The organism is Weissella thailandensis (genome assembly GCF_005405465.1).
GTDB lineage: Bacteria > Bacillota > Bacilli > Lactobacillales > Lactobacillaceae > Weissella > Weissella thailandensis.
Genome location: NZ_BJEC01000007.1, coordinates 1 through 57671, shown reverse-complemented (window position 1 = coordinate 57671; position 57671 = coordinate 1). Strand labels below are relative to the sequence as shown.

54 protein-coding genes, 6 tRNA genes and 1 other RNA gene (1 of these 61 running past the window's edge) are annotated in these 57671 nt (G+C 40.7%); 6 read left to right on the top strand and 55 right to left on the bottom strand.

All coding sequences use genetic code 11. The features are described from left to right. Positions 1–325 carry the 3' portion of a polyprenyl synthetase family protein gene (locus tag FFM62_RS04350; RefSeq protein ID WP_240005911.1) on the top strand. Its footprint begins 665 nt before the window's first position, so only the last 325 of its 990 coding nucleotides appear in the window; its start codon lies off the left edge, out of view; it ends in the stop codon at positions 323–325. Between the two features lie 77 nt (positions 326–402). Here FFM62_RS04350 and tsaD read toward each other — a convergent pair whose 3' ends face one another. From tsaD to abc-f, 20 genes are all read right to left on the bottom strand, one after another. Next, positions 403–1428, bottom strand: a complete 1026-nt coding sequence (gene tsaD, locus FFM62_RS04345) for a tRNA (adenosine(37)-N6)-threonylcarbamoyltransferase complex transferase subunit TsaD (RefSeq protein ID WP_115471026.1) — start codon at positions 1426–1428, stop codon at positions 403–405. Positions 1429–1431: 3 nt separating this feature from the next. Beyond that, a complete protein-coding gene (gene rimI / locus FFM62_RS04340) occupies positions 1432–1884 on the bottom strand; it encodes a ribosomal protein S18-alanine N-acetyltransferase (protein ID WP_115471025.1) in 453 nt (150 codons plus the stop codon). Next, the gene (gene rimI / locus FFM62_RS04335; protein WP_115471024.1) at positions 1868–2452 is read right to left on the bottom strand and encodes a ribosomal protein S18-alanine N-acetyltransferase; all 585 of its coding nucleotides are present in this window, start codon (positions 2450–2452) and stop codon (positions 1868–1870) included. Before rimI (FFM62_RS04335) ends, rimI (FFM62_RS04340) begins: the two co-directional genes overlap by 17 nt. Then, a complete protein-coding gene (gene tsaB / locus FFM62_RS04330; RefSeq protein WP_115471023.1) occupies positions 2436–3161 on the bottom strand; it encodes a tRNA (adenosine(37)-N6)-threonylcarbamoyltransferase complex dimerization subunit type 1 TsaB in 726 nt (241 codons plus the stop codon). The genes rimI (FFM62_RS04335) and tsaB overlap by 17 nt, the downstream gene beginning before the upstream one ends. Before the next feature lie 126 nt (positions 3162–3287). After that, positions 3288–3722, bottom strand: a complete 435-nt coding sequence (locus FFM62_RS04325) for a hypothetical protein (protein ID WP_115471022.1) — start codon at positions 3720–3722, stop codon at positions 3288–3290. 91 nt (positions 3723–3813) lie between these two features. Beyond that, positions 3814–4806 carry a UDP-glucose 4-epimerase GalE gene (gene galE, locus FFM62_RS04320; protein WP_115471021.1) on the bottom strand — a complete coding sequence of 331 codons (993 nt, stop codon included), beginning with the start codon at positions 4804–4806 and terminating at the stop codon, positions 3814–3816. A 39-nt stretch (positions 4807–4845) separates the two neighbouring features. After that, entirely contained in the window at positions 4846–5589 is a 744-nt protein-coding gene (locus FFM62_RS04315; RefSeq protein WP_115471020.1) for an acyl-[acyl-carrier-protein] thioesterase, read from the bottom strand. Further along, positions 5589–6467: a 16S rRNA (cytidine(1402)-2'-O)-methyltransferase gene (gene rsmI, locus FFM62_RS04310; protein WP_115471019.1), complete on the bottom strand. Its 879-nt coding sequence runs from the start codon at positions 6465–6467 to the stop codon at positions 5589–5591. The genes FFM62_RS04315 and rsmI overlap by 1 nt, the downstream gene beginning before the upstream one ends. Next, positions 6464–7468 (bottom strand): DNA polymerase III subunit delta', encoded by a 1005-nt coding sequence (holB, locus tag FFM62_RS04305; protein WP_115471018.1) that lies wholly within the window; start codon positions 7466–7468, stop codon positions 6464–6466. The genes rsmI and holB overlap by 4 nt, the downstream gene beginning before the upstream one ends. A gap of 9 nt (positions 7469–7477) precedes the next feature. Then, on the bottom strand, positions 7478–7807 hold the full coding sequence (gene darA, locus FFM62_RS04300; protein ID WP_002828002.1) for a cyclic di-AMP receptor DarA: 330 nt from the start codon (positions 7805–7807) through the stop codon (positions 7478–7480). 14 nt (positions 7808–7821) lie between these two features. After that, complete coding sequence (gene tmk, locus FFM62_RS04295; RefSeq protein ID WP_115471017.1) at positions 7822–8466, bottom strand: dTMP kinase; 645 nt, start codon at positions 8464–8466, stop codon at positions 7822–7824. Between the two features lie 134 nt (positions 8467–8600). After that, positions 8601–8864, bottom strand: coding sequence for a YaaL family protein (locus FFM62_RS04290; RefSeq protein ID WP_115471016.1), 264 nt, complete (start codon positions 8862–8864; stop codon positions 8601–8603). Next, complete coding sequence (gene recR / locus FFM62_RS04285) at positions 8861–9460, bottom strand: recombination mediator RecR (protein WP_075270336.1); 600 nt, start codon at positions 9458–9460, stop codon at positions 8861–8863. Before recR ends, FFM62_RS04290 begins: the two co-directional genes overlap by 4 nt. 25 nt (positions 9461–9485) lie before the next feature. Next, positions 9486–9794, bottom strand: coding sequence for a YbaB/EbfC family nucleoid-associated protein (locus FFM62_RS04280; RefSeq protein WP_075270337.1), 309 nt, complete (start codon positions 9792–9794; stop codon positions 9486–9488). A gap of 24 nt (positions 9795–9818) precedes the next feature. Then, positions 9819–11579 (bottom strand): DNA polymerase III subunit gamma/tau, encoded by a 1761-nt coding sequence (dnaX, locus tag FFM62_RS04275; protein ID WP_115471015.1) that lies wholly within the window; start codon positions 11577–11579, stop codon positions 9819–9821. Positions 11580–11785: 206 nt separating this feature from the next. Next, positions 11786–11871: signal recognition particle sRNA small type (ffs, locus tag FFM62_RS04270), an RNA gene on the bottom strand. A 20-nt stretch (positions 11872–11891) separates the two neighbouring features. Then, positions 11892–12419: a nucleoside deaminase gene (locus FFM62_RS04265; protein WP_115471014.1), complete on the bottom strand. Its 528-nt coding sequence runs from the start codon at positions 12417–12419 to the stop codon at positions 11892–11894. Beyond that, complete coding sequence (locus FFM62_RS04260; protein WP_174855240.1) at positions 12397–13014, bottom strand: class I SAM-dependent methyltransferase; 618 nt, start codon at positions 13012–13014, stop codon at positions 12397–12399. The genes FFM62_RS04265 and FFM62_RS04260 overlap by 23 nt, the downstream gene beginning before the upstream one ends. Before the next feature lie 27 nt (positions 13015–13041). Further along, positions 13042–14007 carry an alpha/beta hydrolase gene (locus FFM62_RS04255; protein ID WP_115471012.1) on the bottom strand — a complete coding sequence of 322 codons (966 nt, stop codon included), beginning with the start codon at positions 14005–14007 and terminating at the stop codon, positions 13042–13044. A gap of 98 nt (positions 14008–14105) precedes the next feature. Continuing rightward, positions 14106–15605 carry a ribosomal protection-like ABC-F family protein gene (gene abc-f / locus FFM62_RS04250; RefSeq protein WP_115471059.1) on the bottom strand — a complete coding sequence of 500 codons (1500 nt, stop codon included), beginning with the start codon at positions 15603–15605 and terminating at the stop codon, positions 14106–14108. A 327-nt stretch (positions 15606–15932) separates the two neighbouring features. Between abc-f and FFM62_RS04245 the strand changes: the two genes are divergently transcribed. The 3 genes from FFM62_RS04245 (at position 15933) to FFM62_RS04235 (ending at position 19705) form a co-directional block, all read left to right on the top strand. Beyond that, a complete protein-coding gene (locus tag FFM62_RS04245) occupies positions 15933–17738 on the top strand; it encodes a M3 family oligoendopeptidase (RefSeq protein WP_115471011.1) in 1806 nt (601 codons plus the stop codon). A 310-nt stretch (positions 17739–18048) separates the two neighbouring features. Further along, the gene (locus tag FFM62_RS04240) at positions 18049–19419 is read left to right on the top strand and encodes a sugar porter family MFS transporter (protein WP_115471010.1); all 1371 of its coding nucleotides are present in this window, start codon (positions 18049–18051) and stop codon (positions 19417–19419) included. A gap of 109 nt (positions 19420–19528) precedes the next feature. Then, positions 19529–19705 (top strand): PspC domain-containing protein, encoded by a 177-nt coding sequence (locus tag FFM62_RS04235; protein ID WP_115471009.1) that lies wholly within the window; start codon positions 19529–19531, stop codon positions 19703–19705. A gap of 87 nt (positions 19706–19792) precedes the next feature. Here the strand turns inward: FFM62_RS04235 and FFM62_RS04230 are convergent, their stop codons facing one another. From FFM62_RS04230 to FFM62_RS04060, 35 genes are all read right to left on the bottom strand, one after another. Then, complete coding sequence (locus tag FFM62_RS04230) at positions 19793–21040, bottom strand: chloride channel protein (RefSeq protein WP_115471008.1); 1248 nt, start codon at positions 21038–21040, stop codon at positions 19793–19795. A gap of 14 nt (positions 21041–21054) precedes the next feature. Beyond that, positions 21055–21885 carry an SAM-dependent methyltransferase gene (locus FFM62_RS04225; protein WP_115471007.1) on the bottom strand — a complete coding sequence of 277 codons (831 nt, stop codon included), beginning with the start codon at positions 21883–21885 and terminating at the stop codon, positions 21055–21057. A gap of 11 nt (positions 21886–21896) precedes the next feature. Continuing rightward, on the bottom strand, positions 21897–22298 hold the full coding sequence (locus FFM62_RS04220; protein ID WP_075270346.1) for a helix-turn-helix domain-containing protein: 402 nt from the start codon (positions 22296–22298) through the stop codon (positions 21897–21899). Positions 22299–22428: 130 nt separating this feature from the next. Next, positions 22429–23277, bottom strand: coding sequence for a methyltransferase domain-containing protein (locus FFM62_RS04215; RefSeq protein ID WP_115471006.1), 849 nt, complete (start codon positions 23275–23277; stop codon positions 22429–22431). 295 nt (positions 23278–23572) lie between these two features. Then, a complete protein-coding gene (locus FFM62_RS04210) occupies positions 23573–24769 on the bottom strand; it encodes an iron-containing alcohol dehydrogenase (protein WP_115471005.1) in 1197 nt (398 codons plus the stop codon). 167 nt (positions 24770–24936) lie between these two features. Next, positions 24937–28581, bottom strand: a complete 3645-nt coding sequence (gene rpoC, locus FFM62_RS04205; RefSeq protein WP_115471058.1) for a DNA-directed RNA polymerase subunit beta' — start codon at positions 28579–28581, stop codon at positions 24937–24939. A gap of 148 nt (positions 28582–28729) precedes the next feature. Beyond that, positions 28730–32332 (bottom strand): DNA-directed RNA polymerase subunit beta, encoded by a 3603-nt coding sequence (rpoB, locus tag FFM62_RS04200; RefSeq protein WP_115471004.1) that lies wholly within the window; start codon positions 32330–32332, stop codon positions 28730–28732. Positions 32333–32601: 269 nt separating this feature from the next. Beyond that, positions 32602–35097 carry an ATP-dependent Clp protease ATP-binding subunit gene (locus FFM62_RS04195; protein WP_115471003.1) on the bottom strand — a complete coding sequence of 832 codons (2496 nt, stop codon included), beginning with the start codon at positions 35095–35097 and terminating at the stop codon, positions 32602–32604. A gap of 1 nt (position 35098) precedes the next feature. Then, positions 35099–35575, bottom strand: a complete 477-nt coding sequence (locus tag FFM62_RS04190) for a CtsR family transcriptional regulator (RefSeq protein WP_115471002.1) — start codon at positions 35573–35575, stop codon at positions 35099–35101. Between the two features lie 144 nt (positions 35576–35719). Beyond that, positions 35720–35793 (bottom strand) — tRNA-Arg (locus FFM62_RS04185). A gap of 31 nt (positions 35794–35824) precedes the next feature. Continuing rightward, a tRNA-Gly gene (locus tag FFM62_RS04180) sits at positions 35825–35897 on the bottom strand. A gap of 6 nt (positions 35898–35903) precedes the next feature. Continuing rightward, positions 35904–35976: transfer RNA gene (locus FFM62_RS04175), tRNA-Thr, on the bottom strand. A gap of 20 nt (positions 35977–35996) precedes the next feature. Then, positions 35997–36079: transfer RNA gene (locus tag FFM62_RS04170), tRNA-Leu, on the bottom strand. Positions 36080–36376: 297 nt separating this feature from the next. Then, a complete protein-coding gene (gene serS, locus FFM62_RS04165) occupies positions 36377–37660 on the bottom strand; it encodes a serine--tRNA ligase (protein WP_115471001.1) in 1284 nt (427 codons plus the stop codon). Between the two features lie 13 nt (positions 37661–37673). After that, complete coding sequence (locus tag FFM62_RS04160; RefSeq protein ID WP_075270354.1) at positions 37674–38327, bottom strand: deoxynucleoside kinase; 654 nt, start codon at positions 38325–38327, stop codon at positions 37674–37676. Positions 38328–38493: 166 nt separating this feature from the next. Further along, the gene (locus tag FFM62_RS04155; RefSeq protein ID WP_115471000.1) at positions 38494–38910 is read right to left on the bottom strand and encodes a F0F1 ATP synthase subunit epsilon; all 417 of its coding nucleotides are present in this window, start codon (positions 38908–38910) and stop codon (positions 38494–38496) included. 17 nt (positions 38911–38927) lie between these two features. Further along, positions 38928–40328 carry a F0F1 ATP synthase subunit beta gene (gene atpD / locus FFM62_RS04150; RefSeq protein ID WP_115470999.1) on the bottom strand — a complete coding sequence of 467 codons (1401 nt, stop codon included), beginning with the start codon at positions 40326–40328 and terminating at the stop codon, positions 38928–38930. A gap of 46 nt (positions 40329–40374) precedes the next feature. Beyond that, positions 40375–41256, bottom strand: a complete 882-nt coding sequence (locus FFM62_RS04145; RefSeq protein WP_115470998.1) for a F0F1 ATP synthase subunit gamma — start codon at positions 41254–41256, stop codon at positions 40375–40377. Between the two features lie 17 nt (positions 41257–41273). Continuing rightward, positions 41274–42785 carry a F0F1 ATP synthase subunit alpha gene (gene atpA, locus FFM62_RS04140; RefSeq protein ID WP_115470997.1) on the bottom strand — a complete coding sequence of 504 codons (1512 nt, stop codon included), beginning with the start codon at positions 42783–42785 and terminating at the stop codon, positions 41274–41276. Positions 42786–42859: 74 nt separating this feature from the next. Beyond that, positions 42860–43402: an ATP synthase F1 subunit delta gene (atpH, locus tag FFM62_RS04135; protein WP_115470996.1), complete on the bottom strand. Its 543-nt coding sequence runs from the start codon at positions 43400–43402 to the stop codon at positions 42860–42862. Next, positions 43402–43917 (bottom strand): F0F1 ATP synthase subunit B, encoded by a 516-nt coding sequence (gene atpF / locus FFM62_RS04130; RefSeq protein WP_115470995.1) that lies wholly within the window; start codon positions 43915–43917, stop codon positions 43402–43404. Before atpF ends, atpH begins: the two co-directional genes overlap by 1 nt. A 25-nt stretch (positions 43918–43942) precedes the next feature. Then, positions 43943–44161: a F0F1 ATP synthase subunit C gene (atpE, locus tag FFM62_RS04125; RefSeq protein WP_115470994.1), complete on the bottom strand. Its 219-nt coding sequence runs from the start codon at positions 44159–44161 to the stop codon at positions 43943–43945. Between the two features lie 39 nt (positions 44162–44200). Continuing rightward, positions 44201–44911, bottom strand: coding sequence for a F0F1 ATP synthase subunit A (gene atpB, locus FFM62_RS04120; protein ID WP_115470993.1), 711 nt, complete (start codon positions 44909–44911; stop codon positions 44201–44203). Positions 44912–45207: 296 nt separating this feature from the next. Beyond that, the gene (locus FFM62_RS04115; RefSeq protein ID WP_115470992.1) at positions 45208–46485 is read right to left on the bottom strand and encodes a solute carrier family 23 protein; all 1278 of its coding nucleotides are present in this window, start codon (positions 46483–46485) and stop codon (positions 45208–45210) included. A 243-nt stretch (positions 46486–46728) separates the two neighbouring features. Continuing rightward, positions 46729–47358, bottom strand: coding sequence for an NAD(P)H-binding protein (locus FFM62_RS04110; protein ID WP_115470991.1), 630 nt, complete (start codon positions 47356–47358; stop codon positions 46729–46731). A gap of 90 nt (positions 47359–47448) precedes the next feature. After that, positions 47449–48078 (bottom strand): uracil phosphoribosyltransferase, encoded by a 630-nt coding sequence (gene upp, locus FFM62_RS04105; protein ID WP_115470990.1) that lies wholly within the window; start codon positions 48076–48078, stop codon positions 47449–47451. 39 nt (positions 48079–48117) lie between these two features. Further along, complete coding sequence (gene glyA / locus FFM62_RS04100; RefSeq protein WP_115470989.1) at positions 48118–49368, bottom strand: serine hydroxymethyltransferase; 1251 nt, start codon at positions 49366–49368, stop codon at positions 48118–48120. 30 nt (positions 49369–49398) lie between these two features. Then, a complete protein-coding gene (locus tag FFM62_RS04095; RefSeq protein ID WP_115470988.1) occupies positions 49399–50427 on the bottom strand; it encodes an L-threonylcarbamoyladenylate synthase in 1029 nt (342 codons plus the stop codon). A gap of 2 nt (positions 50428–50429) precedes the next feature. Next, positions 50430–51290 (bottom strand): peptide chain release factor N(5)-glutamine methyltransferase, encoded by an 861-nt coding sequence (gene prmC, locus FFM62_RS04090; RefSeq protein ID WP_115470987.1) that lies wholly within the window; start codon positions 51288–51290, stop codon positions 50430–50432. A gap of 9 nt (positions 51291–51299) precedes the next feature. Then, positions 51300–52385, bottom strand: a complete 1086-nt coding sequence (gene prfA, locus FFM62_RS04085) for a peptide chain release factor 1 (RefSeq protein WP_115470986.1) — start codon at positions 52383–52385, stop codon at positions 51300–51302. Between the two features lie 21 nt (positions 52386–52406). Further along, positions 52407–53009 carry a thymidine kinase gene (locus tag FFM62_RS04080; protein ID WP_115470985.1) on the bottom strand — a complete coding sequence of 201 codons (603 nt, stop codon included), beginning with the start codon at positions 53007–53009 and terminating at the stop codon, positions 52407–52409. A 122-nt stretch (positions 53010–53131) separates the two neighbouring features. Continuing rightward, positions 53132–53839, bottom strand: coding sequence for a type 1 glutamine amidotransferase (locus tag FFM62_RS04075; RefSeq protein WP_115470984.1), 708 nt, complete (start codon positions 53837–53839; stop codon positions 53132–53134). 4 nt (positions 53840–53843) lie between these two features. Next, complete coding sequence (locus FFM62_RS04070; protein ID WP_115470983.1) at positions 53844–55196, bottom strand: MurT ligase domain-containing protein; 1353 nt, start codon at positions 55194–55196, stop codon at positions 53844–53846. Between the two features lie 155 nt (positions 55197–55351). Beyond that, positions 55352–56317 (bottom strand): type I phosphomannose isomerase catalytic subunit, encoded by a 966-nt coding sequence (locus FFM62_RS04065; RefSeq protein ID WP_115470982.1) that lies wholly within the window; start codon positions 56315–56317, stop codon positions 55352–55354. 29 nt (positions 56318–56346) lie between these two features. Further along, a complete protein-coding gene (locus tag FFM62_RS04060) occupies positions 56347–57069 on the bottom strand; it encodes a MucBP domain-containing protein (RefSeq protein ID WP_115470981.1) in 723 nt (240 codons plus the stop codon). A gap of 195 nt (positions 57070–57264) precedes the next feature. Here FFM62_RS04060 and FFM62_RS04055 point away from each other — a divergent pair. After that, a tRNA-Asn gene (locus FFM62_RS04055) sits at positions 57265–57336 on the top strand. A gap of 132 nt (positions 57337–57468) precedes the next feature. Continuing rightward, positions 57469–57540: transfer RNA gene (locus FFM62_RS04050), tRNA-Asn, on the top strand. Positions 57541–57671: the final 131 nt, after the last annotated feature.

The window sequence follows — 57671 nt, the reverse complement described above, 5'->3', positions numbered from 1 at the left end:
TTTAGATTACCAATCAACCACAACAGACTTAGGCAAACCAACTCTACAAGATGTTCGTGAGGGGGTCTATTCTGCCCCATTGATCATTGCTATGCAAAATAAACCTGAGATTCAAAAGCTTTTAGCGAAGAAGGAAAGCATCACCAATGAAGAGGCTATCCAATTACGTGATATGGTTATTGCTTCTGGTGCGGTTGATGAAGCAACCGACTTAGCCAGCGAATACACTGAAAAAGCATTGGATTACTTATCGCAATTGCCAGAGGGTGAATCAAAGGATACGTTAGTGGCTATTAGCGAAGCATTATTAGAACGTGCAAATTAAAGACACTTATATAGTAGAAAAGTAATTATTAACATAAAACGACGCTCAGTCAATTGGCTGAACGTCGTTTTTATTATTTATTCATCTTCATATTCAAACTCAAGCGCAGGATTGGCATTTAACGTCCAATCGCCACGTTTACCATGACGATAAGCAATATCAACAGCTGCACCAATCATCGCTGCATTATCACCAGCTAATTTAATAGGTACCGGAATAAATGCAATGTTTGATCGTTGTGCCATCATTTCGGTCAACGCATCTCGCAAACCACGGTTAGCTGCGACCCCACCAGCAACAATAAATGACTTTACCTGATAATGGTCTAATGCCTGCGATGTTTTACTTACTAGCACATCGACCACTGCTTCCTGGAAAGAAGCTGCTAAATCATCATGATTAACAGTTTCACCACGTTGGTCAGCGTTATGCATCAAATTAATGACCGCACTTTTTAGCCCTGAGAAAGAAAAGTCATAATCACCGTCATCAATCAGGGCACGTGGTAACTTATAGTTAGGCTTACCGCGATGAGCCATGTTATCCAAAGTCTTACCAGCTGGGTATTTTAGCCCCATTGTCCGGCCAACCTTGTCATAGCTTTCACCAGCAGCATCATCTCGTGTATCGCCAATGACGACGTAATCGTACTCTTCGCGCATCAAAACCAACTCTGTATGGCCACCAGATACCATCAACGCAAGTGCAGGATATTGAATAGGTGCCACGAAATTAGCTGCACTAATATGACCAGCCAGGTGTAATACTGGCACTAGCGGCAATTGATGTGCCCAGGCGATTGTCTTTGCGGCTGTGACCCCAATCAACAGAGCGCCTACTAATCCGGGCCCCTGTGTTACACCGATAGCAGTTAAATCACTGTATGTTAACTGAGCATCTTCCAGTGCTGCATCAGCTAAAATAGTTACCTGTTCGATATGGTGACGACTCGCAACTTCGGGAACAATCCCCCCAAACCTTTGATGACTTTTGATTTGTGTCGCTGTCTCTAAACTAACGATTTCATCACCATTTTTTATTATTGCCACACTCGTTTCATCAGCACTTGACTCAAATGCCATGATATAACGTGTTTCTGTCATGCTCTACTCCTTTACCTGTATCGGTAGCTCTAACATCATCAGATCAGCATCCTCCACAGGGTAATTATAATATGCTTTTCGTTGACGATAAGTCTTAAAGCCTAAACGCTGATACAACTGCTGCGCTGCTTGATTACTTGCCCGAACTTCTAACAGGACCTTCGTGCCATCAAAAAATTCATTAAACCAAGCACACAATAAAATTTCTCCCAGATGTTTGCCTTGCCGCTCTTTTAAGATAGCAACATTGCTAATATCCAAAACATCATCTAAATAAATGCCGCCGGCAAAGCCTATCAGCTGATCATGATCAACCATCCCCACATAATGTGAATACTCATTCTCTAGGTCTTGTTGAAAAGTTTTTAGTCGCCATGGTGAACCAGCTGGGTATGCTGCTTCGGCGAGCTGATATAGCTGCTCGGCGGTCATGTCATGTTTATATAAGAAGTTCATTATCGATTTGATTTCCTAGTATCTGTGCCATATCAAATGCATCTCCACCATCTTCGCCATAGTAATGCGCTTTTCGACGAACAATTTGGAATCCCAATCGTTCATACAACTCCTGTGCCCGTTTATTAGATACACGCACTTCTAAGGAAATACGATGAAAATTAATTTGTTGTGCAATCGTCATCATGTACATCACTAGAAAGGTACCTACACCTCGACTTTGCCAATGTGGTGTAACCATAATATTGGTAATGTGGACCTCATGGATACCCGGACGAAAAGCCGCCCCAATCAGTGCCACCATTGAACCCGTTTCAGGCTGACGTACAATCACATATAACCGATCACGCGTTCGCCGTAATTCTTCAGCAAATGCTGACATCGGCCATAAAACTATATCATTATAGGCAGCTTTCTCAAGCGCCATAATATCTTCTAAATCTGAGTGCTTGGCTGGCATTAAATCAAATTCAAAATCTTTAATAACAATTTTTTGTCGAAATTCCCGCATCTCCTCTGATACAGGCTTATCCCACCAATGGACTAATTGATTAAACTTTTTCCACATAGGCGTGCCCACCTTGATCCTCTGGATGTGCCTTTGCCCAATCGGCTTCTGCCTGTGATAGGCGATGATAATTTGGCACAAATTGATGAATATCATTCATGTCAGTCAACTTCGCACTGTCCTGTGCTAAGCTCATCATATTAGCTGCATGTGGCAAGTTATCTTGCGCAAACGTTGCTGCTGGGAATAGTTCACGTAACTGGTCTTCAAAACGTTGCCACTCACCAACAAAAATAATTGGTTGTTGCATCGTTTCTAATGCGGCATGCAGTTTATCAATATTCATATGTTTATCGGGCTGACGTACAACTAGACGTCCTGACTCCCACTGATACTGCGCAGCATAGATGTTTTGATTGCGAGCATCCATAATAGGTACAATGACGGCATTCGTATCTGCCACATTAGCTGCTAACAACGCCAAGCTTGAAATATCTGTTAATGAGATATTTAGTGTGAAGGCAAGTGTCTTAGCTGTTGTCACTGCAATACGTAGCCCAGTATATGAACCTGGTCCTTGACTAACAATGACATTATCTAAATCTTGTGGTGTCCAATTGGCTTGTTTTACCAACTCATCAATAAAAGGTAATAGTTGGGTTGAGTGGTTACGGCGTACATTAGTTTCACGTTGATCAATCAGATTATCATCTTCAAATAATGCAACGCTCAAAGGTTGATTGCTTGTATCAAAAGCAATGGTTTTCATATCAACTAGCTCCTCTACTTGTGAAATACTAATACCTATTTTACCGCAATTTTAACAGAACAACACTGCTAATCAAGGAAGAGTGTGAACAAATGCGGGTTGAATTCGGTTGTAAGGCTATTTATATCACTTTTGTCGCCATTGCCGTACAAACAACCAAATTCCTAAGATAATAACCACACAAACCAAAATAACATCCATGGCCTGTCTAACCCAAATCAAACTAATACATTGAATCACAATAATAACTGGCAACAAATAAATGACATAGTTTGGCACTTGCCATGCGGATGAATCAGTCACGTAATCCAATAATTTTTCACGATATAAAGGTTCAGATGAATGTGCCTGCTTATACTCCTTATATCGTCGATACATTTCTCGACCAATTAATGCAAGGTCAATAATAATCATCAATGGCAAAAAACAAATCAGAATCAAGAAAAAAACAATATGCATTTTTTCTTCCGACTGACTAAGCACAAGTAAATACATCAAACTAACACAAACCGTATATGCATACATCAGACCCGTCCGTCGCGTCGTCAAATACTCTAGCATGCCGTTAGCTTTCTTAAATAAAAAAAGACCAATGCTTCTGTACTTGAACGGTGATTCAAGATACTTCATACATTGATCTATTGTTTACTACTTACCGATCACCATAACCATTTGGATGGGTTTGATGCCAGTTCCAAGCAGTACTAATAATTTCCTTCACATCATCATAATTAGGTTCCCAACCAAGGACTTCGCGTGCCTTGTCTGACGAAGCAACCAATGAATCAGGATCACCAGCACGACGAGGTGCAACTTCAGCAGGAATTGGTTGACCAGTTGCTTCACGCGCAGCCTCAACCATTTGCTTAACTGAAAAACCATTAGCAGATCCCAAGTTAAACTGATTTGACTCATTACCCTTAGCTAGGTAGTCCAAAGCCAACACATGCGCATCAGCCAAGTCCATCACATGTACATAGTCACGGACGTTAAATCCATCCGGCGTATTGTAGTCATCGCCAAACATCATGATCTTCTCACGTTGACCCAAAGCCGTTTGCAAAATGATTGGTACCAAATGTGTCTCAGTTGGGTGGTCTTCACCAATTGAACCATCAGCCTTGGCTCCCGCAACGTTAAAGTAACGCAAAGCAACCCACTTTAATCCATAAGCTTGATCAGCCCACTTCATAATGTGCTCCATTTGTAGCTTTGATTCACCGTAAGGATTGATTGGATTTTGTGGCGTTGTTTCCTTAATAGGATTTTCCTTAGCCACACCATATGTTGCAGCTGTTGATGAGAAGACAATTTGCTTCACATCAAAGTCCAACATAACTTCAAGCAAATTAATCATACCGTACACGTTGTTATCAAAATACTTTAATGGCTTTTCAACAGATTCCGGTACGATTGAAGAAGCTGCGAAGTGAACAACTTGATCAATATTTTCTTTTTCAAACACTTCAGTCAATGCTGCCTTATCACGAATATCAACTTCGTAAAATGGCACCCCCTCAGGTACTGAAGCACGATGCCCCGTTAACAAATTGTCAACAACGACAACATCACGATGGTCAGCTAGTAACGTAGCTACCATATGAGAACCAATGTAGCCAGCTCCCCCTAATACTAATACAGACATGTCAACTCTCCTTATTGTCTTAATTACTTTTAGTTTAGCCTAATTATTGGCTGCCGTCCACTCGATCGTGGCTTCAGCTGAAAGCACATCCCCAAACCAAATCCGGTGCTTTGTGACATTATCAACAAGTTGCACTTCTGATTTAATTTTATTACCAGGTAATACCTCGTGTTCGTACTTAATGTTCATAGCTGTTGGCTCATGACTTGTCAAAAATTCGACTGGTAGGACATCACTCATCCATTCAGCATATTTAGAATTATTCACATGATGATTAGAATCAATATCTAAGTACCGGACCTCATATTCTTGTACATAATCAGTATCACGCGTTTCATCAAAGGGTGTTACTTCAGGATCACGTGGGATTTTACGAACATGTTCTGGCTGATAAGCTTCCGCCATATCCTTTGGAATACGGGCTAACTTTCGCTTATTCATATCAATCATTGAAAATAAACCGTTCATAATCACAAGGTCATTACCATCGGAATCAATTAATCGATACTCACGCTTAGCAAAGAAAGGATTAAATTGCTTGGCTTTAGTCGTTAGTGTAATGGTTTCACCGTCTTTTGGCCGCCGATTAATTGTGACAAGTTGTTGTAATACGATCCATCCCAAACCCTTGGCATGGGTATATTCTGGTCCAATTTCCAAATCAATCGCTTGTTGCGTTGAACTTAAAATTGCCAAATTATAAATCATTGGTAAACTCAATTTACCGGTGACATCTGCTTCATAGTAAACCACATCATGTGGCATACGGAATTCTACAGCCATTATTTATTCTCTCCTTGATATTTTAAATAAAGCGCTTGGCGATCAAGTGACCGTTGCTTCGCAATCTTTTTAATCGCAGCAGTTGGTTTCAAACCACTTGCTACCAACTCTTTAACCGCATCAACCGCTGACAGTTCAGCTAATGGATCTTCGTCTGATGATTCAAGTACGTCGTCATTCCCAGCAACAAGGACCACGAATTCACCACGCACCTCATTGTTGTTTGTCCAAACAACCAATTCTGCGACCGTTCCGCGCAAGAACTCTTCATAACGTTTGGTAAGCTCACGAGCTAATACAACTTGTCGATCAGCACCAAATGCTTTTTCAATAGACTGTAAGGTCTTACCTAGACGGTGAGGCGCCTCATAAAAAATCATTGTTTCCCGATGATTTCTTAGTGTCTCAAGCTCACGCAATTGTTCTTTTGGTTTCCGTGGTAAAAATCCATAGAACATAAATGGCTGTGGTGCCAATCCAGACGCAATCAATGCTGTGATACCCGCACTAGCCCCAGGAATAGGCACGACTGGTACATCAGCTAAAATGGCGGCTTTCACCAATTCATGACCAGGATCTGATATTGACGGCATCCCCGCATCTGACACCTGCGCGATACTCTCCCCTGCTTGAAGACGCACAACTAATTCCGGAATGCGTGTTTCTTTATTGTGTTCGTGAAAAGAGATTTGCTTCGTTGTAATTTCAAACTGATTCAGCAATTGTTGTGTATGTCGCGTATCTTCAGCAGCAATCACATCCACCGCTTGCATGACTTGAATTGAACGGTTGGTCATATCTCCAAGATTCCCAATGGGTGTTGGTACTAGATACAAAGTACCGTCCGTCTGTTTGCCAAAACTCTTCTGTTGTTTCATGATAAACCTGCTAACTTAAATTGACTTTCCAGTATCGTTGCTTCTAATGTTGTTTGGAAATTAATGTTTTTTTCTAAGCGTTGTGGCGCTGCTAATACGATGCTAATAACAGCCAATAACGTTTCTGTTTTAAAGTGCTTGGCATCATTTGCCCATGTATCTGTAAAGCGACTATCCTGCACCCCTGTTTTTAACAATAGTATATCGCGCCAAGCTTGTGCCAACATCATCAATAAGGTTTTATTGTGGGCCGCATCCAATGCCAATGGGACATAAACCGTTTGCACTAAAGTAAAAGCTTGGTCAGAATTCTTTAATATCGTTGATACTAAATCAATCGTTGCCTGAGTAGCATGTTCAAACCAATCGTCAGTCAACCATTCTTCAGCAACAACTGTACTATCCGTTAATGATTGTACCAAGGGTATCTGTTTTGCCGTATAACCCATCGCCAACAATTCTTCTTTAAACTGTTCATCGCTCACCGCTGAAAAATTAATCACTTGTGTTCGTGAAATAATTGTCGGTAAGATTTGCGACCGATTTTCAGCAATCAAAATAGCTGTTTGCCCTTGGGCTGGCTCTTCAATGAACTTCAATAAGCCATTGGCAGCACTAGTCGTCATCGTATCAGCGCCTGCAACAATGAAAATTTTTTGTTGCCCTTCTACAGCAGTTTTTGCAAATTCATCCTTCAAAAAACGTACTTGGTCAACCTTAATACTTTTACCATCGGGCTGTACCTCAATGACATCGGGATGTTCATGTTGCATAATCCGCTGACATTGATCACATGTACCATCCGGTTGTCCATCAGGCGTGACATGTTGACACATCAAGCGCATGGCTAGCCAATCCGCAACTAATTCTTGCCCTCGACCAGCTGGTCCAGTAAATAAAAAAGCGTGAGCAAGTTGTTGACTTGCTAACGCCTTTTGTAGTTGCGCAATCAATTGGGGCTGTAACGCCATAACGCGCGTAATTAATTCTTTGGCGTTCATGAGCACCTCTTAGAAACGGTGGAATTGTTCAACATCTTGAACAAACACCGTCGCACCACCAACCTGAACTTCCATTGGTGTAGCAGCCGTTGATTCCATTGACACATCAAGACTAACTGCTGGTGTCATAAATTGCTTACGTGTATGTGATGTATCATGGATCAAATCCAATACTTCTTGTACGCGGTCATCTTCAATACCAATCATAAAAGTCGTGTTTCCAGAGCGAAGGAAACCACCAGATGTTGCTAGTCGTGTTGCGCGAACATTTGCCTTCACAAACTTGCCACCTAATTTATTAGCATCCTTGTCTTGTACAATTGCGATAATCATCTTCATAATGTGGAAACCTCCTAGTCATGCATACCAAGTATTGGCATCAATGCTGTCCATGTATCTGTTATAACATCAGCCAAGTCTTGCTCGGCATTAATAATTAGAAACCGTTCTGGATATTGCGCAGCCAACTGATGATAAGCATCAGTTACCCGTTGATGAAATGATAGTGCTTCAACATCTAAACGATTGATCTCATCTTGACGGTTTTCCTGAATTCGTTGTAACCCAACTTCAGGACGAATATCTAAGTAAACAGTTGCTGTGGGCATCACGCCTTTGGTGGCAAACTGATTAATCGTTGTCACTGACTCAATCCCCAAATCACGACCACCACCTTGATAGGCAATGGAACTGTCGACGTAACGATCACTGACAACAACCTTGTCAGCTGCTAATGCTGGCAAAACCGTGTCAACTAAATGTTGCCGACGTGACGCTGCATAGAGTAAGGCTTCCGTCCAAGCATCCATGCTGGGCAAATTAGGATCTAAAACCAAGTCACGAATCGCTTCAGCAACTTGGCTATCTTTGCCGCCTGGTTCTCTTGTTAAAACTAACCTGTCACCTAGTAACGGCGTCAACCTTTGCACGATTGCTCGTAACACCGATGTTTTCCCCGCGCCATCAGGACCCTCAAATGTGATAAATGTCCCTGACATGTATTCACCGCTTTCTAATTATTCTATATTTTTTATTATACCAAAAAGAAGCCGATACAAAATAGTTTCGACCCCTTATTTAGTAAATTACTCAAAAAAATGATAATTTTATATACCCTTTGTTATCTTTTACATTACTCAGGATGGACAAATGCAGTTGACCAATGCCCTTTCATACCTCTTTGGCGGGCAGCACGTAGTAAAAAGAAATACTTTTGCTTCGCTTTGGCCGTCTCTGCTTTAATCATCCGTGGGGCAATATCGCTTTCAAACATGGCTGTCTCAGAATTACGTGCTTTTTCATACTCGTATTTCGCATGCTCGATAGCGTCTGACAACCGTTTATCATAGGCTTGTTGGTCAAATTTCGGACGCTTACTATGCAACTTAAATATCACAGCTGTGTCCTCCCTTCAACCGCCTTTATTAATGTAATTTGATCAGCATAATCAATATCACTACCAACTGATAGTCCCGTTGCTAATCGCGATACCTTGATTCCTGCCGGTTTTAGTAACCGCGACAGATACATGGCTGTTGCTTCTCCCTCAGCGTTGGCATTGGTTGCAACAATCACTTCTTGAATCGTTTCGTCTTTTTGCAAGCGGTTAACCAGCGTCTCAATATTGATATCATCTGGTCCCTTACCCTCAAGCGGTGATAATACGCCATGTAAGACATGGTACAAGCCACGATATTCGCCCGTATTTTCAATCGCCATTAAATCTTTCACTTCGGCAACCACTAGTACTTGGCTTTGATCACGACTGTCATCTGAACAAATCACACACGGATCCGTTTCGGTTAAGTTACCACACACCGAGCAGAATTGTAGATCACGCTTTGCAGAAATCAACGATTGCGCAAAACTAGTAACATCTTCCTCTGGCATGTCGATTGTATAAAACGCTAATCGTGTTGCAGTCTTTATGCCAATACCTGGTAATTTTGTATAACTATCAATTAATTTTGCAATCGGCTCTGGATACTGCATACATCCGCCTTCTTTCTACAGCCTTTTAGAACATACCCTTTGGTGCAAATTGTCCCAAACGCTTTTGTGAATCTTGATCAATTTGCTTCAATGCATCATTTACGGCAACAATAACCATGTCTGATAAGCTATCCACATCTTCTGGATCAACAACTTCTTCCTTGATTTGTAGGTCCTTTAATTCACGATCACCGTTAAATGTCGCTAAAACTAAGTCTGATGGTGCATGACCGACATATTCAGTCTTAGCAATGTCAGCTTGCTCATCTTCCATTTGCTTTTGCATCTTCTTAGCTTGCTTCATCATTTGTTGCATATTTTGTCCACCGAACATTTATCATTTCCTCATTTCTTATATTTAATCATCAATTTCTTCGACAATTCCTGCATCAAAAATTGTTTTTGCTTCTGTTACTAGGTTATCTTCTGTCTCATCCGCTTTTTCTTCAACATCAGGATTAACTGCTGGCGTTTGTTGCTTATGCTTTGGCAATTGCGCAACAAACTTTGAACGTAATACCGGCCAACTTTCCGTCGTAATAAAGACTAACTGACGTTCATGCTGTGCTTGTGTTAATTCACGAATTTGTGTAACCATTGTCTGCAATAAATCAGCCTTACGCATCGCATTGACTCGAATGACATCAAAATCAAAGGCCACAACTAGACCATTACTAGATGCTGCGATAGGACGTGCAACGTTCAACATCGCCTGCTCAGGCACTGGCAACATATTAATCATGTCACCCCAAATTGCTGTTACCCGATCTAAATCGCCACGAGTAGCTTCAGACAAAACGCTAAACACTGCCGCTTGGTCTTCACTAACATGTGGTGCAACTCGTGTCTTTTGGCTAGTCATTGGTGCTGGTTCTGGCGCTGGCTGAGAACGTTCCTGATCAATAGCCATCGATTGTGCTGGTTCAGATACTGAACTAGGTGTTGGCTGTTGTGTTGGTTGTTGCTTCGATGACTGACGGTCTGGTTGCACAGCCACAGCAGTGTGATCGACTGTTGGCGAAGCTGACGGAACAGTTTGTTCTTGACCAACCGGTTGACTCAATTTAACAGTCAACACTTCAAGATAAATAGCAGGCCGGTTCGTAAATCGTAATTGTTGCTGTGTATTATTCAGCGTATCAATCATGTTGTACCAGATATTTGCCGATTGCGTTTTTGCTAACTGCGTAAACGTCTCATCCGGTACCAACGTCACCAACTCAGGCGCTTCAGTATACAGCAATAAATCACGCGCATAACTAATCAAATCTTCCACAAAACGATTAGCGTCTTTACCTTCATCCAAAACTTCAGACAACCTTGCTAACCCTTGCTTGGTATTTTGGTTAACGACAGCTTCAACGTACTTACCAAGTAAAGTCTGGGTAACTGATCCAGTGACTAACAAAGCATTTTCCAATGTCACATGACCGTCACCAAACGATAAGGCCTGATCTAAAATAGTTAATGCATCACGCATTCCCCCGTCAGCCGCATTGGCAATCACTTTCAACGCAGCTTCATCATACGTATTGCCACGTTGATCCAGGATATAAACCATCCGTTCATACGCTGATTGTGCGTTGATTCGCTTAAAATCAAAACGTTGCGTACGTGAAATGATAGTTGCCGGGATTTTCTGTGGCTCAGTCGTTGCCAAAATAAAAATAACGTTAGCAGGTGGCTCTTCCAATGTTTTTAACAAGGCATTAAAGGCACCGGTCGACAGCATGTGCACCTCATCGATAATATATACTTTATATTTTGCCTGTGTTGGTGCATAAGTCACATCTTCACGAATTTCACGAATCTCATCGACACCATTATTTGATGCCGCATCCAGTTCAATAATGTCGCCAAGTGTACCATTATCAGCCGCCTGACAAATTTCACAAGTACCATCTGGTTCACCATCCACGGGATGTAAACAATTAATCGCCTTCGCAAAAATCTTGGCCGCTGAGGTTTTACCCGTTCCCCTAGGGCCATTGAACAAATAAGCATGAGTTATTTGTCCAGTAATAATGGCATTTTTTAAAGTCTTGGTCACGATTTCCTGACCAATCATATCGCTAAATTTTTGTGGACGCCATGTCCGATATAACGCCTGATATGCCATGACTTGTGACCCCTTTCTCATCAGCTATTTTTCACTGACCTATTTGGAACTATCATTAATAATGATATCAGAAAAAGCCTTGTGATAACAGTTGACTTTCAGACTTTTGACATGTGTTTATGCTAAAAATTTTTGGAACATAAACAACAAAATTTTAAACAAAAAGAGACCAGAACATTTTTAGTTCCAGTCTCTACTAAATTTCTTAAGAAGTGAAGCACAATACACGGTCTCCTTAGTGCTGCTGCCTTCCGACCCTGACACAATTCGAAGTGCGCATTTGCCCCACGAACTATATTATAGCAAGGAATTTCATTTTTGACCAGTATTTTCTGCAGCCAAACGCCGTGCCCGCTTCTCAGCCTTTTTTCGCTTTCTAACTGCCTTAAAAAATTGTTTTAGTAAGGCGCTCGCTTCATCGGCACGTACACCCGCATGAACACTTACTTGATGATTTAGACGTGTATCACTCAACAATTCATACATTGATGTGACGCCACCAGCTTTAGGATCAGCTGCACCATAATAAACATCTGTAATTCTGGTTTGCTGAATCAAACCTGCGCACATAATACAAGGTTCTAATGTCACAAACAATTGTGCCTCCGGTAATCGCCATGAATGTAACTGCCGGTTAGCTTCTATAATTGCTTGGTATTCAGCATGTTGACTACCGTCCTGCATATGCTCACGCAAATTAAATGCATGACTAACGACCTGACCATCTTGGACAACGATTGCACCAATCGGTACTTCGCCAATAACAGCGGCCTTACGTGCCTCAGCTAATGCAAGGCCCATAAAATAGTTAACTTGATTAGTTGTTAACGGTACCGACATAGCTACTCTCCAAAATATAATATCCTTTGTCTTTGGCAATGGTTTTCACATTCCCAAACAATTCAGCCATTAGCTTTTTGGCAGATGGTGCGCCCTGTTTCTTTTGTAGGACAACCGTCAATGTCCCACCGGTAACCAGGTGGTCCACTGCACCACTAATCATGTCCGTCACAATTTGCTTACCAGCTCGAACTGGTGGGTTAGTCAAAATTGCGGCAAACTTTCCTGATACATGCTCATACCGATCAGATTGTATTGCGGTAATTTGTTGGGCCACCTGATTCTGTTCAGCATTACGGGCCACTAACTCCACGGCACGCTCATTAATTTCAGCAGCCACGAATTCACGATCCGGCATGACCTTCGCCAAACTAATTGCCACTGGTCCATAGCCGGCACCAAGATCTAAAATTTTTCCTGCTGGAATATTTTGATTAAATGCCGTCAACATTGTCCGTGTCCCGTAGTCAACCGTTCCTTTTGAAAAAATACCTGCATCCGTCGTAAATGTTAGTGGATCGTCAAACAACGAAAACGTCCAAGTATGTTCATCATGTGCTGTTGTTGGATTTGCTGTGTAATAGTGTTCAGCCATAATATTCCTTTCTTATTTAATTTTTCTCTATTTAAAGTACTTATTCAAAAACTTCTGCACAGTTGCCTCATACTTTGCTGGATCGGTGCGATACGATTCCACATGCGCAGCGCCTGGTACCAAATATTTTTCTTTTGGCCCATTACTTGCCTCATAGACAGGTTTCATAAACTTCGTTGGTACAAATTTATCATTATCACCATGAATAAAAAGCATTGGTCGCTTGTTTTGTGCCAATAACTTTTCTGCGTCAGCTTCACCATAACTATAACCAGCTAATACTTTTGAATATCCTGAAACAACCGGGATAAGAATATTTGCTAACCAGTCTGGCAGCCCATACATATTGCCAGCTTCATAATGTAACTCATCCGCCACAGATGTATAACCAGAATCCTCAACATAAGCCTGAACCTGTTTTGGCGGGTTCATACCAGACAACATCATGGTGGTTGCGCCACCCATCGATGCACCCATCACAGTAATTTGACTTTGTTTACCATTTTTGGCAATTACTTCGTCAATCCAGCCTTTGTAATCTTTCGCATCAAGATACCCATAACCAATATACTTACCTTCAGACTTACCAGCTGACCGGTTATCAGGCATCAACACATTGTAGCCCATACGATGGAACATCTCACCATATGGTGCCATGGCTTTATGATCGACACCAAATCCATGAATCACAATTACTGTTTTGTTTGTTGCTTGCGTCGCAGGCAAATATGATCCGACTAGCTTTGTGTCATCTTTAGCTTTTAAATGCCATGTTTCGGTATCTGCAGCTAGCCATTTCTGTTGTTGCGGGTACAACGGATTCTTCTTGCTAACCAAACCGCTACCAACAAAATCCTTTTCTGCTCTTACTTCCGCTACGTGAAAGAAATAGCCACCAGCACCCAGGACAGCTGCACCAACGACCACTACCAGTGTCGTTGCGACTGTCCATATTTTTCTTTTACGAGACCATTTTTTATGTTGTTTTACCATTTTTAAATCCTTATCTTATACCTATGAAACTCACTCAAAGTATTATATCACAAGGATTTCGCTGCTTTCTGTATCAGTATATAATTTACAACCTATAATTATTCCCCATGAAGTTTTATCACCTGTGTCGCAACATTATTTAGAAAAGTTTCATCATGCTCAATAATCAGCATCGTTGGTTTTACTAGTTTAATCACCTGCTCTAATTGCTCATGATTAAAAACATCCAAATAGTTCAATGGTTCATCCCAAATAAACAATTCAGCTGGCGTTGCTAGTGATTTAGCCAACTCAACTCGCTTACGTTGTCCCATACTCATATCTTCAATTCGATTTTCAAACACCTGGCGCTCTAATCCTAATTTATGTAGGTTGTTTAGCAATTCTTCATAAACCAAATGATGCTCTTGAGCAAATTCAGGTAACGTCCCATGATTATCCTCATAATTTTGTCGTACATAACTAATCGGTATATTTTGAGCTAAATCAACACTTCCTCTCGCCTGGCCACTAAACGTTCCCAATAAATAATGAATAATTGAGGATTTTCCCGAACCATTTGGTCCTTGCAGTGCAATTCGCTGCCCTTTCTCTAATTGAAAAGAAATCGGTTGAAATAGTGCTTGATTGTCATAACCTAGCTGTAAATTTTCAACTACTAGTAGTCGCCTATGATAGCTCGATTTAACATTCATTATCAGCGAATCAGTTGTTTCGATTTCTTTAAGTAACTGTTCTTTTGTCTCAATCCGTTGTTCCATATGGTTAACCAACGTTTTTGAACGTTTCATTGTCCGTGCAGCTCGTGCACCGATAGCCCCAGTGTCAAAAATCGCGCCACTCCCTTTAACATTCGGCTTGCCATATTTATCTCTTTCACGTCCGCGTGACCATTCTGCTTTTTCAGCAGCTGTTTGCTTTAACCGGCTAATTTCTGATTTTAATTTTTTATTCTGTTCTATTTCATAATTATCTCGAATAGCTTTCTGTTCTTCATAAACAGAAAAATTTCCTTGATACAACATCAGTTGCTGCTTTTCGATAGCAACCACATGGTCAACGACCTCATCAACAAATGATCGATCATGACTCACTAATATAAAGCCCTGATTTTTTGTTTTCAAATACTTTGCTACCTGTTGTCTTGACCGTTGATCTAAATGATTGGTTGGTTCATCAATCAATGGAAAGTGTTGATCATCACTGAAAAGCAACGCTAGTAATGCCTTTGTTTGTTCACCACCCGACAGACTATCAAATGGTCGCCACAAAATATTTGGATCTGCTTGTAATAAATTTAATTCTTTCTCTATCCGCCAGCTCTCAATATCATTCTGTTCAGTCAGAACAAAATAAGTCAGTTGCGTGCGATTTTTGATTGGTTGTGGAAAATAATTGAAAGCTGTTTGATGAATGATACTTCCCTGATAAGGGTATGCACCCATGATCAACTTTAGTAACGTTGTTTTACCACGACCATTACGACCAATCACAGCCAATTTCCAATTTGTGTCAATGATTAAATTGGTTTGATCAAACAACAACTGAGTTTGATTACCAAAACCAAAAGTTAACTTTTTTAATTCAATTGTGCTCATATTGTTACCCCATTTAAATAAATCAGGTAGTAAAAATAACATAGCGCGCACAAAAAAGCCGCCCATGAAGTCACCATACCACCTGAAAATGCCGACACTACCCCATTAAATATGGGATTCGTCGTTTTGCAATTTTAATCTGGTATTAATTCTTCAATGGACAGCCCTCACTTTTCGTATATATGAGCTATAGATTAGCATACGTATCATGTAGAGTTAAAATATAACCCCGTACCAACACAATCAGTAACTCTTTATCCTTCATATACTCATCCCCCTATTTATGCTAAAATAATTAAAATAATATGAGATTAACGGAGAGATAAAATGACATATTCATTAAACTGGGATTTAGATCCTATCTACCCTGGTGGTATCGAATCACCTGAATTTGCAGATAAACTATTACTACTAGCACATCAAATCACTGATTTAAAAAATAATGTTGCTGCTTATGATGTCAAAGAAGACGATGATTTTTCAGGCTTTGCTAAGCTCGTTGATGACAACCAAGTTATCTTTTCCGGCCTACGCACAGCTGCTTTGTTCGTCAATGCTTTATCAGCAGCTGACTATACAAACCCTGCTTATCGTCCTTACCAAACAAAAGTTTCTGAGTTGGATGTTGCCTACCAGGCTGCATTAAATGCATTTGCCAAGTTACTAACAACATTCTCAGACACAGAATTTAAACAAGCTGTCGCTGAAGAAAGTGTCGCACCCGTTGCTTTTTATCTGAATGAATTACGCTCACAAGCTGACCGTTTATTAGATGATCAGATCGAAGAATTATTGAATACCTTGAAACTCGATGGTCTTAAGGCTTGGTCAGAGCACTACGATACCATCAGTGCTGGCTTGACCATGACTTACACTGATGAAAATGGTGAACAACAAGAATTGTCTGCTGGTCAAGCTTTGAACAGAATTGATGATTATCCTGACGATGATACACGTGCCGAACTCATGCACCAATATGAACAAATGTGGGGAAGCGCTGAGAACTTGGCTGCCGATACCCTCAACCATTTGGCAGGTGCTCGTTTAACAGAACAAAAAGCACATGGCTACAAGGATTTTCTTGAGGAACCACTTGAATTAAATCGTATGTCTCGTGAAACCTTGGAGACGATGTGGCAAGTTGTTGATGATAACAAAGATATGTTTAAAGCTTACTTTGAACGTAAAGCAGAATTATTGGGATTAGAAAAAATCGGGTGGCAAGACCAATCAGCACCCATTACAAAATTAGGTGACTATGAACCAACAACCATGACTTATGACGAAGCCGCTGACTTTATCATTAAGAACTTTGGCAAGTACTCTCCTAAAATGGCCGCCTTTGCGCAACATGCGTTTGAAAACCAATGGATTGAAGCTGAAAACCGTCAAGGTAAAACCCCTGGTGCTTGGATGGAAAGTGTTCCTGACATTCGTGAGTCTCGTATCATTACTACCTTTACCGGTTCTGTCAATGATTCGGCAACAATTGCTCACGAAGTCGGTCATGGCTTCCACACCTCTGTATTAACTGATTTGCCTGTTTGGCGCGATTCTTATGCGATGAATGTTGCTGAAACCGCATCAACCTTTGCTGAAATGTTAATTGCTGATGCCAATGTGCAAAATGCCAAGTCAGATGCCGAAAAAGTCGTTTTGCTTAACGCAAAGATGGATAATCCCATTGCGATGTTCTTAAACATCCGCACGCGTTTCTTGTTCGAAAAGAGTTTCTACGAAGAACGTGAAGGTGGTTTTGTGCCGGCTTCACGATTAAACGAATTAATGGATGATGCACAAAAGCAAGCCTTTGGTGGTATTTTGGATGAACGTCACCCACACTTCTGGGCATCTAAGTTACACTTCTATATTGATGATGTCCCATTCTACAACTTCCCATATACCTTTGGTTACCTATTCAGCCAAGGAATATATGCCTGGGCACAAACCCAAGATAATTTTGAAGAAGCTTATATCTCACTATTACGTGATACAGCAAATATGACGACCGAAGAATTAGCTAAGAAGCACCTCGGTGTTGACCTAACAAAGCCAGACTTCTGGCAAGCTGGTGCTGATTTAGTGAAAAAAGATATCGACGAGTTCCTGCGCCTGTCAGAACAATTTGTTTAATCAGAGTGTGACAAAAGATGCTTTGAAGCCGGTGTGTAACGTTGTGCCAATCACAAATTTAGAAAGCTTTTAACTAGTCGAAGAGACTCGGGTATTTTTACCAAAATCTCTTCGACTTTTTTCATTTACACTTTCATATCTGCACCACATATTTTTAATTTTCATTTAAGTTTCGTGTTATTACACTAATAAGTAGAAATTGTTAACTCCTGACAAGTATTGTCAGACTTTCATCACTTGTTTAATACTTCATAACAATGGTTTATGTAATTATTTATTGAATGAATTTTTGAAAGGAAGTGTTTTAATTTTGCATAAAGAGAAATCTGGTCCGAAAAAGAATAATCCGTTTTTGAGTTATACCTCATATGTGATTGCTTTGGGTGGTTTTCTATTTGGTTACGATACTGGGGTGATTAATGGGGCATTAACCTTCATTAATCGGCCTGATCAATTAGGGGCCTCACCAACTCTGCAAGGCTTAATTTCTAGTGCCCTTGTACTTGGTTGTATGTTTGGTGCATTAGCCAACACAACGCTTGCTGATAAGCTCGGACGTAAACGATTATTACAGTGGGTGGCCGCTATCTTTACGGTAGCAACCCTCGCTTGTGCTTTGTCCGTTAATGCATGGATGCTGATTATCTCTCGATTTATCCTCGGTTTATCTGTCGGTTGCGCATCCAGTTTATCGCCATTGTATCTAAATGAAGTTTCTCCAGAAACGTTAGAAGCTCAGAATGTTAACAAAAATGCCATTGGTATTGTTCTTGGACAATTAGCCGCCTTTACTGTCAATGCCATTCTAGGAACTATTTGGCCTGATTGGCATCCAATTTGGCGAATCATGATGTTAGCAGCCGCCATCCCCGCAATTTTGCTCTGGATAGCGTCGTCAAAAATACCAAACAGTCCATTTTGGTATTTGTTACAACAAAAGCGTGACCATGCTCGTCGTATTTTCAAAGAACTTGGGTTCTCAAAGACCGATATTCATGAAAATGTCATTGAAGCAAAAGAATCAGTAAAACAGGGTGATAAATTCGACTGGCATCTGATTTTTTCATCAAAATCTGCCCTTTACTTACTAGGTGCTGGTATTACGATTGGGTTTATTCAACAAGCATCTGGTATTAACACTGTCATGTACTACGGTTCTGTCATTCTTGAAAAAGTTGGTCTAGGATCTGGTGGTTCATTGTACGGAAACGTGCTAATTGGTGTCGTTTCTTCATTAGCCATTTTTGTTGGTAAACCAGTTGTAGAGCGTTTGTTACCCTACCGTTTATTAACTATTGGACTAATCGCCAACGTGTTTAGTTTAGGCCTATTGAGCTGGGTCATGAAAACATCGCCACTAGCAACATCAATGAATAATATATTAGTATTAATTATATTGTCATTCTTTTTGGCTACTCAGCAAGGTTTAATCAGTCCAACAACTTGGTTGCTATTATCTGAAATGTTCCCACAGCAATTAAAGACAACTTTCAATGCCATTGGTACAGCCATGACTTGGTTGACAAACTTCGTCATCAGCTTGATTTTCCCAATGCTGATTGCGGCACAAGGAACAGCTGGTGTCTTTATCATATTCACTTTTGCAAATCTAGGCTGCATTTTCTTAGCAACGTTATTTGCAAATTCACGATTGGTTAAACGTGCTGCTGCAAAATTTTAAAATAAACACTACTTAATCTAGTAAAAAGCCCATAGGTAAGAGTCAAATCACCCTATTTCTAGCATATTACGTTATACTTAGGGAAAGGCTTCACAAGGAGGGAATACAAATGAATCTATATCGTTCAAAAAATCATCGTATTTTTGCTGGTGTTATTGGCGGAATAGCTGAGCGTTTCGGTTGGAGCGTTGCTTTGCTTCGTTTGATTTGGGTTCTATTGACCCTGACACCGGTACCTGGGCTGATTATTTATCTTGTTCTTTGGATGGTTCTACCCGAAAGATAAGACTAGTTAGTTAATTAAATTTATAATACTTAAAAAGTGGTTGCGACGGAACAAACGTCGCAACCACTTTTTTGCCAACAATCTATACTATTTTAAAATCCATTTTGATGAAGCACTAGCCAGAGCAACTGTCAGCCCCATTGGCAATAGTGCTGAATAATCTAAATGACAAACCTCAAATAACATAAATAATGCCATTAATGGCGCTTGCTGTGATGCTGCTAAAAATCCTGCTGCGCCAATGACACCTGCTTGGACAAGTGATGCGCCGGGTACAAACAATACATAAACAAAACCAATCAACACACCAAGTGAACTACCAATAGCAATTGATGGTGTTAATGTCCCACCTGATGTCCCACCTTTTATCGTCATGATGGTCACAACTGCTTTTAATAATACGCCCACCAATAAGAAAAGTGCTAAATGATAATCTGTATTCACAAATGCAAACTCAGCTAATCCACGACCATTTCCCATAATTTCGGGCATAAACATCGCAACTAAACCTGTAATTAAAGCTGCCAATGGTAATTGCCACAAAATTTGTGAGCTCAGTGCACTATGCTTACCTGCCCATTGGAATCCTCGCCGAAAATAGGCACCTAATACACCCATTAATAATCCAACGACCAACACAAACGGTAACATGTTCAGTGTAAAGTCTTTTTTGGCGATTAAATAATAAGGAACAAAACCCTTTGAAATTGAACCAATCAACATTGCAATAACTGACATGCTCAAACTAACGGCGACACTTTTCATATCTACCTTTTTTAATAATATCTCAACTGCAAATAACATCCCCGTGATTGGGGCAATATAAATTCCTGCGAAACCTGCACCAGCAGCGGCTGCAATCAATAAACGCTGATCATCAGTTGATAACTTTGCTAGACCAACTCGTTTCATAATCATTTGCCATTGCTGGGCTAGCATAGCTCCTGCTTCTCGTGGCGCTAATTCACGGCCAATTGAACCACCTGTTCCAACATAAAAGATTTGCGTCATAACATGAACCGCGGTAGCTGCAAAGGGCATTTTTTCACCCTGCAACGCCTGCTTAATGCTGACCGTTGATTGCGCATATCGCTTTAAAGTGTACCAAATAATTGCCACAATTAGACCACCCAGTGTGACAGACACAAGCCGATTAACGGCTGTTGTTTCTGTAGGTACTGGAACTGCGGCATTTTCTTCAAAATGTAAAAATAATCGCTCAACGACATCTAATAATTGACCAAGAAATAATGAACTAAGACCTACAACTAAGCCCAATACGATGGTCGAAATGACTAATGTCACCGTCTGCTGTTTCGTTTCCCTTGCTAACATACATATCCCTTTATTTATTCTACTTCAAAAACACGTTCATCAATCAAATCAAACGACTGATGATGGGTATTTAACAGTGGTTTTAATTTAGCTTCTGACCAGAAAACTTTAGAATTCGTTGCTCCACTCTTTTCACCAATGACAATAAACTTCTTATCTGAATATTGCTCGCGGATAACTTGCAATACCTGTGAATCATCTGCTGACGTATCAGGTGCCCAACTCATCAGAATAACAGCCACCTCATCACCATACTTCTTTAACGCTGATAATGCTGACATCTTGTATACCGTTGTGACTGGTTGGCGCAAATTCACATCTGGTTGATCACGCCATGCTTGGTTATCTGTAGCAATTATTGTTTGTTCCGGTTGACAAGCTCGTAGACCTGCCGATAAATAACCATGACCTGCCATTAATTCAAGAACTGGCTCACCAGCAATATAATCAGATAAATCTTTAACAAACGGCGTGGAAACAAAACCGTACATACTGAAATATTCAATTAAAGCATCTCTTAAATGACGCACTAAAAAATCAACGTTTTCTAATGCCTCTGCCAATTTTGCCCACAGAATATTTCCTTTATTTGATTGCTTAGGATATTTATTTAACACAAAACGTTGCACATCTGCAATCATGGCATCCGTTACTTTTAATACTGGTAATTGTTCAGGCAGTAATCCGGCATTGATTGCCAAAACTGCTTGTTGAACTTGCTGTATTAAATTAGTAACTGAATGAATTTCTTCAAATAATGATTGATACGACAACAGCTCACTAAGATAATCAATCTCAGTGAGCTGTCGGCCTGTACCAAAACGAATAAGCTCTTCTTGGTTCATATTGGTTCCTTTTAAAATAGGTTTTCTTGATGATTACTGCGCTCATCATTCTCAGCAGTATAAGATACTGGGTTTAGATATGAATTGACATATTGGAATATATCAAAACGCTGTTGATCCGTTAATGGCTTACCATTAAAATCAATTTCCTTACCAGACAAAAATAGCAGTGACAAGTCAGTCTTTTCAGACATTGCCCGACCTACTAAGAAATCCATTGATACATTAAAAAAGTCGGCTAATTTACGGACTTCAATGTAAGATGGTGAACGGTCGCCACGCTCCCAGTTTCCAATTTGAGCAGCCGTATTTGGCTTTTGGCCTGGCTCAAGATGTTTATTCATTTCTTCAGCAAGGTTCTCTAATGTGATATTACGACCTTTTCGTAATTCACGTAAGCGATCTGGAAACATACGCGCAAGACTCCGTTCATTAAATATCGTTGATGGGCTCTCACCCTAGTATATTCATTTTACCGAACTTTCACACATTTTTCCACAATTATTTGTGGAAAAGGTGTTATTTTATCCACATTATGCACAATTAGTTCTGAACTGTCATAATAACAACATTCACCGTCACTTTGGATAGGGGGGTTTTTTCGGCCATCGCTTGTGTTTCTGGTCGAGCTCCCCAATGCAGTGGTGTCATATGTAACAAATCAACATATAGCTCGGTGGGAATTGTCCAATCATAAGAAATTTCACGTTGTGTGGCTGTTGGATAATTTTCCATAAAACGCTGAACAACTTTATCATTTTGATACGTATGCTTAGGAGAATCAACGGGGTATAGCATTTCACGTAATTGATGTAAATAACCCGACGCTGGTACAACCTTAACTAAAGTCCCACCAGGTTTTAAAACACGTTTAAATTCTTCATAGGCGCTCGGTGAAAAGAATTCAACAATACTATCAAAACTACTGTTTGCAAAAGGTAAATTGGCTAAGTCAGCTACAGCAAAAAAAGCCTCCGTATCCAATTGCGTTGCTAAATTCACACCTGCCTTTGAAATATCAAAACCAATCGCCGTATCATTCTGTTGACGTAAATCTAATAGGCGCTTTAAGGGTGTCCCTTCCCCTGTACCAACATCTAAAATATGTTGATTTTCAGTTGGTAATTCTGCATTCACCTCTTGCACAATACCATCAAACAGACCAGCTGTTAACACCTTACGCCTGGCAGCTAACATACTATCATCATATTCTGTATTGGCTGTTTTATTTAAAAAATTTATGGCACCTTTTTTATTTAAATCTAACTGATGACCTTGTGGACATACTAAACTATGCCCATCCACATGATCATATGGCTCATTGTCCACCAAACAACGAAACATTGAGACATTTTGCTTAATAAATGCAATACCTTTGTCGATTTTTTTCATTTTTAAATATAATCTTCCCTTTTATTTCCAATTGATAGCATATCACATCTAGCAAAAAATCGCAGTACGAGAGAGCGTGACTGAAAACGGGTTGAAGTCGGTGTGTAACAATGATGACGCTATTTTGGCTAATAGCACAGCATGATAAAAGAGGTTGGGACAAAACAACGATCCCAACCTCTTTGTGCTAAAAATACATTAATTATAAGGCTATAAATTTTATAGCATAAACGCGTTACAAACCGGCTTCAAAGCGCCTTTTGTCTCGCTCTCTTCTCAACCATCGGTAATTATTTTATTCAAAACCATCAGTGGTTAATGAGGCCTTATATAAGTCAACAACATCATCAACCGTCAAGTTAACATAACCACCTGCTTGGTCCAAACCACCAATTCGAACGGCTTCTTGCGCCATTTCAACAAAATTTTCATCTGTATTGATATCAACGTCATCCAAGGTCATTGGAATATCAAGTGACTTTATCCAATCGTAAGTTGCCTGAATAGCTTTTTCAGCAATTTCACGGTCATTTTCTCCTGTTAAATGCCAAACTTCACGGCCAAACCGCGCAAAATTGGCTTCAGTTTCATCCGATAGCACCCGTTTCATCCAACGCGGCGTTAAAATTCCTAATCCCACCCCATGGGTAATATCATAATAAGCCGATAATTCATGTTCAATTGGATGGACAGTCCAACCGTTAGCATTACCAGAACGCGCAATGCCGTTTAAGGCCATCGTTGCACCCCACATTAGGTTGGCACGGGCATCATAATTATCCGGTTCTTTCAGTGCAATTGGTGCCCATTTAATAACCGATCGCATCATACCTTCGATGATACCGGCTTTCACATCATTGGCCGTTGAACGATCAAAATATTGCTCAGTCAGATGTGAGAAAATATCAAACGATCCGGCTGCTGTTTGCCACTTTGATACTGAATAAGTTAACTGAGGATCTAAGAATGACACTGCCGGCGTATTGGGACCATTTGTCCCAAGTTTAATATTCAAATCCGGATTTGAAATAACAGATCCTGAATTCATTTCTGAACCCGTTGCTGACAGCGTTAAAATATCGACAACAGGTAATTGATCGATATTCGCACGTGACTTAGCACCACGATCAGCCACCAAGTCCCAGGCATCGCCATCATAATATTTAGCTGATGCAATCACTTTTGAAGCATCAAGAACTGAACCACCACCAACTGATAAAATAACGTCAATATCATGATCCTTCGTTAACTGTTGTCCATCACGAACAGATGCAATCTTAGGATTAGGTGCAATGCCAGATAATTCAACAACATGCAATCCATCTAATGCTTTCATTACACGATCATACAAACCTGACTTTTTAATTGACCCACCACCATAAGTTAGTAAGACATTTTGACCAAATTGGGCAACGGCATCATGCAATTCCTCATCAATATGATGTTTACCGAATCGAATATCTGTACTATTTTGAAAACGAAAATCTTCCATTTGAACCTCCTGTCATTTACGACGGTTGTTACTTTCTTCATTATTTTATAATTGGCTATACCGTTATATTAACAAAAAAATCTCATAGACAACAACCGAATGTCATCTATGAGATTTTAGTTAACTACAGGATAACTACCATAACGGTACTCATCTTCTGTTAAATTTTATTTTGTTAAATGCATGGCATTTTCAATATCAGCAATTGAAGTTGGGGTATCATCCTCTTCAGTTATTGGCTCAGCAACAACTTTGTCTTCAATTTCTTGATATTGTTTCATTCCAGTACCAGCTGGAATCAACTTACCAATAATAACATTTTCCTTCAAACCAACAAGTGGATCATTCTTACCGCGAATAGCAGCGTCAGTCAAGACACGTGTTGTCTCTTGGAATGATGCGGCAGACAAGAATGAGTTCGTCTCTAATGATGCCTTGGTAATACCAAGCAATACTGGACGACCCGTTGCAGGCAAACCACCCTTAAGCAATGTACCTTCGTTGGCATCACGGAATTGCGCAATATCCATCAAAGTACCTGGCAAAAGATCAGTCTCACCTGGATCCATGACACGAATCTTACGTAGCATTTGACGTGCCATAACCTCAATGTGCTTGTCAGAAATCTCAACACCTTGCATACGGTAAACCTTTTGCACTTCATGCACAATGTAGTTTTCAGTTGCAAGTGTATCACGTACCTGGATAATCTCCTTAGGATCAGCTGAACCTTCATTCAACGTTTCTCCACGATGAATATGATCACCCTCACCAACACGCATACGTGCAGTCATTGGTAATGTGTAAGAACGAGTATCTGTCTCACCTTGGATAGTAACTTCCTTGGTACGATCAGCAGGATTTTCCTCGATTGAAGTAACTTCACCAGTTACTTCAGTAATCATCGCACGACCCTTAGGGTTACGTGCTTCGAAAATTTCTTGCACACGAGGAAGTCCTTGCGTAATATCGTTTCCAGCAACACCACCCGTGTGGAACGTACGCATAGTCAATTGCGTACCTGGCTCACCGATTGACTGTGCGGCAACAGTACCAACAGCTTCACCAACTTCAACAACATCACCAGTGGCCATGTTACGACCATAGCAACGAACACAAACTCCGTGTTCAGTGTTGCAAGTAAATGCTGAACGAATAGTTACTGTTGTAATACCTGCTTCATCAATACGCTTAGCAATATCTTCAGTAATCATTTCATTATGACCAACCAACTTCTCACCAGTTTCTGGATCAAAGACAGACTTTTGGGCATAACGACCTAGAACACGGTCATATAGTGACTCAATGACTTCGTTACCGTTCAAAATAGCAGTAACATCCAAACCACGATCACTATGGCAGTCTTCTTCACGGATAATAACATCTTGCGCAACATCAACCAAACGACGCGTCATGTATCCTGAATCGGCAGTCTTCAAGGCCGTATCAGTCATTCCTTTACGGGCACCGTGAGTAGAGAAGAACATCTCCAAAACAGATAGTCCCTCACGGAAGTTAGCGATAATAGGTAGCTCCATGATACGACCATTAGGTGCGGCCATCAATCCACGCATACCAGCTAGTTGTGAGAAGTTAGAAATGTTACCACGAGCTCCAGAATCCGACATCATAAAGATATTGTTATCTGGCTCGAAGTGCTCGATCAGCTTTTCAGTAATGTCATCTTTAGCCTTATTCCAAATAGCAATAACGCGTTCATAACGTTCTGAATCTGTAATCAAACCACGACGGAATTGCTTTGTTACAGTTGCAACTTGCTTGTGGGCATCAGCGATAAGCTCTGGCTTTTCTTTCAAGTCAGTAACATCGGAAACTCCCACTGTCAAACCAGACTTTGTTGACTCATCGTAACCCAAGTCCTTCATACGGTCCAACAACAATGATGTTTCAGTAACTTTATAAACCTTGTAGACCTCAGCAATGATGTCTGACAAGTAACCCTTCTTAAATGGTGGCAAGATTGGTGTCTCAGCGTAACGTGCCTTGATATCCTCACCTGGCTCCAAGAAGAAACGGTTATCAATTTCGTGTAAGTTAGCCTCTGTTGGCTCATTCAAGTATGGGAAATCTTCTGGCAAAATGTCGTTAAAGAACAACTTTCCAACAGAAGTCATCATAATACGTGAAAGTTGCTCAGCTGTAAATGGCTTTGAGGCTGGCAATGAACTTGTTTGAATACCAATACGAGTATGCAAATGTACATACTTATTTTGGTAAGCTGTCCGGACCTCATTAAGATCCTTAAAGATCATACCTTCACCTTCACGACCTGCTTCTTCAGTCGTTAGGTAGTAGTTACCGATAACCATGTCCTGTGATGGTGCAACAATAGGTTGTCCATCCTTAGGTGCCAAAATGTGACCAGCAGCTAACATAAGCAAACGAGCTTCAGCTTGTGCTTCATCAGACAAAGGCACGTGGACGGCCATTTGGTCCCCATCGAAGTCGGCGTTGTAGGCCTCAGTTACCAATGGGTGCAAACGCATTGCTTTACCAGAAACTAGCACTGGTTCGAATGCTTGGATACCCAAACGGTGCAACGTTGGTGCACGGTTCAAAAGCACAGGGTGCTCCTTGATAACATCTTCCAAAACATCCATCACATCTTCATCACGACGGTCAATCTTACGCTTTGCGGCACGAATGTTGCCAGCTAATTCACGGTTAACCAATTCCTTCATGATAAATGGACGGAACAACTCCATAGCCATTGGGCGTGGTAGTCCCATTTGATTCATCTTCAAGAAAGGACCAACATCGATAACTGAACGACCAGAGTAATCAACACGCTTACCAAGCAAGTTCTGACGGAAACGTCCCTGCTTACCCTTAAGCATGTGTGACAATGACTTCAATGGACGGTTACCTGGACCAGTAACTGGACGACCACGACGACCATTATCAACCAAAGCATCTGCTGCTTCTTGCAACATACGCTTTTCGTTTTGCACAATAATTCCAGGTGCGTTTAACTCTAACAAACGCTTCAAACGATTGTTACGGTTAATCACACGACGGTACAAATCGTTCAAATCTGAAGTGGCAAAACGGCCACCTTCAAGTTGAACCATTGGACGCAAGTCAGGAGGAATAATTGGAATAACATCCATAACCATCCACTCTGGCTTGTTACCAGACTTAACAAACGCTTCAATGATGTCCAAACGACGAACAGCACGAACACGCTTTTGTCCAGTTGCTTCACGCAACTCAGCCTTTAATTCAGTAACTTCTTCTTCCAAGTCAACTTGAGATAGCAAGGTTTGGATAGCCTCAGCTCCCATGCCGGCTTCAAAGGCATTACCATATTCGGCCTTTAGTTCACGATATTCGCGTTCTGAGATCAATTGCTTTTCAGTTAGTGGTGTATCACCACCCTTTGTAACCACGTATGAAGCAAAGTAAATAACTTCTTCAAGTGAACGTGGTGACATATCCAAAACTAGTCCCATACGTGATGGAATACCCTTGAAGTACCAAATGTGTGATACTGGCGCAGCCAATTCAATATGACCCATGCGCTCACGACGAACCTTAGCTGACGTTACTTCAACACCACAACGATCACAAACGATTCCCTTGTAACGGATTCGCTTATACTTACCGCAGGCACATTCATAATCTTTTGTAGGTCCAAAGATACGTTCATCAAAAAGACCATCTTTTTCGGGTTTAAGTGTTCGGTAGTTGATTGTCTCAGGCTTTTTTACTTCACCATAAGACCAGCTGCGAATCTTATCTGGACTAGCCAGACCGATTTGCATGCTTTCAAACTTATTGACATCGATCAATGGTTCGACCCCTTTCATAGGTTCTTTATACAAGTCCGATCCATAACGCCACTAGATTTGTGCTTAGTATTATTGTCAATGCAGACTATAACACTAAGCACAAACCTAGCAAACGCTAGGTCGGCTAACACTTTATTTAATTCGTATATTAATTAGCAGAATTATTAGTGTTTGTAACACTATCTGAATTTGCTGTCTTGCCAGCACCTTCAGCGTTAAATTCTTGTGCTAATTTGTCAGTTTTCTTATCAGCTGAATCGATGTTAAGAACTGTATCATCCTCATCCATATCACGTAATTCAATTTCACGTTCATCGGCATTCAAGACCTTCATATCCAAACCAAGTGCTTGCAATTCCTTAACTAACACACGGAATGACTCAGGCACACCTGGCTTAGGAATTTGTTCACCCTTAACGATAGCTTCGTATGTCTTAACACGTCCAACAACATCATCAGACTTGTAAGTCAAGATTTCTTGCAACGTGTGTGCAGCACCATAAGCTTCAAGGGCCCAAACTTCCATTTCACCGAAACGTTGGCCACCGAATTGTGCTTTACCACCAAGTGGTTGTTGCGTAACCAATGAGTAAGGTCCGATTGAACGAGCGTGAATCTTGTCATCAACCATGTGGGCTAGCTTCATGTAATGCATGATACCAACAGAAATACGCTTATCGAAGGCTTCACCAGTACGACCATCATACAAGATTGACTTTCCATCGGCTGGTAAGCCAGCTTCTTGAATAGCATCCCAGATATCCGTGTCAAGGGCACCGTCAAAGACAGGTGATGCAACGTGGATACCAAGTTCACGTGCAGCCATACCTAAGTGTAGTTCAAGCACTTGACCAATGTTCATACGTGAAGGCACACCCATTGGTGACAACATAATGTCAATTGGCGTTCCATCTGGCATGAATGGCATATCTTCAGAAGGAACAATCACTGAAACCGTTCCCTTGTTACCGTGACGTCCGGCCATCTTATCACCAACTTGAATCTTACGACGTTGTGCGATATAGACACGGACCATTAGGTTAACACCTGGTGACAACTCATCACCGTTTTCACGAGTGAAGATACGAACATCTTGAACAACACCGCCACCACCGTGAGGAACCTTCAATGAAGTATCACGTACTTCACGAGCCTTCTCACCGAAAATAGCATGTAGCAAACGCTCTTCGGCTGATAGTTCAGTTACACCCTTAGGCGTTACCTTACCAACCAAAATATCACCGTCTTCAACTTCAGCACCAATACGGATAATACCGCGTTCATCCAAATTCTTTAACTGATCTTCACCAGTATTTGGAATTTCACGAGTAAATTCTTCAGGGCCAAGCTTTGTATCACGTGCTTCTGATTCGTATTCCTCAATGTGGATTGATGTATAAACATCATCACGAATCAAACGCTCATTAATAATGATGGCATCCTCGAAGTTATATCCTTGCCAAGTCATAAAGGCAATCAATGGGTTTTGACCCAATGCCAATTCACCTTGCTCCATTGATGGACCATCAGCCAATACTTCATCGGCATCGATCTTATCACCAACTTTAACAATTGGACGTTGGTTGTAATTCTTACCGGCGTTTGAACGACGGAACTTCATCAATGAATACTTGTCTAATGAACCATCTTCACGACGAACACGAATTTCGTTACCATCAACGTACTCAACAACACCAGGATATTGTGAAATAAGCGCAACACCCGCATCATGAGCAGCCTTATATTCGATACCAGTACCAATTAATGGTGCATGTGGATCAATCAAAGGAACCGCTTGACGTTGCATGTTCGCACCCATCAAAGCACGGTTTGAGTCATCGTTTTCCAAGAAAGGAATAGCAGCCGTAGCAACCGCAACGATTTGCTTAGGAGAAACGTCCATGTAATCAACTTGGTCAATTGGTACTTCAGTGTTCACATCACTCTTACGAGCCAAAACAGTATCCGTAGCAAATGAACCATCATCGTTTAAGACAGAATTTCCTTGTGCAACCACAAAGTTATCCTCTTCATCGGCTGTTAAGTAGTCGATTCGGTCAGTAACCTTATGCGTTGTCCAATCAACACGACGATATGGTGTTTCAATAAATCCGTACTTATTAACACGTCCATACGTAGCCAATGAGTTGATCAAACCAATGTTAGGACCTTCGGGTGTTTCGATAGGGTCCATACGTCCATAGTGAGTATAGTGAACGTCTCGAACTTCATATCCGGCACGGTCACGAGTCAATCCACCAGGCCCTAAGGCTGACAAACGACGCTTGTTAGTTAACTCACCCAATGGGTTTGTTTGATCCATGAATTGTGACAATTGTGATGAACCAAAGAATTCCTTAACAGCAGCAACAACTGGACGAATGTTGATCAATTGTTGTGGTGTCACAGTATCTGGATCTTGAATTGACATACGCTCACGAACAACACGTTCCATACGGCTCAAACCAATACGGAATGTATTTTGTAGCAACTCACCAACACGGCGGATACGACGGTTACCCAAGTGGTCAATATCGTCAGTAACACCAACGCCCAATGGCAAATTCAAGAAGTAGTTCATACCAGCGATAATATCAGCTGGCTTTACTGTACGAATGGTTGGATCGAATTGACCATTACCAATAATTGGTAGCGTCTTTTCAGGATCTTCTGGATTCTCAACCAAGATTGTTTGCAAAACCATTGGTTCAGTAACAACTGCATCATCAGAAGGTGTGAAAGTTGTCCGCTTGAAATCTTCACGATCCAAGTAAGGAGACAATGCTGACATAACCTTCTTATCAATTACTGTACCCTTTTCGGCAATAATCTCACCTGTATCTGGATCAGCCAAAGTCTCACCCAAAGTCCAACCCATCAAGCGTGACTTTAATGATAACTTTTTGTTGATCTTGTAACGACCAACTGGTGCCAAATCATAACGCTTTGGATCGAAGAAACGTGCAGTCAACAAGGCACGTGCTGAATCAGCCGTCTTAGGCTCTCCCGGACGTAAACGTTCGTAGATATCCTTCAAAGACTCTTCAACTCGAGAATCCTCGATGTCCTTATGCACATCTTTATCCAAGGTTAATGAAATAGAATCATATTGATCACCTAACATTTGTAGGATTTCTGAATCTGATCCATAACCCAATGCACGTACCAATTCTGTGATTGGTAGCTTACGAGTACGGTCAATACGAACATAGCTAAGACCCTTAGCATCTGTTTCAAATTCCAACCAAGCACCACGACTTGGAATGAATGTCGTACCGTAATTTGGACGTCCGTTCTTATCTAATTCTTCATTGTAGTACACACCAGGAGAACGTACTAATTGTGAGACAATAACACGTTCAGCACCATTAATAATAAATGTTCCTGCTGGTGTCATTAATGGGAAATCACCAAAGAACACGTCTTGTGATTTGATTTCACCAGTTTCCTGATTGGTTAAGCGCAACGTAACGTGCAATGGTGCTGAATAATTAGCATCATGGTTACGAGCTTCTTCTACTGTGTACTTTGGCTCCATGAGCTTATAGTCCACAAATTCTAGAGACAACTTACCTTGGAAATCCTCAATTGGCAAAATGTCCATAAACATTTCACGTAATCCTTCATCCAAGAACCAGTTGTATGAGTCCGTTTGAATTTCGATCAAGTTAGGCAAATCAAGAACTTCCTTGATTCGTGCATAACTACGACGAACACGGTGTTTACCATACTTTACAAGCGTTCCTACCAAGTTTTCCACCTCGCTTTGAATTGGCCAACTGTGCACCCAGTTATATTACAGTTTGTTAACAATTTCTGATTTTTACTGGTTTTTAAGTGCAAAAAAGACAACAGCATCCCCATACCTGAAAACGCTCTTGTCGTTAATATGCAGGCTTCCAGGGACAATATTTCCTATCAGCCATTGTCTTATACACAATTAAACTAATGATAAGTATACAAGAAAAAGTAAGCATTATCAAGAAAAACAATTCTTGTCAACGCTTACTTTTTAATTATTTATTCAGTGACGGTTTCAACGTCTTTTTTAGGTTGTTTTACAGTAATATTGATCTCACCACTCTTAGCACCAATCGTCACTTGATCGTTAACCGTAACCTTACCAGTTAACAATTCTTCAGATAATGCATCTTCGATCTTCGACTGCAATGCTCGTCTAATTGGACGCGCACCATATTCTGGATCAAAGCCAGCTTTGGCAATCACATCAATTGCCGCTGGTGTAATTTTAACCTTGAATCCTTGTTCACCAATACGTTGCAAAACTGACTTTGACATCAATTTAACAATTTGGTGAAGTTCATCCTTATTCAATGAATGGAAGACCACAACTTCATCCAAACGGTTGATAAATTCAGGGCGGAAAGTTTCCTTAACTGTCTGCATAATCGTATCACGCATTGCATTATAGTCAGACATCTTATCAACAGCACCGAATCCAACTGACTTTTCATCGCGTAGACGAGTTGCACCAAGATTTGACGTCATGATAATAATCGTATTCCTAAAGTCGACCTTACGACCCTTAGAGTCTGTTAAGAAGCCATCGTCAAAGACCTGCAACATCAAATTGTAGATATCTGGGTGTGCTTTTTCGGCCTCATCAAGCAATACGACTGAGTATGGTTGACGACGAACTTTTTCAGTTAGCTGGCCACCTTCCTCATAACCAACGTAGCCAGGTGCTGACCCAACCAAACGACTAGCCGAATAAGCTTCACGGTATTCTGACATATCAACACGAATCATATTATCTTCTGAACCAAACATTGCTTCAGCTAAAGCCTTCGCTAATTCAGTTTTACCAGTTCCAGTCGGTCCTAAGAACAAGAAGGTACCAATTGGTCGTTTAGGGTCTTTCAATCCTGAACGCGCCCGGCGAATTGAACGTGCGATGGCTGAAACTGCTTCATCTTGGCCAACAACGCGATCATGCAGCACCTTTTCCAAATTGATCAAGCGATCTTTTTCAGACTTTTCCATTTGGGTTACTGGCACACCAGTTTGCTCAGAAACGACCTCGGCAATATCATGCAACGAAAGTACCAAGTCATACTTTGCTTGAGTATCACCATCACTATCAGCCTGTGCATCTAGTTGTTTGTCAATACGTCGCTTTTGACTCATCTCTTTTTTACGCAATTCCGCAGCTAGCTCAAAGTCTAATCGTTCAATAGCTGCATCTTTTTCTTGACGCAACGTCGCTAACTTCTCTTGCTGTTTTGCTAATGGGGTTTCATGGCCAACTCGGTCAATTCGTACCTTAGCTGCTGCTTCATCCATAATATCAATGGCCTTATCAGGTAGGTAGAGTTCCGTGACATACCGCTCTGAAAGTTTAACCGCTTCAACGATCGTTTCATCAGGAATAGCAACTTGATGGTGCTTTTCGTAACGATCCTTTAATCCCTTTAGAATGGCGATAGCATCAGCCTGCGTTGGTTCATTAACACTGACCTGGGCAAAACGACGCTCAAGGGCTGCATCTGCTTCGATATATTTTTGATACTCATTTAGTGTTGTTGCACCAATCGTTTGCAATTCACCACGAGCCAAGGCCGGTTTCAAAATATTTGATGCATCAATGGCACCTTCCGCACCACCTGCACCAATCAGTGTATGTAACTCATCAATAAACAAGATAACTTGGCCATCATGTTGAATTTCATCAATCACCTTTTTCAAACGATCTTCAAATTCACCACGGTATTTTGTCCCCGCAACTAATGATCCCATATCCAGCATCATTAAGCGTTTTTGTGTCATATCTGAAGGTACATCACCAGCAATGATTTTCTGTGCTAGTCCTTCAGCAATCGCTGTTTTACCAACACCTGGCTCACCAATCAAAACTGGATTGTTTTTCGTACGGCGTGACAGAATTTGGATAACTCGTTTCACCTCAGTTTCACGCCCAACCACTGGATCCATTTTCTTGTCACGAGCCAATTGTGTTAAATCACGTGCTAAGGCATCCAAAGTTGGTGTTCCTTCAGTTTGCTGAGCTTGATTGCCACGCTTACGACGAGGGTCACGTCGCTTAGGCGCTTCACTAACACCTAGTTTACGTAAAATAGCCCGGCGCATTTCTTGTGGGTTTACCCCTAAATTGATCAAAATACGCGATGAAAAAATCGTTTCATCCGATAATAAAGCCAATAGCAAGTGCTCAGTTCCTGTACGCTCTTGATGCAATTTTACAGCACTCTCGTTTGCTAGACGTAGTATCTCAGCTGCCTTTGGTGAATATGGTAAATAAGATTCTTTTTCAGCACGAGATAACGTACCATAACCCGTAAATTGTTCAATTTGACTTTTAATGTCATCATCAACCACATTGAATTGTTGCATGACCTTGCTAGCAATACCTTCTTTTTCAATTGCTAAAGCAAGTAACAAATGCTCAGTACCAACGGCTTGATGTTTAAAATATTTTGCTTGTTCCTGTGCAACGACTAAAACGTTTTTTGCACTCGGTGTATATTGATTATCCATATTAATCACGCTCACTTTCAAACCGTAAACGGTTCAATAATTGCTGTAATAATCTTGCTCGTAGTTGACCTTGTATCGCTACGTCACCAACGGCTAACGTTTCCTTCGATAACATTGTTAAAAGGAGTTCACCTTCACGTTGCGTCAAAATCTTTTCTCGATACAAGCTAGATATCACGGCTGTTGCTGTTCTAAAGCTAACAATCTCAGGGAGACTCTGTCTCATTTCATCAATGAGATCAGGCTCTGTTCGTAGTGCCATTTTCACAATACGAATATAGCCACCACCGCCACGCTTTGATTCTACCAAATAACCATTTTCAGCACCAAATCGTGTTTTAATCACATAATTAATCTGTGATGGCACGACGTTAAAGCGGCGGGCAATTTCAGCCCGACGAATTTCAACTTCATTCGCCTGCTGTAAAATTTGTTTCAAGTATGCCTCAATATTATCCGACATATTTGAATCAGCCATGTCCTTCACCCCCTTGACCAATATTGACATAATTATAAAACGCATTGCAAGTCAATGCCACTAAACATTCACATCTTTTTTAAAAAATGTGAATTTGGCATAAAAAGAGGTTGAGACAAGTCTTGTCTCAACCTCTTTAATTGATGCACCTAGAAGGATTCGAACCTTCAACCTTCTGATTCGTAGTCAGACACTCTATCCAGTTGCGCTATAGGTGCATATTATTTAAAACTTCCCAAATTGGAAGAAAGCGAACAACGGGATTCGGACCCGCGACCTCTACCATGGCAAGGTAGCGTTCTACCAGCTGAACTATGTTCGCATGGGATGCCGACTACTGGATTCGAACCAGCGACCTCTTCATTACTAGTGAAGCGCTCTGCCAGCTGAGCTAAGTCGGCTTCTGTATCGATAATCGATATACGGATGACAGGAATCGAACCTGCACGCCCTAGGGGCACTGGAACCTAAATCCAGCGCGTCTGCCAGTTCCGCCACATCCGCAACAGACGTCTAACGAGTGAAACACTCGAGACAACTTTTATAGTATATCCAATCTACGAACAAGTGTCAACACTTTTTCAGATTTTTTACACCTTGTGGTTAGTGCGCTATGACTAACAACAACTTACCACTTGATATATAATACTAGGTTTTATCACTTCTTGCAACTCTTTTTTAGTTTTAATCTGTTATAGCGCGTTTATGCTACAAAATTTATAGCATTATTGTTAATGCATTTTAAAAAAGAGATTGAGACATTTATTCTGTCTCAATCTCTCTACGTTCAACTGTTATTAATTACAAAGAATCTTCAGGCACAATCTTATCAGCACCAAAGTATGGACGCAAAACTTCTGGAATCGTCACTGTACCATCTTGATTTTGATAGTTTTCCAAGATTGCAGCAACTGTACGACCAACGGCCAAACCTGATCCATTTAAGGTGTGGGCAAATTGTAGCTTACCGTTTTCATCACGATATTGAATACGTGCACGACGAGCCTGGAAAGCTTCTGTATTTGATACAGAAGAAATCTCACGATAAATATCTTGTTGGGGCATCCAAACTTCCACATCATATGTTTTAGCTGCCGAGAAGCCCATGTCTCCTGTTGATAGGGTAATAACGTGGTATGGTAAGTTCAACTTTTTCAACAAGCTTTCTGCATTGACCGTCATATCTTCTAATGCTTGATATGAATCTTCTTGCTTAGTGAATTTTACCATTTCAACTTTATTGAATTGGTGCATACGAATCAAACCACGCGTATCACGTCCAGCTGACCCAGCTTCTTGACGGAATGCTGGTGATAAAGCAGTCACGCTATAAGGTAATTTATCAGCATCAATAACTTCTTCGCGGAAATAGTTAGTCAAAGGCACTTCAGCCGTAGGAATCAAGGTCATATCGTCATTAGTACCAACACGATAGGCATCATCCATAAACTTTGGGTATTGTCCTGTACCATACATTGCTTCATCTTTGACAAGATAAGGCGTGATCATTTCCTTATAACCTTCTTTTTGATGTTCATCAAGCATAAAGTTATAAACTGCTCGCTCTAAACGAGCCCCTTGACCTACATAATAAACAAAACGCGCACCAGATACTTTGGCACCACGTTCAAAATCCAAAATACCTAAGTCTTCACCAATTTCAAAATGGGCTTTTGGTGTAAAGTCAAAACTAGGAATCTCACCCCACTTGCGCTCTTCACGGTTTGAGTCCTCATCTGGCCCAACTGGGATCGTCTCATTTGGCAAATTTGGGAAGTGCAAAGCGCGTTCTTTAATTTGCTTGTCTAGTGCTGTGACTTGTTCATCCAATTCTTTGATTGTGGCTGAAACTTGTTGCATCTCAGCAATCACGTCACTAGCATCTTCCTTTTGGCGCTTCTTAAGACCAATTTGATCTGACACAGTATTACGACGTGCTTTTAATTCTTCAGTTTGGACTAATAGCTCACGACGCTTCGCATCATCGGCTACCAATGCATCAACTTCTTCCGGAGCAACCCCACGCGTTGCTAAACGTTCTTTTACTTGTTCCGTCTCATGACGAATTAGCTTCATATCTAACATAACATTTACTCTCCTATTCACCCTGTAAGCCCAATTCACTAATTTTTTGGTCAATTAATGCTAATACTTTTTTTGCTGCTGACTCATCAGCCACAAAATCATATTGGTCACCATCAATACTTAACTTTGGGGACCGGTCATAAGCATCAAACCAAGCCACATAGCGTTCATTCAAACTCTTATAATAGTCGTACAATGATGGATCATTGGCTATTTGTTCATAATCACGGCCACGCTTTTTAATACGTTCTAGCATCGTATCAAAACTAACATGAATATAAATCAACAAATCCGGTGTTTTGACAATGGCTTCATCTGAAAAGTCGACTTGCTCCATAATGTTATTTAACAAATCACCATAAATTTGCACTTCAGTTTGCGTTGCTCTATCTAAGTCTGCATTTAACTTGAATAACAACAAATCTTCAAAGATAGATCGATCAATCACGTTCAATTGACTACCTTGTGCATCTTTGATGTTATCCAAACGCTTATTCAAAAAATAATTTTGCAACAAGAATCCGTAACGTTTTGGGTCCTCATAAAACAATGGCAGAATAGGATTATCATCAACGGATTCGTATAAGGCTTCGCTTCCTAAATGTTCTGCGAGCATCGTTGTTAAGCTGGTCTTCCCAGCACCAATAGTTCCCGATAGTACGATCATCCTGTTGTCCTACTTTCTTTAATCAATATTAAGTCTATTTTATCAAATTTTGCGACGACTAACACACCTAGTTTTATTAACTCGACATTTACACAAAAAATACGTCCGTACAGGAAAATTCCCACACGAACGTATTTTATTGATAAACGTTTATTCGTTCAACTAGTTACTTGTTACCAGTAACTGCATGAATACGATTAACCGCACGCATTAAGGCAGCTTGTGCACGCTCAACATCATCTGTATCGCCGGCAGCTATATGCTTTTCAGCACGTTCCTTAGCTTGTTCAGCACGCTTGACGTCAATGTCTTGCGAACGCTCTGCACTGTCAGAAACGATCGATAATTGATTTTCAGAAAACTCTGCAAAACCACCACTGATTGTAACGGTTTCTTGTAAGCTTTCTTCTTCGTTAATTATCTTCACTTCGCCAATGTGCAACGATGTAATAATTGGTGCATGGTTCGCCATGATTCCTTCTTCACCATTGATTGTATCTAGGACAACCAACGATGCAGTTTCATGTCCAAACACCACACCATCTGGCGTTACCACCTTAACATGTAGGGTGTGTTCACTCATGGCACCGCCCCCTTTGTTTAGTTAGCCATCTGAGCAGCTTTTTCAGCTACCATTTCAACGGCACCAACGTTACGGAAGGCATCTTCAGGATATTGGTCATACTTACCATCCAAAATTTCCTTGAAGCTGCGAACAGTTTCATTAAGTGGTACGTATTGTCCTGGCAATCCCGTAAATGTCTCAGCAACTGAGAATGGTTGTGACAAGAAGAATTGAATACGACGAGCACGATTAACAATCGTCTTCTCTTCGTCTGACAATTCATCCATTCCTAAGATAGAAATGATGTCTTGCAACTCACGGTAACGTTGTAGTGTATGTTGTACTTCAGTTGCGACATCATAATGCTCTTGTCCAACAATTTCTGGGGCCAAGGCAGTTGATGTTGAAGCCAACGGATCTACGGCTGGGTAGATTCCTTGTTGCGTCAATGAACGCTCCAAGTTAGTTGTTGCATCCAAGTGCGCGAATGTTGTCGCAGGAGCAGGATCAGTATAATCATCGGCAGGCACGTAAACGGCTTGGATCGATGTAACTGAACCCTTCTTCGTTGAAGTGATTCGCTCTTGTAATTGACCCATTTCAGTAGCCAAAGTTGGTTGGTAACCAACGGCTGATGGAATACGGCCAAGCAAAGCAGAAACCTCTGAACCAGCTTGTGTGAAACGGTAAATATTATCGATGAACAATAGCACATCTTGACCGTTAACATCACGGAAATGCTCAGCAATCGTCAAACCAGTCAAGGCAACACGCATACGTGCACCAGGAGGCTCATTCATTTGACCATAGACCATGGCTGTTTGTTTCAAAACGCCAGATCCTTGCATTTCATAGTACATGTCGTTACCTTCACGGGTACGCTCACCCACACCAGTAAAGACAGAAATACCATTGTGACCTTGTGCGATGTTGTGAATCAACTCTTGAATCAACACCGTCTTACCAACACCGGCACCACCGAATAGACCAATCTTACCACCACGAACATATGGTGCTAAGAGATCAATAACCTTGATACCAGTTTCTAGAATTTCTGTTGATGTTGACAACTCATCGTATGCTGGTGCATCACGGTGAATTGGGTCACGTTGTACGTCGTCTCCTAATGCTTCTCCGCCATCAACTGGCTCTCCTAGCACGTTAAACACACGTCCCAACGTTGCCTCACCAACAGGGACACTGATTGAACTTTCAGTGTCTGTTGCCGTCATTCCACGCCGTAATCCATCAGTTGAATCCATGGCAATCGTACGTACGACACCATCACCCAATGACAAAGAAACCTCAACTGTCAATGTGCTTTCATCATCTTTCTCAATAACCAAAGCATTGTTAATATCTGGAATCTTTGCATCTGATGGAAAGGCAATGTCAACAACGGGACCAATGACTTGAACAACTTGTCCGGTATTCATTGTCGTTTCCTTCCTTCATTTGTAATAAACCTGATGCTGGATACTTCTAATCCAAAGCGGCCATTCCACCAGTAATTTCTGTAATTTCAGTCGTAATTGCACCCTGACGCGCACGGTTGTACTGTAATCCAAGTGAATCAATGATTTCCTTGGCGTTATCAGTCGCTGAAGACATCGCATTTGCAGATGCCGCATGTTCAGCGGTTTTCGCATCAATAATGGCACCATAGACTAAACTCTCGGCATATTGTGGTAACACAACATCCAAAATCTTTTCAGCTGATGGTTCCATCTCATAGTCAGCCGTATACTTACTATCATCTTTAGATTCTTCCAAGTTTTCTGTTGAAACTGGAAGCATCTTTTCTAGACGAACTTCATTTGAAATACGACTCAAGAAATGCTGATAACCCACGATTAATTCATCAAAGACTTCGTTATCATACATTGTCGTGGCTGTCTTAACGATTTCACGAACCTCTGTAAAGGTTGGTACATCAGACACACCACGGTATTCGTATGCAACATCAAATCCGCGCTTCTTAAAGAAGTCGGCACCATTACCACCAACTGCCAGAATGACAACCTGATCAGGTGTTAATTGGCGTTCATTGATTCGAGCCATTAATTCCTTTAATAGCGTTGAATTATAACCACCAACCAAGCCACGGTCAGATGATAGGACTAAAAATCCCACCTTTGACACGTGTCGTTGTTCAAGCAACGTACCTGCCACATTATCAATATGAGCAGTTGCTAGGTGTGCCACAACGTCATGAAGGGCATCGGCATAAACCGTGTATGAACCACCATGACGTTGAATTTGACTTAATTTAGCAGTCGAGACCATTTGCATGGCACTCGTGATTTGACGCGTCTTTTTCGTTGAGGCAATTCGGCGTTGAATATCTTGTAAAGAAGCTGCCATTTATCGCCCCTCCTTTATTATTCTGCTGAGCCAGCAAATGTTGCTTTGAATTCCTTAATTGCTGCATCCATTGCATCTGTATCAGGCAAATTATTTGTCTCGACAATCGTCTTGAACAAATCATCGTGTGATGCATGAACAGCAGAAATTAATTCTGACTCAAAACGTAGAATATCATCAACCGCAACATCATCCATAAAGCCATGTGTCAAAGCATATAGTGATAACACTTGTTCTTCAACTGGCAATGGTTGGTGTAATGGTTGCTTCAATAGTTCAACGGTACGACGACCACGAGCTAGCTTAACTTGCGTTGCTTCATCCAAATCTGAACCGAATTGGGCGAACGACTCAAGCTCCTTGTATGAAGCCAAGTCCAAACGTAGTGTACCAGCAACCTTCTTCATAGCTTTGATTTGTGCATCACCACCGACACGAGAAACAGAAGTTCCGGCATCAATGGCAGGACGAACACCAGCATAGAATTGGTCGGCATCCAAGAAAATTTGACCGTCAGTGATTGAGATAACATTGGTTGGAATATATGCAGAAACATCACCAGCCTGCGTCTCAATAATTGGCAAGGCCGTCATTGACCCACCACCTAGTTCGTCTGATAACTTAGCCGCACGCTCTAACAAACGTGAGTGCAAGTAGAAGACATCACCAGGGTAGGCTTCACGTCCAGGTGGACGACGAAGAATTAATGACAGCTCACGGTATGCCGTTGCTTGCTTTGACAAATCATCATAAATGATTAGCACGTGCTTACCGTTGTACATGAATTCCTCACCCATAGCAGCCCCAGCATAAGGTGCTAAGTATAGCATTGGAGCTGGCTCAGAAGGGTTAGCAGTAACAACGATTGTGTAGTCCATAGCTCCCATACGACGCAAAGTTTCAACTTGTGTACGAACAGTTGAAGCTTTTTGACCAATAGCAACATAGACAACAATCATGTCTTGATCTTTTTGGTTCAAAATCGTGTCGATGGCAACTGATGTCTTACCAGTCTTACGATCACCGATAATTAACTCACGTTGACCACGTCCAATTGGTACCAAAGAATCCACAGCCTTTAGACCAGTTTGTAGTGGTTCAAACACAGATTTACGCTCCATAACACCTGGAGCTTTAACTTCAATAGGACGTGTCTTTTTTGTTTCAATTGGGCCCATACCATCAACAGGTTGTCCCAAAGCGTTAACAACACGACCAATCAGCTGCTCACCAACAGGCACTTCCATGATACGACCAGTACGCTTAACGGTATCACCTTCACGAATACTGTCATAACCACCTAGAATAATGATACCAACATCATTTGATTCCAGGTTTTGTGTCATACCATAAACACCATTCTCAAATTCGACAAGCTCACCGGCAAGGGCATTTTCTAACCCAGTTGCACGAGCGATACCATCACCAATATAGGTAACAGTTCCAGTTTCTTTAACTGTTAAGTCGTCTTGATAATTGGCTAATTGCTTTTTGATGAGTGAACTGATTTCTTCAGCTTTGATGCTCATTTCAGCAGTTCCTCTTTCTTTATAGTGTGTCTATTCATCACACACAACATCAATTTCGACTAGAATTTCGATTACTAGCGGATGATACTCTGACGAATAGCAGCTAACTTAGTTGCTAATGATCCATCCAAAATTTGGTCATTGGCTTTCACAATGACCCCACCAAGTAAGTTCTCATCAACGCTTTGCGTCAAACGCACTTCGTTAGCCTGATAACGCTGAACAAGTTTCTCTTTCAAACGTGAAACTTGATCATCACTCAATGGCACCGCTGTTTGTACCTCTGCATTCACAATACCAGCAGCTTTATGAACAAGTTCTTCATACTTAGTAATAATCGCTGGTAAGTTTTGGATACGGCGATAGTCATAGGTCATCTGAATTAGATTACCTACGACTTGGCTCGTTCCTTCAGATAAAGTCGCCAACATTTTTTTCTTAGCAGCTTCATCAATACGCAAAGATAGCAATGCTTTCGTAAATTCTGGATTTTGTTCTAATACATCACGAAGCGCTGACAATTCAGCCAACGTTTCTGTATCAGTACCTTGATCATGGGTTAATTCGAACAAAGCAACGGCATATCGCTTAGCAATCGTTGCTTTATCTAATGCCATTACTTGTTACCTAACCCTTCAATATAAGCGTCAATAAGCGCTTTTTGATCATCTAACTTTAGTTCTTTTTGGATAATCTTTTGTGCGATGGTTACTGATAGGTCAGCAACTTCACCCTTGACGCCAGCCATTGCTTCAGAACGTTCTTGTGCAATTTGTGCACTTGCTTGTTCTTTTGTAGCTTGAGCATCGGCCTGGGCGTCAGCAACGATTTGATCACGTTGCTTGCCGGCTGCTTCCTTCGCATCGGCAACGATACCATTAGCTTCAGTACGTGCCGATTGTAACTGCGTTGAACGCTTAGAAGCCATCTCTTCGGCTTGTTGACGTGCTTCTTCAGCAGTGTCTAAGTCATGAGCGACCTTCTCCGCACGTTTTTCCATCATTTTTACTACTGGACCCCAAGCATACTTCTTTAATAGAAGCATCAAAATTAGGAATGCCACTAGCACAAACAACATGTTACCCAAAGCCAACCCTTCGCTAGCACCTGCTAGAACAATTTGATTTAACATAATTTAGTTGGCCTCCGTATCTCAATTAGCGTGCAAGCAACATAAATGCAAGCGCAATCGCAATAATTGGTACGGCCTCGACTAGTCCAACACCAATGAACATGTTGGTACGTAACTTACCTTCTAATTCAGGTTGACGTGACATACCTGAAAGCATACTTGAAATAACAATACTGTTACCAATACCAGCACCGATAGCAGCGCCAGCAGCAGTAATTCCAACACCTATGGTTGCAACATCCATTTTTATAATCCTCCAATTAAATATAAACAGTTACTGTAGTTACTCTGTCTTTTCAGAAACATAGACAGTTGTCAAAGTGACGAAGACGAACGCCTGAATGGCCCCGATAAACAGTGAAAATCCTTGCCAAAGCATTGTTAGTAAAAATGCCGGTACAAACGAAACAACGCCAGCTGATTGTGCCAATTGCCACAATAGTGATAGCACCATTTCACCAGCAAAGATATTACCGAACAAACGCAATCCCAAAGTCAAAAAGCTTGTGAATTGCTCGATTAAGTTGATTGGCAATAATGCACTGAATGGTGAAAAATAAACTGACTTAACATATCCTTTAAATCCAAGCTTCTCAACTCCCAAGAAATGGGCAATGCTGATCGCAATCAATGCTAATGTCATCGTGACCAACGGATTAGCCGTTGGTGAGTTAAGGAATGTGTCGCCGCCAACACTAACGCTGAAAGCAACTCCTAACTGATTTGACATAAAGATAAACATAAACAACGAGAATGCAAAGAACTTTAAGTTATTACCAGTTTTATTTGGTAATGATCCATCAACAATATTATTTGTAAAATCAATGACCCATTCTAACATGTTCTGCTTGCTCTTACCGGATGGCTTGATTACTAACTTACGAGACATCCAAAACGCTAACAGAAAAACAACGAGCACCGAAATTGTTGTTGATATAATTACGCTCCAATCAAACGTCAACCCTGCAATGGTAAAGGTTGCGCTTTCCTCCACTGAAATTCACCTCTTTCCCTTTTGAAATATCATCAAGCGGTATACAAAATCATACAGCACCGTTTAACTTTTACCCCCTAATATTACCCCTTTTTTGAGCTAATTCAATCATTAACAATCACCCCTATTTGTCCCATTATCGAAACGCCATTTTATAAAGCTTGTTATAACACGATTTCTGTTATTCCAAAAAAGAATAGGACGAATTTAATATCCAAAAATGAAATATTCACTACAAAGAAATAGTCATAAATAAAATAAAAAAACAGCTTTTTTACAAAAACTGTTCTCAATTATTATTTTTCAGAAGCTGCTTTTTCAGGCAAAATCAAATTCAACACAATACCCAAAACTGTTGCAATAGCAACACCTGAGAACTGTACAATGTTATTCCCGTGACCAATTTGTAGGTAGGCATTTCCAATACCGATCACCAAGACTGATGAAGTGATCATCAAATTACGCTTTGAATTAAAGTCAAGTTGATTTTCAACAATGATACGTAAACCAGATGCAGCGATGACACCAAATAACAGGAATGATACCCCACCAGTTACGGCGCCAGGGATACTTTGAATAACTGCTGATAACTTACCAACGAATGAAAATAGGACCGCAAATGTTGCTGCGCCAATCAAAACGTACACTGAGTGAACTTTCGTGATTGCCATAACACCAATATTTTCACCATAAGATGTCACTGATGGTCCACCAACTAATCCAGCAAACAGAGAAGCAGCTCCGTCACCAGCTAAAGTACGGTGTAGACCAGGATTCTTGATATAATCACGTCCTGTTAAATCATCCAAAACCATCAAATGACCTAAATGCTCTGTAATCGTAACTAATGCAATTGGCGCCATGACTAATACTGCGCCCCAATGCATCACCGGTTTGTAATCAACAAATGGGATATCAAATTCTGGTAAGGCAAACCAAGCCGCATCTGCAACTGGCTTTAAATCAACTAAGCCAACCATAATTGCTAGAACATAACCAACGATAATACCTAATAGAATTGGAATCAAACCTAGAAAGCCACGCAGATACATATTAAAGAAGATCGTCACACCCAACGTAATCATAGCAACTAAAAATACGCGAATATCGTATTTACCATCTAATAACGTTGCTGATTCTGCGGCTGATCCTGATAATGACAATCCGATAACCATGATAATTGGACCAACAACGATTGGTGGTAATATTTTTTCAATCCAGTCAGTACCAATCAACCCAACAATTGCCGCCACAATCAAATAAACAATACCAACAGATATAACCCCAGTGGCAACACCTGGATAACCAGTCGTTTTCATCAAAGCAACCATGGGAATAATAAAGGCAAAACTTGAACCCATGTAAGCAGGAATTTGACGTTTCGTAATTAAAATATGCAATAGTGTTCCAACACCAGAACTAAACAGGGCAATCCCTGGGTTCAATCCAACCAACAATGGGACAAGAACCGTTGATCCAAACATTGAGAACATATGCTGTAACGACAGCCCTATCCATTGCCAGAAACCTGGCTTTTCATCCACATCTAATACGACATCACGTTTAACTTCCATCGTGTTTTTCCTTTCATATATAAACTTATAACCTGAAATAAAAAAGTTGAGGTATAAAAATACCTCAACTTGATAGTTTTCTCTAATATGATAGTTTCGCTTACCGCCAAATCAACACGACAGCACCAAAATAATCTTATTAGCCTCACAGGACCAAGTTAAAGTTATTTTCAACGGTTATAATTATATATCAGTTAACAAAATTAGTAAACAGAATTAATCAAAGGTTAAACGTTTAAATTATTATAATTTTGCAATGGCTGTCGCAATATCAGTTTCACCATCCCCCATTGGCAATAATTTGCCATAGGTATTTTCAGCATTCAAAATGCCAGCTAATACATCAGCAACATTTTCAATACTATTAGCGGTCGCTGTCTTTGGATTAAACTGCACTTTACCTGAACCGGCTTCTTCTAATAAATTACCTGGTTGCAGAATCGTATAATTTAATGTTGTGTGATCCATCAACCAATTATCAGCGAAGAACCGTGCAATATAATAATCCCTCAGTTCTTCACCCCAAGCTTTAGGATTAGTGGCTTGCCATGCACTCAACATGATAAATCGCTTAATGCCCACTTTTTCAGCCGCATTTTCTAACTTAACAGCACCAAAAGCATCGACTTGTAAGACATTCTTACCTCGCGATCCAGCAACAAAATAAACCGCATCCAACTTTAAATCAGTTAATTCAGTTACTAGTTGCTCTTCATCGACCAATAGATCAATATTAGCTAGCTCGACCTTGTCGCTATTAAACTTGTCATCCAAGTGACGGGTACCTGCAATGACTTCATGCCCTGCAGCGGCCAACTTATCGACTAATAAATGACCTACTCGTCCACTTGCACCAGATACTAAAATTCTCATAATTTCCCCTTTCCAAATAAAACAAAAAAAGGTTGGTAAAAATTTACCAACCTCCCCAACATTTCAATAATTAATAATGAAATTTTGTTATTAATGAGTACCAAACAAACGATCACCCGCGTCACCTAGACCCGGAATAATATAACCATGTTCGTTAAGTTTCTCATCCAAACCAGCTGTATAAATATCAACATCTGAATGAGTTTTTTGCACCGTCTCAACACCAATTGGAGCTGAAACTAGTGTAATCAGCTTAATTCTTGTGGCTCCACGCTTCTTTAATGCATCAATCGCCATCACAGCAGATCCACCAGTTGCTAACATTGGATCAACAACCAAAACTTCACGTTGATCAATATCTTCAGGCAACTTTACAAAGTACTCCACTGGCTCAAGTGATTCTTCATCACGATACATACCAATATGTCCAATTCGAGCGGCAGGGATTAACTTCATAATACCGTCAACCATTCCCAAACCAGCACGCAAAATTGGTACAATTGCTAATTTCTTACCAGCAAGTGTTTTTTGTGTTGTCGTTGCAACAGGTGTTTCAATAACCACATCTTCAACTGGTAAATCACGTGTTACTTCATAAGCCATCAATGAAGCAATTTCGTCAACAATTTCACGAAATTCTTTTGTACCAACATCTTTATTACGAATAATCGTTAATTTGTGTTGAATTAGTGGGTGATCAAAAACCGTTAGCTTACTCATTTCAAAGCTCCATTTCATTTTTCTCTATTATACGCTTTTTTAATTTGCGTGTTCAATCCCCGATAGCGGGAATCGACTTGTTAAGTCCAATACTGACTGTTCAACTGATGCAAGGGTCGCTTCATCTTCTGGATTAGCTAGCACCTGTAAAATCAACTCGGCAACTTCTTTAGCATCCGCTTCTTTGAAACCGCGGGTGGTAATGGCAGGTGTTCCAATACGAATACCTGATGTCACAAATGGACTACGTGGTTCATTTGGAATAGCCTCTTTGTTCGTTGTAATATGCACACTATCTAAAATATTTTGAACCTTTTTACCAGAAATACCTGTCTTTGTCAGATCCAAGTTAAACAAGTGATTATCTGTACCGCCTGAAACAACGCGTACAAGATCTGATTGTGCAAAAACATCGGCCATCGCTTTAGCATTAGCAACAACTTGTTGGCCATATACCTTAAAGCTTGGTTGCATTGCTTCATAGAAAGCTGTTGCTTTACCAGCAATCACATGTTCTAATGGTCCACCTTGTGTACCTGGGAAAATTGCTGAATTAATTGCCTTACCCAATTCTTTTTTGGCCAAAATCAAGCCACCACGTGGTCCCCGTAATGTTTTATGCGTTGTTGATGTCACAACATCAGCAATCCCAACTGGTGATGGATGCACACCTGCAGCAACTAAACCAGCAATATGAGCCATATCAACCATTAAGTAGGCACCCACAGAATCAGCAATTTCACGGAATCGATCAAAATCAATAAAACGTGAATAAGCTGAAGCACCAGTAACAATTAGCTTTGGTTGGTACTCTGCTGCTAATGCAGCCACTTGATCATAATCAATTCGCTCGTCATCATTTAATCCATAGGCATGGAATTGATAAGTTTTACCAGAAAAGTTAACTGCAGATCCGTGTGTTAAATGACCACCAGCATTAAGGTCAAGTCCTAAAACATGATCACCAGGTTCTAATAAGGCAGCATAAACAGCAGCATTTGATTGTGAACCAGAATGAGGTTGCACATTAGCATACTCTGCTCCGAATAATTCTTTGACACGATCAATCGCTAATTGTTCTACTTGATCAATATACTCCGTACCACCATAGTAACGCTTATTAGGATATCCTTCAGCGTACTTATTCGTTAGAACACTCCCTTGAGCAGCTCGTACGCCTGCAGATGCAATGTTTTCTGAAGCAATCAACTCGATATTATGTTCTTGACGATCGGCTTCACGATCGATTGCAGACCATAGTTCGGGATCAAAATCACGGTAATTTGTCATTGGGGTTGACCTCCTTTAAGTCAAAAAAGCTTAAACATGTAACAACTCACTAATCCAGTGTCCACCTGATGCTTTACCTAAGCGGTTATTATAAGCGCCATTCACATCAACTTGTGGCATAGCAGCAACAAGAATCGTTTGCACATCCTTCTTATCATCAAAATAACGCAAACCGGCAAATAATTTTGCTGCAGCTGTGTCATTATTATCACCTAATGACCAAATAAAATCCATCCCTGCTAGCTGATGCTTTTCAATTAGATCATTCGTCAACATCAGTCCAACTGGTTCTAATTGTGACTGCATCCAAATAATTGCTTGTGTCCAATCTTCTGGTGCAACCATATAAACTGCTTTATCAGGGGCATAGTGGCGATATTTCATTCCTGGTGCTTTGGGCGTTTCGTCATCAGCAACGTGATGAACTTCAGAATCAATAGCCATCCCAATGACCGCTTCTATTTGTGCTGGCGTAATTTTTCCAGGACGCAAAACTGCTGGCATACCCGATGATAAGTCTAACACCGTTGACTCAACACCAATCTTAGTTGGCCCATCATCTAAAATACCCGCAATTTTACCATGTAAATCATGGTAGACATGCTTGGCCAATGTTGGTGAAGGTTTTCCAGATGTATTGGCTGAAGGTCCAACAAGTGGCTTACCACTCTCACGAATCAATTGGCGAGTAGCATCATTGTCAGGCAAACGAACGGCTACTGTATCTAGTCCACCAGTGACTGTCATTGATAATACGCCTGGTTTTACTGGTAAAATCATAGTCAATGGACCTGGCCAGTAAGCCGACATCAATTTTTGTGCACGCTCATTAACAATTGCAAAATCAGACACTTGTTCTGGATCCGCAACGTGCACAATCAAAGGATTATCTGAAGGACGACCTTTGGCTGCATATACTTTACCAACTGCCTTTTCATTATAAGCGTCGGCACCAAGCCCATAAACAGTTTCTGTCGGAAAAGCGACTAACGAACCACGTTTAATCGCACGCGCCGCCGCGTCCATTTCGTTAACTGTCCATATTTTTGTTTCTGTCATTTCTACATCTCCCGCAATACTTTAATCATTCGATCATGACCACTTAAATCTTGATGTAACGTTACTGTGACCTGAGGTAATGTTCCAAATAAATCAACAAGTTTGCCCCCTTGTTGATAACCGATTTCAAAGTAGGCAGCCCCACCTGGCTTCAAAAAAGTCAGCAGGTCTGTTGCCATTTTCTTATATAACGCCAATCCATCATCATCCGCGTAAAGGGCAACGTCTGGTTCAAACATAACCACTGATTCATCCATCACTGATTGTTCACCACGGCTAATGTAAGGTGGGTTAGCAACAATAATATCAAAAGTGCCTGTAACATCTGTAAACAGATCACTTTGCACCAACTGTACTGCTGGCGCATATAACTGCGCATTTTCTTTCGCAACGGCCAAAGCATCTGTTGAGATATCAGTACCCGTAACATCCCAATTCGTACGCTCTGCATTTAGTGAAACAGCAATTGCACCAGAACCAGTACCAATGTCTAATACTCGTTGTTTGGTATTTGATGGATGGTCTTTGAGCACCCATTCCACTAGTTCTTCCGTTTCCTGTCGTGGAATCAACACACGGCGGTCAACTTGAAATTCACGTCCATAAAACGCAGCATGTCCAAGTGCGTATTGCACTGGTTGACCACCTTTAATGGCACGAACAGCGACCATAAAGCGTAGTCGTTTTTCATCTTCTAGAACCGTATTCAAATTGTTTCCTAATTGTGCGTAATTCCAATCCATCATTCCTGTTAACAAATAATCGATTTGAGCCATACGCTCTTCTTGATCATGAATATAGGGTTCTAATTGCCAATCGCCCCATTCACGAACAGCTTGAATCGTCCATTGTTCATCAAACATACGTTTATTCTATCCTTGCTTCAAGGCTTCCAGCTTTGCTGTCTGATCAGCAATCAACAAAGCGTCGATGACATCTTCTAATTCACCATTCATAATACGATCCAACTTATTCAATGACAGACCAATACGATGATCAGTCACACGATTTTGTGGATAATTGTATGTACGAATACGTTCAGAACGATCACCAGTTCCAACAGCTGTCTTACGTTGTTCAGCATACTCAGCTTCATTCTGTGATGCGTAGTAATCGTAGACACGTGTCTTCAAGATTTCCATCGCCTTAGCACGGTTCTGCTGTTGTGAACGTTGATCTTGCATGGCAACAACAATACCAGTTGGTAAGTGGGTCATACGTACCGCTGATGATGTCTTGTTAATGTGTTGTCCACCAGCACCAGATGAACGGTAAACATCCACACGCAAATCCTTGTCTTCAATCTCAATATCAACATCTTCATATTCTGGCATCACACCAACTGTAGCTGTCGAAGTGTGCACACGACCAGCAGATTCAGTTTCGGGTACTCGTTGCACACGATGGGCACCATTTTCAAACTTTAACTTTGAATAAACATTATCCCCAGTGATCATCAAGACAATTTCTTTATAACCACCAATTTCGGTCTTGTTTTCATCAATGATTTCAACTGTCCAGCCTTCTTTTTCGGCATAGCGAAGATACATGTCATAAAGATCAGCCGCAAATAAAGCACCTTCATCTCCACCAGCTGCACCGTGAATTTCCATGATAATGTTCTTATCATCATTTGGATCCTTAGGCAGTAGTAAAATCTTGATTTGCTCTTCTAATGATTCTTTTTCAACACGTAAGTCTTTTAATTCTTCCTTGGCTAACTCTTCAAGTTCAGAATCATTGGCTTCTTCACGCAAAATCTCTTCATTTTCTTCGATACTTTCAACGACTTGCTTGTAGTGCTTGAAAGTTTCAACCGTCTCACGCAGACTACCCTCTTCTTTAGATAGCACCAAAAAACGTTTTGTATCGGCAATAACATCGGGATCAGAAATCATTTCGCTGACTTCGTCATATCGATCCACAACAGATTGCACTTTTTCAAAAATTTCATCCATGTGTTTTTTATTCCTTTATTTTTATTTTGTATTTAATCCAGTCCGACGGGCTAATGCTTCTAAATCAGGATGATTATAATGGTTACGGCAGACCGGCATGTAGGCCTCATCCCCACCAATCTGAACTTGTTCACCTTCGTAGACCGGTTGCCCGTTTGAAATGCGCAAGTTCATAACGGCTTTACGACCACAAAATGAACAAAGTGTTTTCATCTCTTCGATTTTGTCAGCATAAATTAGTAATGCTTCTGAACCAGGGAATAACTCGTTAAACGCATCGTTTTTCAATCCAAAAGTTAGTACTGGAATATTTAATTCATCGACTACCCTGGTTAATTGCAAAACTTGTTCTTTGGTCATAAACTGCGCCTCATCAATCAACACAGCGGCAATTGAATCACTTTCTGAAATCAATTTAAACAAGTCGTCTGTGGGATGAATCGCCTGTGCTGCACGCTGCATACCTATTCGTGAGGCAATTGCACCCACTCCTGATCGGTCATCAAGCGCACTTGTTAGGAGCAAAACGCGTCTTTGTTGCACTTCATAATTATGTGCAACTTTCAAAATTTCAATGCTTTTACCACTGGCCATTGCACCATAACGAAAGAATAATTGCGCCATCTTTTTCTGCCTTTCTCCTGTAAAAATCCAGTTTGCACTCCAGTCTAGTATAACAAAAATGTCAATAAAAAAAAGAGAATGGCGTTATCGTTCCATCCCCCTGTTTGATTATGCAAAATTGCCTAGAAAAATTCCGGCGTAATCGCTGCAATTTTATCTTGCCAATTAACATCTGGATAGCGTCGCTCTAAAGCTAGTTGCAAGATGTGTAAGGCTAAATTACCATTACGAGTCAAGATAGGACCATGGAAATATGTCCCGTAAACGTTGCGGTACACCAAACCTTCACCACCGTCTTCACCATTGTTACCATTACCCTTGATAACTTTACCAAGTGGGCGTTCATCATCTCCTAAGAAAGTACGTCCTTGGTGGTTTTCAAATCCACGGTATTCCAAGTCATTCACTTCATCATGAATGGTTATGTTACCGATGAAACGATTATCCGGTTGATTTAATGTATAGTGACTTAGCGCGCCGATACCATTTACTCTAGTACCATCAGCTAGCAAAAAATACTGTCCTAATAGTTGGAAACCACCACAAACCCCTAAAAATGGGCCATCAGTTTCAATATATTGTTTCAACGCAGGTGCTTTATCTGGCAAATCATCAGCCACAATCATTTGCTCGTAATCCTGACCACCACCAAATAGCACAAAATCATAAGTTGTCGGATCAAAATCATCTCCTAATGAGATAATTTTTTCATCCACTTCGACCCCAATTTGATGCGCATAATATCTGAGAGCAACAATATTCCCAAAATCACCATACGTATTCATCAAATCACCGTATAAATGTGCTGTATGTAACTTATAATCAGCCATTGGCTTATTCCCCCATTCCTGTATGAATATAACCTTGTTGCTTCAATTCAGTACGTAACTGTAACATTGCCGTATACGTTGCAAGTATATAAACGCGCTTGGTTGGCATTTTTTCAATCGCTGGCACAATCTGCTTTAAGTCTTGATAAACCGGATGATCGCCAAAGTTAGCCATCTTCAAGCGAACATACAAATCTTTATATCGTTCACCACCTGTTGCTACTGATTGGATGCCAGTATCGTGTAATGACTCAAAATCCGCATCCCAAATCCAACTGGTATCAATACCATCAGCATAATTTGCATTAAGCAAGGCAATCATTGAGAAAGGTTGATCATCCGTTTTCATCATGTCAATGACCTGATTTGCACCCACCGGATTTTTGATTAAGACAATCGTAACTTCTTTATCATCGACTTTAACTGCTTCTTGACGTCCAAATATTTGCGCATTAGATGAAAATGCTTGCTGAATCTGGTCAGCTGATACACCCATAAAACGCCCGACAGCATATGCTGCTAGCGCATTATAAATATTGTACATACCACCAATTTCAATTTGGAAAGTTTTACCATCAATATCAAAATTCGATGAAATTGGTGTTAGTTTATTAAGCTTTGTGACTGCATAATCTAAGGCTGGACGCTTAAAATCATCAGTAACTGAGAAATAATCTCCTTGATTACCGAATGTTATAAAGTGATAATGCAAAATTGAATGGTCTGTTGGCGATAACACACCGTCAGTATTATGCGGTGCTTTCATGTCACCAGTAGCCAGTACATGATTAAAGCCATAATAGACTTTTGGATTTGGTAAATCTCCCCGCATAAAAATTGGTGAATCCGCATTCGCAATAACAGTTGCTTCAGGAAATAAACGAATTCCCTTTAATATCTTTTCATATGTTGTATAAATCTCACCATACCGATCCATCTGATCACGGAAAATGTTTGTTAACACAAAGGCTTTAGGTTTTAATTGTTTAGCAACTGCCTCCACGTTGGCTTCATCGACTTCTAGTAAAGCCACCGGGCGTTGTTGTTTATCTGTGACCTTTGATGTCAACATCGTTCCTGTAATACCCTGCATCATATTCGAACCCGAAGGATTAGTAATGACATCAGCATATTTTTCTCGTAAGACGCGCGTTGTTAACGTTGTTGTCAAAGTCTTACCATTCGTTCCCGTAATCAGAATAACATCATATTTTTCAGCATAGCTTTGCATAACATTGGGATCGATTTTTGTTGCTAACTTACCAGGCAATGATGTACCACCCCGACGTAAGATATCATGCAATACAGTATATGTTCCCTTCCCAACCAAAGTTGCTAATCCACTTTTAAGGCTCATGTTATCCTCCTAATTGTGCAAACAAATCACGCACGCCTTTATCTGCAATATCTTTTCAATAATCATCTATCAAATTTTACCATTTTGAAATAAAGAAAGACACCACTGTTTATGCAACAGTTAGCGCCTTTAATATAAATGTTACTATCCTATTTTTACAGTGACTTAGGTCCTGGTGTCGATGTAATTAGTGTGGCATGTCCATTGAGTTTCCATGTCTCAACATCATTCGGCAAAATAAAACTGATTCCTTTTGCCAAGTGATAAGTCACACCAAAGACGGTTAATTCAACATCGCCATCAACCACTGTTGCCAATGTATAGGGAGCCGTTGCATCCACCGTTGCACGACCAGCAATTTGCCACTTCACCACATTAAAGTATGGGGCTGTAACTAACTCTGTGAACGTTAAATCTTCAATATGTGAAACTTTTTGCGTTGGTTTATTAGGAATAAATGGCACAGTTGTCACATTTTTAGCGTCAGCCAAATGCAAATCACGCTTAGCACCTGTCTTGGCATCAACCCGATCAAAATCATAGACTCGGTAAGTCACATCTGAAGATTGCTGTGTTTCTAACGTCAAAACACCCTCACCAAGCGCATGCAACGTACCAGAAGGAACATAAAAGAAATCGCCAGCTTTCACAGGAACCTTCTGTAACAAGTTATCCCAATCTGCCTCATCAACTTCTTGATCAAATGTTTGTTTGTCTTGTGCTGTATGGCCATAATAAATAGTAGCACCTGGTTCAGCAGACAAAATATACCATGATTCGGTTTTCCCTAACTCACCTGCATGTTCGCTAGCATACTCATCATCCGGGTGGACTTGTACTGATAAATCACGATGAGCATCTAAAATTTTTACCAACAAAGGAAATGGTCGATTTACATCTTCATTAGCAAACAGTGCTGGCTCATCACGCCATAGTTCAGCCACAGTTTTACCCGCATATTTACCGTTGGTGACGGTAACTGGACCATTAGGATGTCCAGAAATTACCCACGCTTCACCAGTACTTTCTGATGGTATATCAAAATCATAAACGTCACGTAATGCGGTACCACCCCAAATTTTTTCATGTAATGCTGGTTTTAATATCAATGGTTCTGTCATAATGTCCCCCGACTAATTACCATAATTAATTACTTATTCAACGACAAATAAATAGCTGATAACCATCCTTGCTGCGCAACATGGTACCATGTAACGCCTGAAGGATCGACGACTTGTTCCGTCACTTCTACCGAAGTACCATGCTGCATGCGACCAATTTCATGTCCATACGGCTGTGAATAAACGACCACTTCTTGACTAGGAATATAGTCGATTTTACCCTGAGCACTGATTGGCGTTGGCTGCCAAACTGTTGGTCGCTTCCATTCAGCAACCGGTTGATTATGCTGACCATCATTATCAGTGAGCTTCATAGTCTGCATATCATACTTGATCCATCTTGAATCAGCTAATTGATACCAAAAATCACCTGTTCGTGTCGCCATACGTTGCGAAACCTTAACAACAGAGCCAGACCACAATTTCTGACCAGTTTCGGTTAAATCTTCCACATCAACAACAGGCTGTACATTTTCTAAAATACGTAAATATTTATGTGTCAGCTGCTCTGTTACAGCGACATCCTCACGTTGATAGTAAAATGTCGCCGAATACATGGTTTGTTCATCAAAGGTTCCTGTTAACGTCCCCTCTGAAGACACAAAACGGTAACCTGATATTGATTCCGGATCAATTGAAAAAGTGTCACCAATATAACCTTCAATCAATCGTGCACGTGTCAGCGCACTTTTTGTATCAACATCTTTTGCATACACCCATACGGGCATCCCTTTTAGTTGAAAGTCAGCCATCTGCGCTGCCCCCTAATCGTCATTTATTAACTCTATCATACCAATTAAATGAATTTTTTTCTTGTTTTATTGACATCCTTTTACTTTTTATTTAATAATTATTCTCGTCCAGAATAATTATTAAATTTTATTCATTTATGCGGTTGACTTTTAATTTATCACAGTGTATATTTAATGTATTCGCTGGTTAATTATTGCTCTGTAGTTCAGTGGTAGAATAACTCACTGTTAATGAGGAGGTCGCTGGTTCGAACCCAGCCAGAGCAGTTATATAAAAGCAATACCAAGACTATCTCAAGGCATCACTTTTATATTCAGGTAAATTAAAGAAATTTCATTTACCTAGTTGACTTTTAATCATAAGCGTTGTATATTTATCACATTGCTTGATGCGATGATTGCTCTGTAGTTCAGTGGTAGAATAACTCACTGTTAATGAGGAGGTCGCTGGTTCGAACCCAGCCAGAGCAGTAATTAAAAAAGCCGAGACACAAGTTGTTGTCTGAACTGAACCCCGTAAGTTGGAGTAATTTCCAAAACTTACGGGGTTTTACTATGTTTTCAAAAGAAGTACAAATTGAAGCAGTCACGATGTACCTACA

Excerpts from the sequence above, each read along its gene's own strand:
- galE (WP_115471021.1), bottom strand. The coding sequence starts at position 4,806 with ATGTCTGTATTAGTATTAGGGGGAGCTGGCTACATTGGTTCTCATATG.
- atpE (WP_115470994.1), bottom strand. The coding sequence starts at position 44,161 with ATGGATGTTGCAACCATAGGTGTTGGAATTACTGCTGCTGGCGCTGCT.
- atpA (WP_115470997.1), bottom strand. The coding sequence starts at position 42,785 with ATGAGCATCAAAGCTGAAGAAATCAGTTCACTCATCAAAAAGCAATTA.
- FFM62_RS04080 (WP_115470985.1), bottom strand. The coding sequence starts at position 53,009 with ATGGCGCAATTATTCTTTCGTTATGGTGCAATGGCCAGTGGTAAAAGC.
- FFM62_RS04060 (WP_115470981.1), bottom strand. The coding sequence starts at position 57,069 with ATGGCTGACTTTCAACTAAAAGGGATGCCCGTATGGGTGTATGCAAAA.
- abc-f (WP_115471059.1), bottom strand. The coding sequence starts at position 15,605 with ATGAGCACAATTGAATTAAAAAAGTTAACTTTTGGTTTTGGTAATCAA.
- FFM62_RS04210 (WP_115471005.1), bottom strand. The coding sequence starts at position 24,769 with ATGGAAGATTTTCGTTTTCAAAATAGTACAGATATTCGATTCGGTAAA.
- dnaX (WP_115471015.1), bottom strand. The coding sequence starts at position 11,579 with ATGGCATATCAGGCGTTATATCGGACATGGCGTCCACAAAAATTTAGC.
- FFM62_RS04315 (WP_115471020.1), bottom strand. The coding sequence starts at position 5,589 with ATGGCTGTAGAATTCCGTATGCCACATGATGTGGTTTACTATGAAGCA.
- FFM62_RS04195 (WP_115471003.1), bottom strand. The coding sequence starts at position 35,097 with ATGGATAATCAATATACACCGAGTGCAAAAAACGTTTTAGTCGTTGCA.
- FFM62_RS04160 (WP_075270354.1), bottom strand. The coding sequence starts at position 38,327 with ATGATCGTACTATCGGGAACTATTGGTGCTGGGAAGACCAGCTTAACA.
- FFM62_RS04325 (WP_115471022.1), bottom strand. The coding sequence starts at position 3,722 with ATGCTAGAGTATTTGACGACGCGACGGACGGGTCTGATGTATGCATAT.
- FFM62_RS04265 (WP_115471014.1), bottom strand. The coding sequence starts at position 12,419 with ATGTCGGTACCGTTAACAACTAATCAAGTTAACTATTTTATGGGCCTT.
- FFM62_RS04220 (WP_075270346.1), bottom strand. The coding sequence starts at position 22,298 with ATGTTTCCAGATCGCTTACGTGAATTACGAAAAGGTCGTAATATCACA.
- rsmI (WP_115471019.1), bottom strand. The coding sequence starts at position 6,467 with ATGAAACAACAGAAGAGTTTTGGCAAACAGACGGACGGTACTTTGTAT.
- tsaB (WP_115471023.1), bottom strand. The coding sequence starts at position 3,161 with ATGAAAACCATTGCTTTTGATACAAGCAATCAACCTTTGAGCGTTGCA.
- FFM62_RS04245 (WP_115471011.1), top strand. The coding sequence starts at position 15,933 with ATGACATATTCATTAAACTGGGATTTAGATCCTATCTACCCTGGTGGT.
- FFM62_RS04255 (WP_115471012.1), bottom strand. The coding sequence starts at position 14,007 with ATGGTAAAACAACATAAAAAATGGTCTCGTAAAAGAAAAATATGGACA.
- recR (WP_075270336.1), bottom strand. The coding sequence starts at position 9,460 with ATGCAGTATCCAGAGCCGATTGCAAAATTAATTGATAGTTATACAAAA.
- FFM62_RS04065 (WP_115470982.1), bottom strand. The coding sequence starts at position 56,317 with ATGACAGAACCATTGATATTAAAACCAGCATTACATGAAAAAATTTGG.
- serS (WP_115471001.1), bottom strand. The coding sequence starts at position 37,660 with ATGTTAGATATGAAGCTAATTCGTCATGAGACGGAACAAGTAAAAGAA.
- FFM62_RS04260 (WP_174855240.1), bottom strand. The coding sequence starts at position 13,014 with ATGGCTGAACACTATTACACAGCAAATCCAACAACAGCACATGATGAA.
- FFM62_RS04115 (WP_115470992.1), bottom strand. The coding sequence starts at position 46,485 with ATGGAAGTTAAACGTGATGTCGTATTAGATGTGGATGAAAAGCCAGGT.
- FFM62_RS04145 (WP_115470998.1), bottom strand. The coding sequence starts at position 41,256 with ATGGCAGCTTCTTTACAAGATATTCAACGCCGAATTGCCTCAACGAAA.
- FFM62_RS04095 (WP_115470988.1), bottom strand. The coding sequence starts at position 50,427 with ATGACAGAAACAAAAATATGGACAGTTAACGAAATGGACGCGGCGGCG.
- FFM62_RS04110 (WP_115470991.1), bottom strand. The coding sequence starts at position 47,358 with ATGAGAATTTTAGTATCTGGTGCAAGTGGACGAGTAGGTCATTTATTA.
- glyA (WP_115470989.1), bottom strand. The coding sequence starts at position 49,368 with ATGACAAATTACCGTGATTTTGATCCCGAACTATGGTCTGCAATCGAT.
- FFM62_RS04280 (WP_075270337.1), bottom strand. The coding sequence starts at position 9,794 with ATGTTCGGTGGACAAAATATGCAACAAATGATGAAGCAAGCTAAGAAG.
- FFM62_RS04075 (WP_115470984.1), bottom strand. The coding sequence starts at position 53,839 with ATGGCTGATTATAAGTTACATACAGCACATTTATACGGTGATTTGATG.
- atpF (WP_115470995.1), bottom strand. The coding sequence starts at position 43,917 with ATGTTAAATCAAATTGTTCTAGCAGGTGCTAGCGAAGGGTTGGCTTTG.
- tmk (WP_115471017.1), bottom strand. The coding sequence starts at position 8,466 with ATGTCAGGGACATTTATCACATTTGAGGGTCCTGATGGCGCGGGGAAA.
- rimI (WP_115471025.1), bottom strand. The coding sequence starts at position 1,884 with ATGAACTTCTTATATAAACATGACATGACCGCCGAGCAGCTATATCAG.
- atpH (WP_115470996.1), bottom strand. The coding sequence starts at position 43,402 with ATGGCATTAGATAAAGCAACGATTGCTAAGCGATATGCCGTTGCTTTG.
- FFM62_RS04190 (WP_115471002.1), bottom strand. The coding sequence starts at position 35,575 with ATGGCTGATTCAAATATGTCGGATAATATTGAGGCATACTTGAAACAA.
- prmC (WP_115470987.1), bottom strand. The coding sequence starts at position 51,290 with ATGTTTGATGAACAATGGACGATTCAAGCTGTTCGTGAATGGGGCGAT.
- FFM62_RS04155 (WP_115471000.1), bottom strand. The coding sequence starts at position 38,910 with ATGAGTGAACACACCCTACATGTTAAGGTGGTAACGCCAGATGGTGTG.
- prfA (WP_115470986.1), bottom strand. The coding sequence starts at position 52,385 with ATGGATGAAATTTTTGAAAAAGTGCAATCTGTTGTGGATCGATATGAC.
- holB (WP_115471018.1), bottom strand. The coding sequence starts at position 7,468 with ATGAACGCCAAAGAATTAATTACGCGCGTTATGGCGTTACAGCCCCAA.
- atpD (WP_115470999.1), bottom strand. The coding sequence starts at position 40,328 with ATGAATACCGGACAAGTTGTTCAAGTCATTGGTCCCGTTGTTGACATT.
- FFM62_RS04215 (WP_115471006.1), bottom strand. The coding sequence starts at position 23,277 with ATGAAAAAAATCGACAAAGGTATTGCATTTATTAAGCAAAATGTCTCA.
- darA (WP_002828002.1), bottom strand. The coding sequence starts at position 7,807 with ATGAAGATGATTATCGCAATTGTACAAGACAAGGATGCTAATAAATTA.
- FFM62_RS04225 (WP_115471007.1), bottom strand. The coding sequence starts at position 21,885 with ATGAACCAAGAAGAGCTTATTCGTTTTGGTACAGGCCGACAGCTCACT.
- FFM62_RS04230 (WP_115471008.1), bottom strand. The coding sequence starts at position 21,040 with ATGTTAGCAAGGGAAACGAAACAGCAGACGGTGACATTAGTCATTTCG.
- upp (WP_115470990.1), bottom strand. The coding sequence starts at position 48,078 with ATGAGTAAGCTAACGGTTTTTGATCACCCACTAATTCAACACAAATTA.
- FFM62_RS04235 (WP_115471009.1), top strand. The coding sequence starts at position 19,529 with ATGAATCTATATCGTTCAAAAAATCATCGTATTTTTGCTGGTGTTATT.
- rimI (WP_115471024.1), bottom strand. The coding sequence starts at position 2,452 with ATGTGGAAAAAGTTTAATCAATTAGTCCATTGGTGGGATAAGCCTGTA.
- tsaD (WP_115471026.1), bottom strand. The coding sequence starts at position 1,428 with ATGACAGAAACACGTTATATCATGGCATTTGAGTCAAGTGCTGATGAA.
- FFM62_RS04070 (WP_115470983.1), bottom strand. The coding sequence starts at position 55,196 with ATGAGCCTTAAAAGTGGATTAGCAACTTTGGTTGGGAAGGGAACATAT.